At 60.1% G+C, this 57671-nt stretch carries 49 protein-coding genes (2 of these 49 running past the window's edge); 12 read left to right on the top strand and 37 right to left on the bottom strand.

The window, feature by feature from the left end; genetic code table 11:
• On the top strand, positions 1–1014 hold the 3' portion of the coding sequence (argA, locus tag QOL81_RS22045; RefSeq protein ID WP_048234611.1) for an amino-acid N-acetyltransferase. It extends 330 nt beyond the left edge of the window; the window shows 1014 of its 1344 coding nt (coding positions 331–1344); its start codon lies off the left edge, out of view; its stop codon occupies positions 1012–1014.
• Between the two features lie 37 nt (positions 1015–1051).
• Here argA and recD read toward each other — a convergent pair whose 3' ends face one another.
• The 12 genes from recD to rppH all read right to left on the bottom strand — a co-directional run bounded on the left by recD (position 1052) and on the right by rppH (position 19703).
• Positions 1052–2902 carry an exodeoxyribonuclease V subunit alpha gene (gene recD, locus QOL81_RS22040; RefSeq protein WP_100396815.1) on the bottom strand — a complete coding sequence of 617 codons (1851 nt, stop codon included), beginning with the start codon at positions 2900–2902 and terminating at the stop codon, positions 1052–1054.
• On the bottom strand, positions 2899–6459 hold the full coding sequence (gene recB, locus QOL81_RS22035) for an exodeoxyribonuclease V subunit beta (protein WP_283440031.1): 3561 nt from the start codon (positions 6457–6459) through the stop codon (positions 2899–2901). Before recB ends, recD begins: the two co-directional genes overlap by 4 nt.
• Complete coding sequence (gene ptrA, locus QOL81_RS22030) at positions 6456–9344, bottom strand: pitrilysin (RefSeq protein ID WP_070913928.1); 2889 nt, start codon at positions 9342–9344, stop codon at positions 6456–6458. The genes recB and ptrA overlap by 4 nt, the downstream gene beginning before the upstream one ends.
• A gap of 232 nt (positions 9345–9576) precedes the next feature.
• Positions 9577–12948, bottom strand: a complete 3372-nt coding sequence (gene recC, locus QOL81_RS22025; RefSeq protein ID WP_283440030.1) for an exodeoxyribonuclease V subunit gamma — start codon at positions 12946–12948, stop codon at positions 9577–9579.
• A gap of 32 nt (positions 12949–12980) precedes the next feature.
• Entirely contained in the window at positions 12981–13337 is a 357-nt protein-coding gene (locus QOL81_RS22020) for a prepilin-type N-terminal cleavage/methylation domain-containing protein (RefSeq protein WP_070913909.1), read from the bottom strand.
• Positions 13327–13773: a YgdB family protein gene (locus QOL81_RS22015; protein WP_070913908.1), complete on the bottom strand. Its 447-nt coding sequence runs from the start codon at positions 13771–13773 to the stop codon at positions 13327–13329. Before QOL81_RS22015 ends, QOL81_RS22020 begins: the two co-directional genes overlap by 11 nt.
• Positions 13770–14348, bottom strand: coding sequence for a prepilin peptidase-dependent protein (locus QOL81_RS22010; protein WP_070913907.1), 579 nt, complete (start codon positions 14346–14348; stop codon positions 13770–13772). Before QOL81_RS22010 ends, QOL81_RS22015 begins: the two co-directional genes overlap by 4 nt.
• The gene (locus tag QOL81_RS22005) at positions 14342–14845 is read right to left on the bottom strand and encodes a prepilin peptidase-dependent protein (protein ID WP_070913906.1); all 504 of its coding nucleotides are present in this window, start codon (positions 14843–14845) and stop codon (positions 14342–14344) included. Before QOL81_RS22005 ends, QOL81_RS22010 begins: the two co-directional genes overlap by 7 nt.
• Positions 14846–15019: 174 nt before the next feature.
• Positions 15020–15814, bottom strand: coding sequence for a thymidylate synthase (gene thyA / locus QOL81_RS22000; RefSeq protein ID WP_016929918.1), 795 nt, complete (start codon positions 15812–15814; stop codon positions 15020–15022).
• A 7-nt stretch (positions 15815–15821) separates the two neighbouring features.
• Complete coding sequence (lgt, locus tag QOL81_RS21995; RefSeq protein WP_015378920.1) at positions 15822–16694, bottom strand: prolipoprotein diacylglyceryl transferase; 873 nt, start codon at positions 16692–16694, stop codon at positions 15822–15824.
• 222 nt (positions 16695–16916) lie between these two features.
• Positions 16917–19163, bottom strand: a complete 2247-nt coding sequence (gene ptsP / locus QOL81_RS21990; protein WP_283440029.1) for a phosphoenolpyruvate--protein phosphotransferase — start codon at positions 19161–19163, stop codon at positions 16917–16919.
• Positions 19164–19175: 12 nt separating this feature from the next.
• Entirely contained in the window at positions 19176–19703 is a 528-nt protein-coding gene (gene rppH / locus QOL81_RS21985; protein WP_169318728.1) for an RNA pyrophosphohydrolase, read from the bottom strand.
• Positions 19704–20399: 696 nt separating this feature from the next.
• Between rppH and mutH the strand changes: the two genes are divergently transcribed.
• The 4 genes from mutH (at position 20400) to QOL81_RS21965 (ending at position 23524) form a co-directional block, all read left to right on the top strand.
• Positions 20400–21086, top strand: coding sequence for a DNA mismatch repair endonuclease MutH (gene mutH, locus QOL81_RS21980; protein WP_060441344.1), 687 nt, complete (start codon positions 20400–20402; stop codon positions 21084–21086).
• 100 nt (positions 21087–21186) lie between these two features.
• A complete protein-coding gene (locus QOL81_RS21975) occupies positions 21187–21903 on the top strand; it encodes a TerC family protein (protein ID WP_169318729.1) in 717 nt (238 codons plus the stop codon).
• A 155-nt stretch (positions 21904–22058) separates the two neighbouring features.
• The gene (locus QOL81_RS21970) at positions 22059–22277 is read left to right on the top strand and encodes a YgdI/YgdR family lipoprotein (protein WP_038878690.1); all 219 of its coding nucleotides are present in this window, start codon (positions 22059–22061) and stop codon (positions 22275–22277) included.
• Positions 22278–22483: 206 nt separating this feature from the next.
• Positions 22484–23524 carry an NADP(H)-dependent aldo-keto reductase gene (locus QOL81_RS21965; protein WP_060423007.1) on the top strand — a complete coding sequence of 347 codons (1041 nt, stop codon included), beginning with the start codon at positions 22484–22486 and terminating at the stop codon, positions 23522–23524.
• Between the two features lie 35 nt (positions 23525–23559).
• Here the strand turns inward: QOL81_RS21965 and lplT are convergent, their stop codons facing one another.
• From lplT to QOL81_RS21950, 3 genes are all read right to left on the bottom strand, one after another.
• Positions 23560–24744 (bottom strand): lysophospholipid transporter LplT, encoded by a 1185-nt coding sequence (lplT, locus tag QOL81_RS21960; protein ID WP_197783813.1) that lies wholly within the window; start codon positions 24742–24744, stop codon positions 23560–23562.
• Positions 24744–26897: a bifunctional acyl-ACP--phospholipid O-acyltransferase/long-chain-fatty-acid--ACP ligase gene (gene aas, locus QOL81_RS21955; RefSeq protein WP_197783811.1), complete on the bottom strand. Its 2154-nt coding sequence runs from the start codon at positions 26895–26897 to the stop codon at positions 24744–24746. Before aas ends, lplT begins: the two co-directional genes overlap by 1 nt.
• A gap of 349 nt (positions 26898–27246) precedes the next feature.
• Positions 27247–29505, bottom strand: a complete 2259-nt coding sequence (locus tag QOL81_RS21950) for a molybdopterin guanine dinucleotide-containing S/N-oxide reductase (protein ID WP_283440028.1) — start codon at positions 29503–29505, stop codon at positions 27247–27249.
• Between the two features lie 220 nt (positions 29506–29725).
• Here QOL81_RS21950 and galR point away from each other — a divergent pair, with 220 nt between their 5' ends.
• Complete coding sequence (galR, locus tag QOL81_RS21945; protein WP_060422992.1) at positions 29726–30745, top strand: HTH-type transcriptional regulator GalR; 1020 nt, start codon at positions 29726–29728, stop codon at positions 30743–30745.
• 52 nt (positions 30746–30797) lie between these two features.
• Here the strand turns inward: galR and lysA are convergent, their stop codons facing one another.
• A complete protein-coding gene (gene lysA, locus QOL81_RS21940; RefSeq protein WP_197808347.1) occupies positions 30798–32060 on the bottom strand; it encodes a diaminopimelate decarboxylase in 1263 nt (420 codons plus the stop codon).
• 133 nt (positions 32061–32193) lie between these two features.
• Here lysA and QOL81_RS21935 point away from each other — a divergent pair, with 133 nt between their 5' ends.
• On the top strand, positions 32194–33117 hold the full coding sequence (locus QOL81_RS21935; protein WP_060422988.1) for a LysR family transcriptional regulator: 924 nt from the start codon (positions 32194–32196) through the stop codon (positions 33115–33117).
• A gap of 27 nt (positions 33118–33144) precedes the next feature.
• On the opposite strand, the gene QOL81_RS21930 is transcribed toward QOL81_RS21935, so the two are convergent.
• Positions 33145–34053 (bottom strand): LysR family transcriptional regulator, encoded by a 909-nt coding sequence (locus QOL81_RS21930; RefSeq protein WP_015378928.1) that lies wholly within the window; start codon positions 34051–34053, stop codon positions 33145–33147.
• 108 nt (positions 34054–34161) lie between these two features.
• On the opposite strand from QOL81_RS21930, the gene QOL81_RS21925 reads away from it, so the two are divergent.
• Positions 34162–35046, top strand: coding sequence for an MBL fold metallo-hydrolase (locus QOL81_RS21925; RefSeq protein WP_033635778.1), 885 nt, complete (start codon positions 34162–34164; stop codon positions 35044–35046).
• Positions 35047–35114: 68 nt separating this feature from the next.
• The gene (locus tag QOL81_RS21920) at positions 35115–35762 is read left to right on the top strand and encodes a DsbA family protein (RefSeq protein ID WP_038878652.1); all 648 of its coding nucleotides are present in this window, start codon (positions 35115–35117) and stop codon (positions 35760–35762) included.
• A 32-nt stretch (positions 35763–35794) separates the two neighbouring features.
• On the opposite strand, the gene QOL81_RS21915 is transcribed toward QOL81_RS21920, so the two are convergent.
• Entirely contained in the window at positions 35795–36502 is a 708-nt protein-coding gene (locus QOL81_RS21915) for a hypothetical protein (RefSeq protein WP_060422980.1), read from the bottom strand.
• Positions 36503–36707: 205 nt separating this feature from the next.
• Between QOL81_RS21915 and QOL81_RS21910 the strand changes: the two genes are divergently transcribed.
• Entirely contained in the window at positions 36708–38435 is a 1728-nt protein-coding gene (locus tag QOL81_RS21910; RefSeq protein WP_060422974.1) for an ABC transporter ATP-binding protein/permease, read from the top strand.
• Between the two features lie 22 nt (positions 38436–38457).
• On the opposite strand, the gene agaF is transcribed toward QOL81_RS21910, so the two are convergent.
• From agaF to agaR, 6 genes are read right to left on the bottom strand one after another with little or no spacing between them, the layout of a single operon-like run.
• A complete protein-coding gene (gene agaF, locus QOL81_RS21905; RefSeq protein WP_283440027.1) occupies positions 38458–38892 on the bottom strand; it encodes a PTS galactosamine/N-acetylgalactosamine transporter subunit IIA in 435 nt (144 codons plus the stop codon).
• A gap of 10 nt (positions 38893–38902) precedes the next feature.
• On the bottom strand, positions 38903–39796 hold the full coding sequence (locus tag QOL81_RS21900; RefSeq protein WP_060441338.1) for a PTS system mannose/fructose/sorbose family transporter subunit IID: 894 nt from the start codon (positions 39794–39796) through the stop codon (positions 38903–38905).
• Positions 39786–40565 (bottom strand): PTS N-acetylgalactosamine transporter subunit IIC, encoded by a 780-nt coding sequence (agaW, locus tag QOL81_RS21895; protein ID WP_283440026.1) that lies wholly within the window; start codon positions 40563–40565, stop codon positions 39786–39788. The genes QOL81_RS21900 and agaW overlap by 11 nt, the downstream gene beginning before the upstream one ends.
• A gap of 14 nt (positions 40566–40579) precedes the next feature.
• Positions 40580–41056 carry a PTS N-acetylgalactosamine transporter subunit IIB gene (agaV, locus tag QOL81_RS21890; RefSeq protein ID WP_019455696.1) on the bottom strand — a complete coding sequence of 159 codons (477 nt, stop codon included), beginning with the start codon at positions 41054–41056 and terminating at the stop codon, positions 40580–40582.
• A 1-nt stretch (position 41057) separates the two neighbouring features.
• Positions 41058–42341: a D-tagatose-bisphosphate aldolase, class II, non-catalytic subunit gene (locus tag QOL81_RS21885; RefSeq protein WP_283440025.1), complete on the bottom strand. Its 1284-nt coding sequence runs from the start codon at positions 42339–42341 to the stop codon at positions 41058–41060.
• Between the two features lie 23 nt (positions 42342–42364).
• On the bottom strand, positions 42365–43138 hold the full coding sequence (gene agaR, locus QOL81_RS21880; RefSeq protein WP_004931804.1) for a transcriptional repressor AgaR: 774 nt from the start codon (positions 43136–43138) through the stop codon (positions 42365–42367).
• Positions 43139–43641: 503 nt separating this feature from the next.
• Here agaR and QOL81_RS21875 point away from each other — a divergent pair.
• Positions 43642–44862 carry a CynX/NimT family MFS transporter gene (locus QOL81_RS21875; protein ID WP_060422961.1) on the top strand — a complete coding sequence of 407 codons (1221 nt, stop codon included), beginning with the start codon at positions 43642–43644 and terminating at the stop codon, positions 44860–44862.
• Here QOL81_RS21875 and QOL81_RS25815 read toward each other — a convergent pair.
• The 3 genes from QOL81_RS25815 to QOL81_RS21865 all read right to left on the bottom strand — a co-directional run bounded on the left by QOL81_RS25815 (position 44859) and on the right by QOL81_RS21865 (position 47197).
• A complete protein-coding gene (locus QOL81_RS25815; protein WP_197834309.1) occupies positions 44859–45020 on the bottom strand; it encodes a YciX family protein in 162 nt (53 codons plus the stop codon). The two genes, QOL81_RS21875 and QOL81_RS25815, sit on opposite strands and share 4 nt — an antisense overlap.
• A 24-nt stretch (positions 45021–45044) precedes the next feature.
• On the bottom strand, positions 45045–45158 hold the full coding sequence (locus tag QOL81_RS21870) for a YmiA family putative membrane protein (protein ID WP_072265486.1): 114 nt from the start codon (positions 45156–45158) through the stop codon (positions 45045–45047).
• A 386-nt stretch (positions 45159–45544) separates the two neighbouring features.
• Positions 45545–47197 carry a multidrug ABC transporter permease/ATP-binding protein gene (locus QOL81_RS21865; protein ID WP_055313802.1) on the bottom strand — a complete coding sequence of 551 codons (1653 nt, stop codon included), beginning with the start codon at positions 47195–47197 and terminating at the stop codon, positions 45545–45547.
• A 374-nt stretch (positions 47198–47571) separates the two neighbouring features.
• Between QOL81_RS21865 and QOL81_RS21860 the strand changes: the two genes are divergently transcribed.
• Positions 47572–48123 (top strand): tyrosine-type DNA invertase, encoded by a 552-nt coding sequence (locus tag QOL81_RS21860; RefSeq protein WP_055317266.1) that lies wholly within the window; start codon positions 47572–47574, stop codon positions 48121–48123.
• Positions 48124–48354: 231 nt separating this feature from the next.
• Here the strand turns inward: QOL81_RS21860 and QOL81_RS21855 are convergent, their stop codons facing one another.
• The 10 genes from QOL81_RS21855 to QOL81_RS21810 all read right to left on the bottom strand — a co-directional run.
• The gene (locus QOL81_RS21855) at positions 48355–49038 is read right to left on the bottom strand and encodes a LuxR C-terminal-related transcriptional regulator (RefSeq protein WP_055313678.1); all 684 of its coding nucleotides are present in this window, start codon (positions 49036–49038) and stop codon (positions 48355–48357) included.
• Positions 49039–49083: 45 nt separating this feature from the next.
• Complete coding sequence (locus QOL81_RS21850) at positions 49084–49779, bottom strand: LuxR C-terminal-related transcriptional regulator (protein WP_055313677.1); 696 nt, start codon at positions 49777–49779, stop codon at positions 49084–49086.
• Positions 49780–49830: 51 nt separating this feature from the next.
• A complete protein-coding gene (locus QOL81_RS21845; protein ID WP_055313676.1) occupies positions 49831–50358 on the bottom strand; it encodes a fimbrial protein in 528 nt (175 codons plus the stop codon).
• Positions 50359–50414: 56 nt separating this feature from the next.
• Entirely contained in the window at positions 50415–51476 is a 1062-nt protein-coding gene (locus QOL81_RS21840) for a fimbrial protein (RefSeq protein ID WP_080432965.1), read from the bottom strand.
• Between the two features lie 7 nt (positions 51477–51483).
• On the bottom strand, positions 51484–54033 hold the full coding sequence (locus QOL81_RS21835) for a fimbria/pilus outer membrane usher protein (RefSeq protein WP_055315562.1): 2550 nt from the start codon (positions 54031–54033) through the stop codon (positions 51484–51486).
• A 106-nt stretch (positions 54034–54139) separates the two neighbouring features.
• On the bottom strand, positions 54140–54817 hold the full coding sequence (locus QOL81_RS21830; protein ID WP_060422955.1) for a fimbrial biogenesis chaperone: 678 nt from the start codon (positions 54815–54817) through the stop codon (positions 54140–54142).
• Positions 54818–54913: 96 nt separating this feature from the next.
• Positions 54914–55435 carry a fimbrial protein gene (locus QOL81_RS21825; RefSeq protein ID WP_060422953.1) on the bottom strand — a complete coding sequence of 174 codons (522 nt, stop codon included), beginning with the start codon at positions 55433–55435 and terminating at the stop codon, positions 54914–54916.
• A 480-nt stretch (positions 55436–55915) separates the two neighbouring features.
• Entirely contained in the window at positions 55916–56464 is a 549-nt protein-coding gene (locus QOL81_RS21820) for a tyrosine-type DNA invertase (protein ID WP_044030581.1), read from the bottom strand.
• Positions 56465–57009: 545 nt separating this feature from the next.
• Positions 57010–57252, bottom strand: coding sequence for an acyl carrier protein (locus QOL81_RS21815; protein WP_060422950.1), 243 nt, complete (start codon positions 57250–57252; stop codon positions 57010–57012).
• Positions 57253–57263: 11 nt separating this feature from the next.
• Positions 57264–57671 carry the final stretch of a beta-ketoacyl-[acyl-carrier-protein] synthase family protein gene (locus QOL81_RS21810; protein WP_060422947.1) on the bottom strand. 846 nt of this gene lie beyond the right edge of the window, so only the last 408 of its 1254 coding nucleotides appear in the window; its start codon lies off the right edge, out of view; its stop codon occupies positions 57264–57266.

The raw sequence follows: 57671 nt of genomic DNA, 5'->3' as shown, positions 1-57671 counted from the left end.
CTCGATATCACCGCCCGGCTGTCGATGAGCCTCAACAACACGCCGCTGCAAGGTGCGCATATCAACGTGGTCAGCGGCAACTTCATCATCGCGCAGCCGCTGGGCGTCGATGACGGCATCGACTACTGTCACAGCGGCCGCATTCGCCGCATCGATGAAGACGCAATCCACCGCCAGCTCGACAGCAACGCCATCGTGCTGATCGGCCCGGTCGCGGTTTCGGTCACCGGCGAGAGCTTCAACCTGACTTCGGAAGAAGTGGCTACCCAGTTGGCGATCAAGCTGAAAGCGGAAAAAATGATCGGTTTCTGCTCCTCGCAAGGTGTGACCGACGCGGAGGGTAACATCCTTTCCGAGCTGTTCCCCAACGACGCGCAAAAGCGCCTTGAAGAGCTGGAGGAAGGCGGTGATTACCATTCCGGCACCGTGCGCTTCCTGCGCGGGGCGGTGAAAGGCTGCCGCAGCGGCGTGCGCCGCAGCCACCTGATCAGCTACCAGGAGGACGGTGCGCTGGTGCAAGAGCTGTTCTCGCGCGACGGCATCGGCACCCAAATCGTGATGGAGAGCGCCGAACAGGTGCGCCGGGCGACGATCAACGACATCGGCGGCATCCTGGAGCTGATTCGGCCGCTCGAGCAGCAAGGTATTCTGGTGCGCCGTTCGCGTGAACAGCTGGAGATGGAGATCGACAAGTTCACCATTATCGAACGCGACAACCTGACCATCGCCTGCGCGGCGCTGTACCCGTTCTTAGAGGAAAAAATCGGTGAGATGGCCTGTGTCGCGGTACATCCCGATTACCGCAGCTCTTCGCGCGGCGAGATGCTGCTGCAGCGGGTGGAAAACCAGGCGCGGCAGATGGGGCTGAAGAAGCTGTTCGTGCTGACCACCCGCAGCATCCACTGGTTCCAGGAACGCGGATTCACCCCGGCGGAAGTCGACGTGCTGCCGATGCAAAAGCAGGCGCTGTATAACTATCAGCGCCGTTCCAAAATCCTGCTGGCCGATCTGTAATCCCCACGGCGCGGCCGTTGCCGCGCCCCTTCAACGCTTATTCCGTCGCCTGTAGCCGTTCAGCCAATCCGCTGCGACGCTGAGTCGGCATGCGAATGGCCCGCAGCAACACCGCCTCCGTGGCATACAGCGAGAGCTGCTTACGCGCGCGAGTGATCGCGGTATAGACCAGCTCACGCGTCAGCACCGGCAGGAAGTGATTCGGCAACACCAGGACCGTATGGTCAAATTCCGATCCCTGAGATTTGTGCACCGTCATGGCATAGGCGGTTTCATGCGCCGGCAAACGGCTCGGCTGCACCGACTTGATGCTGCCGTCCGGCAGTTGGAAATGTACGCGCAGATCGCCGTGCTCATCCGGCAGCGTAATGCCGATATCCCCATTGAACAGCCCCAGCGCGCTGTCGTTGCGGCCGATCATCACCGGCCGCCCCCGGTACCAGCGGCCGAGCACGCCCGGTTTGCGGTCGATCAGACCGGCACGCTGCAGCCCGAGCTCAATACGATCATTCAAGCCGGCGACGCCGAATGGCCCTTCACGCAGCGCGCACAGCACCTGAAAACGGCCAAAGGCCGCCAGCACCGCCGCCGCGTCCGCGCCTTCGGCGGTCAGCCGCAAATAGTCGCGATAGCCCGCCACGCAGGCATCCAACAGCGCCTGATACTCTTCGCTCGTCGCCAGCGCATAGCCCGTGACATCGCCGAAACTGCCGTTTAATGCCGCCAGCGCGCGATCCCCCGCCCCGGCGTTGACCGCCAACGCCAGCTGACCGATGCCGGAACGGGCATCGAAACGGTAGCTCTTGCGCAGCAGACACAGGCTGTCGCGCACCGCCGCTTCCGCATCGGCCTGCCGCCCTGCGAGCGAACAGCCGGTCAGGCGGCTCAGCTCTGCGGCACGCGCGCCGCTGTATCCCTGCTCGGCAAAGCGGCAAATATCTCCCAGCACCGCGCCGGCCTCCACCGAGGCCAGCTGATCGCGGTCGCCGAGAAAAATCACCCGCGCCCGATCGGGCAGCGCGGCAATCAGGCGCGCCATCATCGGCAGATCGACCATCGAGGCCTCATCCACCACCAACACATCCAAATGCAGCCGGTTGCCACGGTGATAACGCATGCGCTGACTGTTCGGTTGCGCCCCCAACAGACGGTGCAACGTCGCCGCCTCCGTCGGGAACAACGCCTGCTGCGCCGGGGTCAGCGCCAGTTGACGGCTGGCGCTGCCAAGCGACTCCGTCAGGCGCGCCGCCGCCTTGCCGGTCGGTGCCGCCAGTTGAATGCGCAAGCGCGCGCCTTCATCCAGCTGCACCAGCGCCGCCAGCAGCTTGGCGACGGTGGTGGTTTTACCGGTGCCAGGCCCGCCGGAAATGACCGCGATACGCCGCGTGGCGGCCACTGCGGCGGCGATCTTCTGCCAATCGGGCTCGTCACTCGCCGCGCCGAACAGGCGGTCGAGAATAATGCGCAGCTCAGCCTCCGGTACCGCCAACGACTCGCCTTCACCGCCGATAAACGCCGCCACTTCACCTTCGTTTTGCCACATGCGCTGCAGATACAGGCGCGGCCCGCGTAGCACCAGTGGCGTAGCGCTACTGCCGTCCCCGACCGCTGCGCTGGCCGCCAAACGCTGCTGCCAACGCACGCTATCCGGTCGTCCGGCCGCCTCCCACACCGCCAACGCCAACGCCGGCTGGCGCCCTTCAAACAGCGTGTCCGCCTGCAGTTGCTCCAGCATCAGACAGACGTGGCCGGCCCCCGCCTCTGCGCTCAGGCAGGCGGCGGCCAGCAAAATATCGGGCTCGTCTTCGTTCGCCACCACGCGGGCGAACTGCACGTCCAGCGGACGCAGTACGCCAAGCGCTACCGCCTGCTCCAGCAGTGCGATCATGATCCTTCCTCCGTCGCCACAGCTTCGCCGCTGAACAAGCGATCCATCCCCTCCACCAGCTCAAGCTCAGGGAGACAGGTGAAAATGCCGTTGCCCGGGTGCGCCGCATCCACGCCGCGCAGGAACAGATAAATCACCCCGCCAAAATGGCACCGATAATCGTAATCCGGCAACCGATGACGCAGATAACGATGCAGCGCCAGCGTATACAGCTGGTATTGCAGATCGTAACGATGCTCCGCCATCGCCTGCTCCATCGCCGGCCGGGTATAGGCGCTACTGTCTTCCCCCAGCCAGTTGGACTTGTAGTCCAGCAGGTAGTATTTGCCCTGCCAGCAGAACACCAGGTCGATAAAGCCTTTCAGCATGCCCTGCACCTGATGAAAATCCAGCGCCGGACAGCGGGCGGAAAGCGGATCGTAACGCTTCACCAGGGCATCGAGCTCCTTCGCCTGCAACAGCCGGTTGATCGGCAAATAGAACTGCAGCTCGGCCTGCTTGTGCTGCGGCGTCAGCGCCGCCAGCGTCACGCCGCTGTCGGCGAGCGGCGTATTGAGCAATACCCGCATCCACGCCAGCAAAATCGGCTGCCAATGTTCGGCGAACCCGTGCTGTTGCAGCTGTGCCAGCAGCCACTGTTCGTCTAACGGCTGAGTGAAATCCAATGTTTCGAACAGGCTGTGCAGGAAGGTGCCGGGCGTTGCGCCGCGCGGGAAGGTATGCGGTGTGAGCGCTGGCTCACTTTCTTCCCCGCGCTCGCCCGCGGCGTCGACATCCAGACGCGGCAGCAGATCCTGCATCAGGCTCGCGCCGTGCTGTTGCAAACCGGTATAGCTGGTCACCCGCCAAAAATCCTGGATCCGCCGGGTAAAGTTTTTCGCCGCCAGCGCTTCAGCCAACGCCGCCTGGGGCTGCCAGGGCGCCTCGTCCGGCGGTTCCACCAGCGACAGCGCAATGCCGCCGCCCGCCAGTTGCTGCAGCCGCTCCTGCAGATACGCAGCGTCGCCGGCCTGCCCGCCCTGCACCAGATAACCCAATGCGCTGCGGTGCAGATCGGTCTCGCCCTGTTTCTTGCGCGAGCCCTGGAACAACGGCGCGATGCCGATGCTGCAGTGGTACACCGAGCGGGTCAGCGCGACGTACAGCAGACGCAGGTCTTCCGCCAACCGCTCCTCCTCCGCCCAGGCCTGGCTCTCTTCATTGGCGTCGAGATCCAGCAATGCCTGGAAGCTGTGGCGATCGTGATACAGCGCCTGTTGCTGCTGGCGGAAATTGCCGACGAACGGCAGCCACACCAGATCGAATTCCAGCCCCTTGGACTTGTGGATGGTGATCACCTGCACCAGATGCCGGTCGCTCTCCAGCCGCAGCTGTTGATTGTCGGACTGGCGATTAGGCTGGGCAATCTGCTGCGCCAACCAGCGAACCAGCGCATGCTCGCTGTCGAGCTGCGCCGCCGCCTCTTGCAACAGCTCCCCCAGGTGCAGCACGTCGGTCAAGCGACGCTCGCCGCCGGCGCTGGCCAGCAGGTTCTCCGCCAGCTGGCGCGCTTTCATCACCTCGCTCAGCATCGGCAACACGCCGCGGCGCAGCCAGAGCGTGCGGTAATTGTCGAATTCATTAACCAACGCGTCCCAGGCGCGCTCATCACGGCTCAGGCCGTCCAGCGTCGGCGCGTCCAGCCCCATCAGCCCGGTAGCCATGGCGCTGCGCAGCGTGCGCTCTTGTTCCGGCGCCAACACCGCCTGCAACAACCACAGCAGGTCTTTGGCCTCCGGGGTGTCGAACACGCTATCGCGGTTGGACAGATACACCGACGGAATGGACAGCGCGCTCAGCGCATCGCGCACCAACGCCGCCTCATTGCGGCTGCGCACCAGCACCGTGATATCGGAAGCTTGTACCGGCCTTGGCTCCTTGCCGCCCTGCAGCCACGCCTGGCCCTGCTGCCCGGCGCTGAGCCAGTCGCGAATTTGCGTGGCGCACAGGCGCGCCATCAACTGTTGGTAATCACTTACACCGGCGCCTTCCCCCTGCTGCAGCCAGAACTGCATCGCCGCTTGCGGCTTGCCGTGCAGGTCAAACGCCAGCCCTTGGTTCTTTTCCGCCGCGCTGACCTCGATAAAGGGGATTTGGCCGAACAGGAAAGGCTTTTCTACCTGAGAAAACAGGTGATTGACGCTGGCGACCATCGACGGCGACGAGCGCCAGTTGGTCTCCAGCGTATAGTGGGCGCTCACCTCCGAACGCGCCCGCATGTAGGTAAAAATGTCGGCGCCGCGAAAGGCGTAAATCGCCTGCTTGGGATCGCCAATCAGCAGCAGGCCGCAATCGGGCCGGCCGACGTAAAGCTTTTGGAAAATACGGTATTGCTGCGGATCGGTATCCTGGAATTCATCGATCATCGCCACCGGGTAGCGCTGACGGATCGCCTGCGCCAGCTGTTCACCACCGCCGCTTTGCAGGGCGCCGTCCAGCCGGCTGAGCAGGTCGTCAAACCCCAGCTCGGCGCGCTGGCGCTTTTCCTGCTGAATGGAAGTGCGGATCTCGCTGAGCGCACGCGCCATGATCAGGTCGCGCAGCGTCAACGGCTCATCGAACAGCTCGTCGATCGCCGTGAACAGCGCATGCCGCGGCGGCTCGCCTTTCTTGGTCTTCTCCAGCAGCACCGACTGGCGAAATTTATCCAGTTCCTTCGGCAGCTGATAGTCCTGAGTCTCCTGCCCGCTCCATTCACCGACCTTGTTCAGCCAGTTCGGCAGGTGCTTGCTGCTGTAACTGCGCTTATCGACGCCGGACTGGGCGATCAACGCCTCCAGATCGCCCGCCGCCGCCCGCCATTGCACCTTGATGGCGTCGATACGCGCGACGATCTGCTCGTGGCGCATCAGGACGGTTTCTTCGTCCTTCGGCGGCCGACGCAGCGCCGGCGCCTCACCGTGCAGATAGCCGGAGAGATCGGCCAGCAACGCTTCCGGGCCGCTCCACTCCTGGCTGACCGCACGCGCCACGCCCAGCGGCAACGGATAGCAGTGGCGACGCCAGAAGTCGGCACAGGCCTGCCGCCGCAGCGGCAGTTCGTCCTGCACCAGCGTTTGTTCAAACAGCATGCCGGACTCGAAGGCGTTGTGCGTCAGCATTCGTTGGCAAAAGCCGTGAATGGTGTAGATCGCCGCTTCATCCATCTGCCGCTCCGCCGCCAGCAGCTGCGAGGCGGCGTCGGTCAAATCGTCAATTTCAGCCATCAATTCGATAAATAGCAGATTTTTGCATTCTGCGTCTTTACCGCGTACGCAGGCGATACGCAGCCCGTGAATATTGTCGCGGATACGCCCGCGCAGCTCCTCGGTGGCGGCCTCGGTAAAGGTCACCACCAGGATTTCTTCGACCGTCAGCGGACGAGGAAACGCCGCTTCACCGCCCAACCCCAGCAGCAAACGCAGGTACAGCGCGCCGATGGTAAAGGTTTTGCCGGTGCCCGCCGACGCCTCGATCAGGCGTTCGCCGAACAGCGGCAGCGTCAGCGGTTCCAACCTCTGCGGGGCAGTTTCCGTCATGGTGTCGCCACTTTGCGCGGCAGGATCTGCTGCAATGCAGACGCGTTCGGATAGGTGACCCAGTCCTTAGGCGCCGCGTAATCCGCCTTGTCTTGCCCGCTGCCGCTCACCTGTGACAGCACCGCCAGCCCCTGTGGCTGGATCACCGCCTGGTGGAAATAATCCGCCAGTTTGGCCGGCGTCAGCTGTTGCACCTGCGCGATCAGCTTCTGACGGGTATCGAAGGCGAAATTGCCGCGATCGAAATCGTTGGCGAACCGGCTGGCCTCTTCGCTCAGGGTTTGCGGACGCTGCTTCAGCTCATTGATGAGCGCCTGTTTGTACTGCTCAAAGTCCGCCTCGCTCATGTCGCGCAAGCGCTTCTCGGTTTTCGGGTAGAAATCCTGATAGCGCTGGTACAGGTAGGCCGGCTGCTTGCTGTTGCTCTGCAACAGGAAGCCCACGCCCCACTGGCGCCCCACCGACATCGGGAAGGCAAAGACCGCATACCCCAATTGCTCCTGAGTGCGCAGTTGGCTATAGAACCACGGCTGAATAATCTGCCCCAGCAGCGAGCTGTAGGCCATGCCGGTCACTTCGTCGTAGCCGGTCGGCACATAGACCGCCGCCAGCGCCGAGTCGGTGCTGCTGCCCACCTGTTGCAGGTTGGCCAGCTGATTCTTGTCCACCACCACGTCTTCGCCGTGCCACCATTCGATGCCGGTACAGCCCAGGCGATGCTTCAGCGTCGACGCCAGCGTGTCGACCTGCTGCTTGCTCATGTTGCCCACCACCAACAGCTCTGGCGTGGCCTCGGCCAGCAGGCTATCGCGATAAGCCAGCACGTCTTTCAGCGTCAGCGTCTTCAGCACTTCGCGGCGCTCGCTGCGTTCGGAATACGGCACGCGGGAAACCATCTGCACCGGCTGAATGGCCAGCTCAAACGCCTTGCCCTTCTCGGCGGCGTCCAACTGTTCCAGATACCAGGATTTGGCCTGCGCCAGCTGATCTTCCGTCGGCGTGAAGCTGGAATAGCCCTCGATCAGCGCCGTCAGCAACTGCGGCAAACGCTGGGTAAAACCGTTGGCGTTAAACATCAGGCCGTTGTTCGGCGAGGTCGAGAAGCTCAGCCCGCCGACCGATGCCTGATAGCTCAGCTGATCCAGCGCGAGGCCGGCCAGATAATCCGTCAGAGAGAACAGCACCTGGTTACGCGCGGAATCCATGGTTTTGGCGTTGCGGAAAGCGACGGTGACGTCGGCCTTCGGCTCGTCGGCGAAGTAACGGCTCGGCATGTACAGCACGCGCAGGCCAGGTTTATCCACCACCATTTCCGGCTTTTTGAACTCGTGCGACGGCTTGGTCAGGGTAAAGTCATCTGGGATGTACGGATTGAGCGCCGGCAACGACAGGGAAATGCCGCTGCCCAGCTGCTGCCACTGCGTAAAGCGCTGCGGCGTGATTTTGTCGACCTGGTAAGGCGCGTTGACGAAATAGGCCGTCTTGTTGTGCGGCTCATCCGGGCTGACGAACCAGATGCGCGCGTTTTGCGGCGTCATGGCATCCAGACGTTCGGCGATCGCCTTAGGATCATAACGATCGGCCAGGTAAGGCGCGTCCAGCGCATGCTCAACCGGCACGCGCAGCATCGTGTCCACCAGCCATTCGATGTAGTCCATGTCGCGCGTAATCGACGGATAACGGAAATCCAGGTTCAGAACATGCGAGATTTCGTCGAAGTAGCTCTGCTTGATGCCTTCGCTGCGCAGCATTTTCAGGTAGTTGAAAATGGCGGCGACGACTTCGTCGCGCTGGGCCAGGCCTTTGTCGGTCAGTGAAACGCTGATGGCGAAGACGCCGCCGTTGCGATCGACCATCGGATCGGCGCCGGCATTGATGGCGTCCGCCAGCCCCTGCTTCTGCAACCAGTCAGACAGGGTGTTCTTGCTGCGGTTGCCGATCAGGTAGCTGATGTAGGTATCGGTTTTGCTGCGAAACGCGGCGCTGTTGTTATCGATGCGGAACTCGACCTTCAGCTGCTTGCGCGGCTGCGCCGGCACATAGTGAATGATGATGCCCTGCTGTTCCGGCGTCACGGCCGGCACGGTGATCGGCGGCACGCTGGCGTCGTGATTCGGCACGCGGCCAAAGGTTTTTGCCGCAATATCAGCCAGCTGCGACAGCGGCTGATTGCCGTACAAAACGCCCATCATCAGGTTGGCGGAGTAGTAGCGTTTATAGAAGCCGGTCAGCTCATCGTGCAACTTGCTGTCCGGCTTGTCTTTCAGCGTATCGAGATTACCGCCGGAGAAGCGCGCGCTCGGATGCGCCGGGTTAAGGGTTTCCGCGCCGACCTGCGCCATACGCATGCCGTCGCGCGAACGTGCCATCGTCAATTCGGCGTTCACCGCGTTGCGCTCGCGATCGGCATTGCCCGGATCCAGCAGCGGCTCGGCAATGGCGTCGGCCATGCGATCGACCGCCGGCTCCAGCGCGTCATTTTCCACTTCCAGATAGAAGGCAGTGCGATAAGAGGCCGTGCTGGCGTTGTGGCTGCCGCCGTGCTTTTTCAGGAATTCGGACAGGTTCTCCGGCTCTGGGTAACGTTTGGAGCCCATCAGTACCATATGCTCCAGATAGTGCGCCAAGCCCAGTTGGCTGTTCGGATCTTCGAGTGACCCGACCGGCAATGCCAGCGCCGCCAGCGATTTCGGTGCCTGGGCATCGGACACCAGCAACACCGTCATGCCGTTAGCCAACTTGATCGCTTCATACTGACGTGGATCGTGTTCGCTCTTGTTGATCTTCTCCGCCAGCGGTTGCCATCCTTGCGCGGCCCAACTCAACGGTGCCCAACACATAGCCAATAATACCAGCCCGGCGATACGGGCCAACTGTCTGCGCATATCCAAAATAAACCCCTATTCTGACGTCGCTACGCCCACTCCCTGACGTTGGCGACGTACATCAAAACCACATAACCAAATCGGTACTCGCCGGGTTCTTCGCCAATGTGGCGGCCCGGAACACGGCGGGTATATGCCTGTACGTTATGTAAGACCGGGAATTACCCCAATGGTTGAATATAACCTTCGTTATTTTTACCACCTCCCGCCGCACAGCACCACCGGGGGATTGTTACCCCAGGTTATGCCGCGCCATCGGCAACAGATAACGCTCTGTTTCAGCCAGTATTTGCGCCAAGTATTCATTATCCAATTGGCGGAACACTCGCTGCACGTAGGGATCTTCCCCTTCTCCGGGAATGCGCTGATCGCCCTGCCAGGCCTGCAGCAGTTTGGCGCGTGCCTTAATTTGCGCTTCTTCCTCCCAGTCGATTTCCTGCGTTTCCGGCAGATAGCACTGACTTAGCCACGCCCAGCCGCTCTTGTTCAACAGCAGCAGCGGCTGACTCAGACCGCGCTGATAGCCCACCAGCAGTTCCGCCAGCTGCGCCTGTGCCTCTTCTGGCGCCAGCGCGGCAAAGCGCCAGGCGGAATTCTTGCGGCCATACATGCGGCTCTCGCCGGTGCCGCCGGCGCAGCAGTACACCAGGTGCTCCAGCCACAGCAATATGCCGTCCACCGCCGACAGCGTAGCAGGCCGCCAGCGCAGCAGGCCGTCATCCTGCACCTGATGCAGCCAGCCGCTGAGGCGCACGCCGGCGATATCGATATCCAGCTCCAGGCTATGGCTCTCTGCGCGTTCCGCACGCACCTGCTCGGCCAGTTCGCTCATCTCCTCCTGCTGTTTTTGCCAATAGATTTCGCCGAAGGCGCCATAGGGCAAGCCGCCGGCGGCGCGCACCCGCTGGAACAACCGTTCGGGATCGTCGCCGTCTATCAGCGTATTCAGCAGCTGGCTGTTGAACTGGTAACGGCTGAGGTTATCCAGCGTGAAGGGTTCTTCGTCGGGCAGCTCGGTCTCTTCCAGGATAAAACTGACTCCCAGCCGCAGTTGGAAAAATGCACGAATCGGATGGCGGTAAAATCGCAGCAGCTCATCCAACGATATTTGCTGCAGCGCTTCGGCGGGCAGCGGCTGGTTGAACGCCGGATGCGCCGCACCGCGCCCATCGGCGGCGGGCAGCCACTCGGCGGCATAGCTTTGCGCCTCCGAGCCCGGCAAGAAATTCTCGGCGGCGAACGGCATGCGCGCGTGCCACTTCAGCAAGTGCTCACCAACCCGCCGGGCGCTGTCGTCTGCGCTGAGTTCCTCATCTCCCGGCAGACAATAGCTTTGCTCCAGGTACTCCAGCAGCTCGGTGACCAGCACCGAAGGGTAGCGCGGGCTGTTGTCTTGAATGGAACGGCCGATGAAACTGATATACAGCCGCTGCTGAGCGGACAAAATCGCTTCCAGGAACAGATAGCGGTCGTCATCGCGACGGCTACGGTCGCCGCGTTTGACCTGCTGCGCCATCAGATCGAACCCCAGCGGCGGCAGCGTGCGCGGATACACGCCGTCGTTCATGCCCAGCAGGCACACCACCTTGAACGGAATGGAACGCATCGGCATCAGCGTACAGAAGTTGATTTGCCCGGCGAGGAAGCGCTGGCTGATGCGCTCCTGATCGAGGCGCGCCGCCAGATCGTCGCGCAGAATGGTCAACGGCACCTCGTCGGGATAGCGCGCCGCCAGGCCAAAATTGATGGCCTGCTGCCACTGCTGTTCGATCAGCGCCAGCACAACTTCGGTGTCGCTGTCCGCAGCGAAGAAGGCATCCAGCAGTTGCCGGCACAGCGGCAGCCACGCTTCGAGCGGGCGCGCTTCGCTCAAGATTTGCCGCCAGTGGCTGAGCTGCGCCAGCAGATCCGCCAACTGCCCCGCCAACTCGGCGACCAATCCGCTCGATTCGTCATAAGGTAAAATGCCCTGCCAATCGCCGGCATTGCTGTCCATCGCGTAGCCGAGCAGCATGCGCGTAATGCCGAAACGCCAGGTATGCTGGCCGGTGGTGGGCAGATCCAGTTCGCGCACGTTATCGTCGTCCAGGCCCCAGCGCACGCCGGATTCACCGACCCAATGACGCAACAGGCGCAGCCCCTCTTCGCCAATGGCGAAACGGGCGGCCAGGGCCGGCACCTCCAGCAGCGCCAGTACCTGTTCCGAGGTAAAGCGGCTTTGCGGCAGATCGAGCAGTGAAATGAACGCCTGCAGCGCCGGATGCGCCTGGCGCGCTTTACGGTCGGAAATGGCGAACGGCAGGTAGCGCTCGGCGGGGGCATTGCCGAACACCGCCTGAATGTAAGGCGTGTAGCTGTCGATATCCGCCACCATCACGATGATATCGCGCGGCGTCAACGACGGATCCTGCGCCAGCATGCTCAGCAGTTGATCGTGCAAAACCTCCACTTCCCGCTGCGGGCTGTGGCAGGCATGCAGGCTGAGGGAGCGGTCGTTCTCATCAAGCGGACGTTTGCTGAAGCTGCTTTCCAGCGTTTCCGCGGTAATACCGATTACCGCATGGTCTTCCAGCTCCAGCATATCGCGCTGAACGGCGTGCAGCATGGTATCGGCCGGGATATCGACAAAGGCGTCGACCTCTTGCGCCCCTTCCATCTGCGACAGCAGATAGAGGTGATCGCGCCCCAGCTTGCCCCAGGAGGCCAACAGCGGGTTGCTGAGCTGCTGCTGGCCTTCGGCGTCAAACAGGCGCGCCGCGTCATCCGGCTCGCGGAACAGCCCCTGCTCACGAGCCTGGTGGTAGTGACGGCGCTTGCGGCTCTGCAAGCGAGCCAAGAAAGCGTAATCCTGAATGTCGCCCCAGTAATAGCGACAGGGATTGGTGAACATCAGGTGGATATCGATATGCCGCCCCAGCGCCTGCAGCGCCTCCAAATAGACCGGCGGCAACGCCGAGATGCCGCAGATAAACACCCGCGGCGGCAAACCGGGCGGGCACGTTTTTGCCTGCTCCAGCGCGTGGATAAAGCGGCTGTACAGATTGGCACGGTGCCATTCCGGCTGCCCCAGCTCTTGCGTGTACTCCACCAATCGCGCCCAGAGCGGCGCCTGCCATTGCTGAGCTTCCGCCAGACCGTCGATATGCTCACCGCGCTGCCAGCTCTCCAGCCACTGCGGGCGATAAACCAAATACTGGTCGAACAGGTCGGCGACCCGGCCGGCCAACTGGTGGATCTTGCGCTTGTCGCCGTCATCGGTCAGATAGTGCTGCAGTGGCGCAAACGCCGGCTGGGTCAGCATCTCCGGCAACAACCACATCAGCTTCCAGGTCATGGCGTCCTTGCTGAAGGCGCTCTCTTTCGGGATATCCGGCAACACCCGGGTGAACATGTCCCAAATAAAGGTCGCCGGCAGCGGAAACGCGACATTGGCGGCGATGCCGAACTGTTCCGCCAGCTGCATCTGCAGCCATTGCGCCATGCCAGGGCTCTGCACCAGCACCACTTCCGGTTGAAAAGGATCGGCCAACGGATCTCTGGCTATCAGCGCGCTGGTCAGCGTTTTCAACAAATCCAGCTGATTGGAATGATAAACCGTGAACATCAAGGCTCCTTTAAAACAAAAGACATACCGGCTTAAAAGCGGGTGCAATACCAGCGGCTCAGCGTTGCCCACTGCCGCTGCGGCGTTTGGATCCTGACCGTCAATCGGCGGCAATCACTCTCGGCATCGTCAAGCGCCGTCTCGCGTCGCCACCCTTCCGGCAGCGGTTCAGCCTCGAGCCGCCTGGTGACGGCAAACGCCTCCAGCTGCTGATGCGCCAGCCCCCAGGCTTGCCGGTAGTGCCACTGGCGCTGAAACGACTGCAACAGCACCTGATGATACTGTAACAAGCCCAGCAGCGACACCGAGAACAGCAAGGCCGCCACCAACACTTCCGGCAGGCTGAAGCCGTTGCGGGATATCCGCCCAGCCCGAGCGTTAGCCGTCACAGTCGACCTGCCTTTTCTCGGGGCAAAAATCCAGCCGACCGCCCGGCTGTGCTTGCACCTTGCCAGCGGCCTCCGCGCCGTTAAAGGTGGCCCATTGATACAACCATAGCGGTTCACCGCCGCGCATCTCGCCAAGGCCGCGTACCGTCACCACGCCCGCTCTGGCAGACAGCCGAGCGCAGGCCGTCAGCTCCGCGCGCTGCCTGCATAACCAGGCCGCCGCACTCAGCTCGGCGCGTGGCCAGCGCTGGCTCATGCCCCAACTCAGCGCCGAAGCGGCCTGATTGTAAGCCTGAAGGTAACGCTGCTGATCGGCAGCCAGTAACAGCGCGTTATCCAACTGCCGATGCTGAGCGTTAAGCAACATCAGCCCGAGCGCCAGCAGCAGCATCACCGCCGCCAGGGTGCTACCGCCTCGCTGGGTACGCCGGTTCATGGCAGCGCCGCCATTTCGACGCTCCCGCTCAGGCTGCGCCCGATACGCGCATCGCTGGCGGAGCGCCCCGCCAGCGTCAGGCGAGCCAAGGTCGCGCCGTGATTGCCCCGCTCTATCGCCACATGAAACCGCTCAATGCGCACTTCGTCATGGTCGAGTAGCCGCTCCCAGCCACCGCCATCGCATTGGCTCACGCCGCGCTGCCCTTCCAAGCCGCCATTGCGCAGCCGGTAACCGAAATAGCCTGCATCCTCGCCCGAAGTGAGCCATTGCCCGCTGCGAGCAATGTCGTAGGCGACGATAACGCAGCTGCCCGCCGCTTCTCCCGCAGCCTGGCCGATCAGCAGCGGCCGGCCGGCGCACTGCCCGGCGCAAAAACCGGCGCGGCGCAGATCTTTCTCAATGCCGAACGCCAACTGCCGCAGCGTTGACTCCAGCCGAAAGTGCTGGCCGACGGCCACGCTTTGCTGGCGCAACAGCGGGTAAGTTTTCGCCGCGCCGAGCGCGATTACGCTGCCGAAGACCAACGCCAACATCACCTCCGGCAAGGTAAAACCGCGTTCTAAAGTCAACATAGCGCCATGCCCCTGAGCCGCTGCCCTTCGCTGCACAAACGCAGCCGCCCACGGGCGGATAGCACCAGCCGCAGGCTGCCTGCATCGTTGCTGAGAAGGATGTGCCCCGCCTGTGCGGTATTGCGCAAACCGTAAAACCCAATCTCTTTGCCGGTGTAGCCGCTCAGCGCAACGTCGCGATAAGACGGCGAGAAGACAGAGCCTTCGGCGGAAGCGCAATCCGGCGGCGGCACGCCACCGCCCAGACACCAGGGCGTGCCGTTCTTGAACCACAGCAGCGTCGTGCGGTTACGCCAGTTGGCGTCCGCCTGCAAGCGCAGCAGAAACGCCAGCAGCTGTTGGGCCGTATGTTCCAGCCGCAGCGCTTGCTGATGATAGCGCCATTGCCCGACGCCCCAGCCGGTCAGCATGGCGGCGATCAATATCGCCGCCAACAGCTCAATCAACGTCATGCCACGCTGGCGATCATCAATGTTCGAGAGAGTATTGTCGTTCATGCCGCCAGTGTAAGGGCCGTAACAACGCGGTAAAGCCACATGCGCAAGCGCTGCGGCAAGCTGCGCAATGTTTCCTCTACGACGGCAGGCGGCGACAAAAAAATGCGGCGCGGTGCGCAATGCGGATAAAAAAAGGGGCGCAATCGCTGCGCCCCTGATGTGATGCGGTTAAGGTCAGATCGCGACCGGCGCCTTGATGGCCGGATGCGGATCGTAACCTTCGATCTCGAAGTCTTCGAAACGGTAATCGAACAGCGAAGCCGGTTTGCGTTTGATCACCAGCTTCGGCAACGGACGCGGTTCACGCGTCAGCTGCAGCTGAGTCTGTTCCATGTGGTTGCTGTACAGGTGGGTATCGCCGCCGGTCCAGACGAAATCGCCCACTTCCAGATCGCACTGCTGCGCCATCATGTGCACCAACAACGCGTAGCTGGCGATGTTGAACGGCAGGCCGAGGAAGACATCGCAGGAGCGCTGGTACAGCTGGCAAGAGAGCTTGCCGTCCGCTACGTAGAACTGGAAGAACGCGTGGCACGGCGCCAACGCCATCTGATCCAGCTCGCCGACGTTCCAGGCGGAAACGATGATGCGGCGCGAATCCGGATCCTGCTTCAGCTGTTGGAGCACGTTGCTCAGCTGATCGATCTGACGGCCGTCCGCTGCGCCCCAGGCACGCCACTGTTTGCCGTACACCGGGCCGAGATCGCCGTTTTCATCGGCCCACTCGTCCCAAATGGTGACCTTGTTGTCACGCAGGTAGGCGATGTTGGTATCGCCGTTCAGGAACCATAACAGCTCATGAATGATCGAACGCAGATGACATTTTTTGGTGGTCACCAACGGGAAACCTTCCTGCAAGTTGAAACGCATCTGGTGGCCGAAAATCGACAACGTGCCAGTGCCGGTACGGTCGGCTTTAGGGGTGCCCTCGGCGAGCACCTTGTTCATCAAATCCAGATACTGTTTCATTTGTCCCTCACGACAGTTGTTGCTGCGGGCGACGACGGTACGCCCAAATCATCATAATAACACCGGCCACCACCATCGGGATGGACAGGATCTGCCCCATGCTGATCACGCCGTCGAACAAGCCAAGCTGGGCATCCGGCTGGCGGAACGCTTCAACGATGATGCGGAATGCGCCATAACCGATCAGGAACAGGCCCGATACGGCGCCCATCGGCCGCGGCTTGCGAATAAACAGGTTCAGAATGATAAACAGCACCACGCCTTCCAGCAGCAGTTCATACAGCTGCGACGGGTGGCGCGGCAGTACGCCGTACTGGTTCAGCAGCGGCAACAGAGAAGGATCGGCGGCGGCGAGGGCCACGTCTTCGCTGCGCGAGCTTGGGAACAGCATTGCCCAAGGGGTATCGGTGGTCACGCGGCCCCACAGTTCACCGTTGATGAAGTTGCCGAGGCGGCCGGCACCCAGACCGAATGGGATCAGTGGCGCGATAAAATCGGAAACCTGGAAGAAGGTGCGTTTGGTGCGGCGAGCGAACCAGAACATCACCAGAATCACCCCCATCAAGCCGCCGTGGAACGACATGCCGCCATCCCAGACCTTGAACAGATAGAGCGGGTTATCCAGGAACAGCGGCAAGTTGTAGAACAGCACATAGCCTACGCGGCCGCCGACGAATACGCCCAGGAAACCAGCATAGAGCAGGTTTTCAACTTCGTCTTTGGTCCAGCCGCTGCCCGGCTTGTTGGCGCGGCGCACCGCCAGCCACATGGCAAAAACGAAACCGACCAGGTACATCAGGCCGTACCAATGCAAAGAAACCGGGCCAATGGAGAAAATGACCGGATCAAATTTAGGAAACGCCAGATAGCTATTGCTCATCTATCACCACAACATGTCTGTTATTTTTCCCCATGCGGGGGCGGCAGGTGCCAAGCGGCGACGGAGATTATCCCGCGCCTTGCAAACGGCAGCGTTAGCCGCTGTGGTGTGCAAGGCGACGAGCATGCGCCGCGCTGAGGTTGCGCATCATAACATAGGCTTAGCACGGTCCGGTCCGGCAGGGCGGGAAAAGTTCTGTAAAAAAATCACACCGCACGGCGGCTATCGGCCCCCGCGGATCAGCCCGCCCATGCCGCGCCGCTCCATAAACGCCGCCACCAGATGGCGCACTTCGGTGGTCATCTGAGTGTTCAACACCCGCTGCGCCAGCACTTCGGCGTCGGCAAGGTCGATATGCCGCAGCAGGTATTTGATGCGCGCCACGCTGCGGCCGTTCATGCTCAGATTACGATAGCCCATACCCACCAGCAACAGCGCGCCCATGGGATCGCCGGCCAGTTCACCGCAGAGGCTAAGCTGCAACCCGGCTGCTTTCCCCTGCTCGGCAATCAATCTCAGCACCTGCAACATCGCGGGATGCAAACTGTCGTACAACGAGGCGACCCGGGTGTTGTTGCGATCCACCGCCAGCAGGTACTGCGTCAAGTCGTTAGTGCCGACCGAGATGAAATCAACGCGCCCGGCCAGATGCGGGATCAGGAAAATCATCGACGGCACTTCCAGCATCACGCCGATTTTCGGTTTCGGGATCGCGTAGCCGAGCACTTCTTCCACCTCGCGCCCGGCGCGGTCAATCAGGCGTTTAGCCTCGTCGACCTCTTCCAGGCTGGTGACCATCGGCAGCAGAATGCCCAGGTTGCCGGTGCCGGCGTTGGCACGCAGCATCGCGCGCACCTGAATCAAAAAGATCTCCGGCTGATCCAAGGTAATACGGATGCCGCGCCAGCCCAGGCAAGGGTTCTCTTCGCTGATCGGCATATAAGGCAGTTGCTTGTCGGCGCCGATGTCCAGGGTGCGCAGCGTGACCGACTTGCTCGGGTAAAGCTGCAGCATGCCCTGGTACTGCGCGACCTGCTCCTCTTCGGAAGGGAAGCCGCTTTGCAGCATGAACGGGATTTCGGTGCGGTATAGCCCCACGCCATCCACCCGGCCGCCCAACAGCTGTTCATGTTCCGGGCTGAGGCCGGCATTCAGCATCACCTGAATGCGCTCGCCGCTTTTCAACTGCGCCGGCTGCTCGACGTCGTCTTCCGCCAGCTTGCTCAGCTCCAGCTCTTCGCTGATCAGCCGTTGATATTCCTGCACCAGTACCGGCTCAGGATCGACCAGCAGTTCACCGCGATAACCGTCGACGATCAGCAACCGCTGGCTGAGCAGAGAAGGCTGGATGTCGGCGCCCATCACCGTCGGCACCCCCATCGCCCGCACCAGAATCGCCGCATGCGAGTTGGCGGCACCGTCGCGCACCACCACGCCGACCAGACGATCCTGCGGCACTTCGGCCAGCAATGTCGCGGTCAGTTCATCCGCCACCAGCACAAAACGCGCCGGCCACTGGGTGGCACCCTGGGTGGTGTCGTCGAGGTGGAACAGCAGACGCTGGCCCAGCGCGCGCAGGTCGCTGCCGCGCTCGCGCATGTAGGTGTCCTGCAGTTTGGCGAACTGCTCGGCAAAGGTTTCTATCACCTGTTTCACCGCCCACTCCGCCACCGAACCGTTGTCGATTTCGGCGAACAATTCTCGCTTGAGACGGGCGTCGTTTAACAGGTGAGAATAAAGATCGAAGATCGCCGCGCTCTCTTTTTGCGAACTGGCGGCAAAACGCTTGCTGAAGCGGCGAAACTCCGCGCCGGCCTCTTCCAGCGCCAGCGTCAGGCGCTCGCGCTCGCTGGCGGTGTCCAGCGTCGACGCGCGGTAAACCTGATCGAGAGAAGGCTGGCTGCTGTCCTGCCACCCTTCCGCCACCGCCACGCCGGGCGAGGCCGCCAGCGCGCGCACGCGCGTTTGGCGATACTGTCCGAAAATGGCGTTGAGCTGCGACTGTGACAGGATCCCGGCCATCTGCGTGGCCAGGGTGACCATGAAAGACTCTTCGCTTTCGTCGAACTGGCGCAGTTCGCGCTGCTGCACCACCAGCACGCCCAGCAACTGGCGCCGATGAATGATCGGCACCCCGAGGAAGGATCGGAAACGATCCTCTTTCACCTGCGGAACGTATTTGAAACTAGGGTGGCTTTGGGCATCGGCCAGGTTGATAGGCTCGGCCCGGCGGCCGACCAACCCGACGACGCCCTCGTCAAACGCCAATGCGATAGTGCGCCCGCGCGGCTTTTTCAGCCCGCGCGTGGCCATCAGGTAGTAACAGCGGCGATCGTTGTCCGCCAGGTAGATGGAACACACTTCGGTGTCCATCGCCAGACAGGTTTCATTGACCAGCAGATCCAGCGCATCCGTCAGACTGGCCGCCGCGGCCACCTTCTCTACAATTTCTCGCAAGCGCGTGAGCATAGTCGGCTTAACTTAACCTCTCTTTCGGCGATAAGCGGGGCCCTGCCGCGGCGCCGCCTGCTCTTGCATCGGCATCACGGTCACGGCGAATTCTTTCATCACCCGGCGATAGACGTCGCGTTTGAACGACACCACCTGGCGCACCGGATACCAGAAGCTCACCCAGCGCCAACCGTCGAACTCCGGCGTGCTGCTGCGCTGCATATTGATATCAGCGTCATTGCACAGTAGCTGCAACAAAAACCATTTTTGCTTTTGGCCGATACAAACCGGCTTTGTGTCCCAACGCACCAAACGTTTCGGCAATTTATAGCGCAACCAGTTGCGGGTCGAAGCCAGGATGCGCACATCCTTTTTACTCAGCCCCACTTCTTCGAACAGCTCACGGTACATCGCCTGCTCCGCAGTTTCGCCAGGGTTAATCCCACCTTGGGGAAACTGCCAGGAGTGCTGACCGTAACGGCGGGCCCATAAGACCTGCCCCTGACGATTACAGATTACGATACCAACATTCGGGCGGTAGCCATCATCATCGATCACCGGACTACCTCGATAAGCTTAAATTCGCATAGATGTCCTGATTGTTTCACACAAGCTACAGGCGGTAAACCACTGCTTTACGGCGCTGCGGACCGGATAACATTGGGATAACTCACAGATATAGGCAAAGTTATAAACATACCCCAGCCTTTCGGGCCGGTTTTATTCACTTTTTCTGTGGATAGGTGTGTGCAGAACTCGAGGGATAAGCCGGTACAACTCTTAAACCCCAAAATCCCCCACCGCCCCCAAAAACACACATTTACCTTAAAAACATACACTTAATTAATGCCACATCATTATGTACAGAGTAAAAATGTGATCTATGCACGGCAAGGATCTTACCCTGGCGAAAGATCCACCAACGCCGTTTTTATCCACAGATTATCCGAGCAAGTTACGCACAAAACGGACAAATTCGTAAAAAACCGCCCGAGTCAAGGCTGTAAATTGAACCAGTGATCGGTAAAAATTTGGGTTATCCCATAAATCTGTGGATAAATAGGTGTAAGATCCTGTTTATTGTCGGTGGCTTCAGGTGAACAAGCCCCGCCAGTGCATTGCCTTCCCCGCAAGGAAATGAAAAAATTCATGTAAAATCATGCTACTATTATTCTTTTCCCCAGGCGATGACGGTTATCGTTCGTCGTGCATAATTGCAGTACGTTTTTCAACCAAATTCGACAGGCTTGATTTATGGCGTTTTTATCCCCTTTGCCGCCCCCGCCGGAAAATGAACGGCAGCTGTTCGAGCGTGCTCAGGCGCTGGCCGGCGCCAGCTTTGGCGAGCTGGCCGCCCGCGCGCAGCTGCCGATCCCCAAGGATCTGAAGCGCGATAAGGGCTGGGTGGGCATGCTGCTGGAGCTGTACCTCGGCGCCATGGCCGGCAGCAAACCGGAGCAGGACTTTCCCGAACTGGGCATCGAGCTGAAAACCATTCCTGTCGACGCCGCCGGCAAACCACTGGAAACCACTTTTGTCTGCGTCGCCCCGCTTACCGGCAACAGCGGCGTCACCTGGGCCAGCAGCCACGTTCGCCACAAGTTGGCGCGCGTCTTGTGGATACCGGTAGAAGGCGAACGGCAGATCCCGCTGGCCGAACGCCGCGTCGGCTCGCCGCTGCTGTGGAGCCCGAGCGCCGCAGAAGAAGAGAGTCTGCGCCGCGATTGGGAAGAGTTGATGGATCTGATCGTACTCGGCCACGTAGAGCGCATCACCGCGCGCCACGGCGAAGTGTTGCAGCTGCGCCCCAAAGCCGCCAACAGCAGGGCGCTCACCGAAGCCATCGGCGAACAGGGGCAACCTATCATGACGCTGCCGCGCGGTTTCTATCTGAAAAAGAGTTTTACCGGCGCGCTGCTGGCAAGACATTTCTCAATCTAAGCGATTTCGTTTAACTCTGGTTTAGCTAACCCTGTCAGCGCCACGATAAACGCGTATAATTCACGCTTTGCATTTATTAAGTATTAAGGTGTGCCGGGCAATGTTCGAATGGATTATGGATCCCAATGCCTGGTTAGCGTTAGGTACGCTAACCATTCTTGAGATCGTACTGGGTATTGATAACATCATTTTTCTGTCGCTGGTGGTGGCCAAGCTGCCCCAAGCGCAACAGAACAAAGCTCGCCGGCTCGGTCTGGCCGCCGCCATGATTATGCGCCTGGCGCTGTTGGCCTCCATCGCCTGGGTGATCCGCTTGACGCACCCGCTGTTTACCGTGTGGGATCACGCCATTTCCGCCCGCGATCTGATCCTGCTGTTAGGGGGGCTGTTCCTGATCTGGAAAGCCAGTAAAGAGATCCACGAAACCATCGAAGGCACGGAAGAAGAGCACCACACCAAGGTGCACAGCTTCTTCGGCGCGATCGTGCAGATCATGCTGCTCGATATTATCTTCAGTCTGGACTCGGTGATTACCGCCGTGGGCCTTTCCGACCATCTGTTCATCATGATGGCGGCAGTAGTGATCGCCGTCGGTGTGATGATGTTCGCCGCCCGGCCGATCGGTGAGTTCGTCAATCGCCATCCGTCGGTGAAAATGCTGGCGCTGGCGTTCTTGATCCTGGTGGGCTTCACGCTGATGCTGGAAAGTTTCCAGGTGCACGTGCCGAAAGGCTACATCTACTTCGCCATGTTCTTCTCGATGTCGGTAGAAGCGCTCAATCTGATGCGCAGCAAGAAAAACCGCTCGCCGGAATAACCTTACCCGGAAGCCGCCATCGGCGGCTTCCATCGCTTCGTTGACCTCTCATTTCACTTTTTCTTATCAGATAAAGACTTATCTGAGACGCCCTTCGCCGAGAGTTTGCTAATCTTGAAATAACAACCTTTTCTGCATAATCGAGGATCCGCAGGATGAAAAAGTGGGTAATGGCAGTGTCTGCGCTGGTGATGGTGGCCGGCCTGGCGGGATGTTCCAGCGACTACGTGATGGCGACCAAAGACGGCAACATGATCCTGACGCAAGGCAAGCCAGAGATCGACAAAGATACTGGCCTCATCAGCTATAAAGACGAGAAAGGCAACCACCGCCAGATCAACGGCGATCAGGTTTCCCAGGTTATCGAACGCTAATCACCGCCCGCCGGCTATCGCCCGCGCGAGCGCGGTAGCCCTCATTCGTGTCCGCACGGAATCCGCTTCCCCCATCTTCACCGCTTGGTTATAGTCAGAAAAGGCGACATCGCCGCCCGACGGACTTTGCGCCGTCTTCTGACATTGGGCTCCTGTTTCACCGGGCCGCGCGGCCCGTCAGCGCTAACAAGAAAGGAAGGCCGTTAATGCAATACCACCGTATTCCCCACAGTTCTTTAGAAGTGAGCGTGCTGGGACTGGGCACCATGACCTTTGGCGAACAGAACACCGAAGCCGACGCCCATGCGCAACTGGACTATGCATTGGCCGCAGGCGTGAACCTGATAGATACCGCCGAACTGTATCCGGTGCCGCCCCGCCCGGAAACCCAGGGCCTGACCGAGAGCTATATCGGCAGCTGGATCAAGGCACGCGGCAATCGCGAAAAAATCGTCCTGGCCAGCAAAGTCTCGGGCCCGGTGCGCGGCACCGACAGCAGCATCCGCCCGCAGCAGGCGCTCGATCGCAAGAACATCCGCGCCGCTCTCGACGCCAGCCTCAAGCGGCTGAACACCGATTATCTCGATCTTTACCAATTGCACTGGCCGCAGCGCGCCACCAACTGCTTTGGCAAACTCAACTATCAATACACCGATGACAAAGCTACGGTTACGCTGCTGGAAACGCTGGAGGCGCTGACCGAGCAGGTGCGCGCCGGCAAGATTCGCTATATCGGGGTTTCTAATGAAACGCCCTGGGGCGTGATGCGCTACCTGCAGCTGGCGGAGAAACACGAGCTGCCGCGCATCGTGTCGATTCAAAACCCGTACAGCCTGCTGAACCGCAGCTTTGAGATTGGCTTGGCTGAGATCAGCCAGCACGAAGGGGTGGAACTGCTGGCCTATTCCAGCCTGGCGTTCGGTACTCTGAGCGGCAAATACCTCAACGGAGCTAAACCGGCCGGTGCGCGCAATACGCTGTTCACCCGCTTCAACCGTTATTCAGGGCAGCAAACCCAGCTGGCGATCGCCGAGTACGTGGCGCTGGCCAAAAAACACGGTCTGGATCCTTCGCAGATGGCGTTGGCCTTCGTGCGTCAGCAACCGTTCGTCGCCAGCACCCTGCTGGGCGCCACCACGGTGGAGCAGTTGAAAATCAACATCGACAGCCTCGATGTGGTATTGGATGAGGACGTGCTGCAGGCGCTGGAAGAGATCCATACCCGGTTTACCATTCCGGCACCTTAATACAGCCGGGGCGCAGCCTGGCTGCGCCCCGTTTTTTACCGCCGCTGCGACCACCATAGCACGCTAATCGCCAGCGCAAACACCGCGCCAAACCCTACGCCGACGCCCACCACCGGCACGCCCAGCTTCACCACCAGCGAATACAGCGCCAGCATCAGCAACATGGCGGCGTTTTCACCCAGGTTTTGCACCGCGATCGCATTGCCGGCGCCGACCGAATGCTTGCCCCGCTCCTGCAGCAACGCATTGAGCGGCACCACGAAGAAGCCCCCCAGCATGCCGATGATCGCCAGCAAGACATAGGCATTGAGCATGGTGGTTTGCAGCGCGAACACCGCGACCGCGACGCCGATCAGGATCCCGGCCGGCATGCAGCGTTTTACCGTCTTCAGCGTGACGAAGCGCGCGGCAGCGCCGGCCCCCACCACGATACCTACGGCCACCATGGCGTTCAGCAGCGTCGGCGTGGCGTTATCGGCGATACCGAGCGCCACCGGCACCCACAGCACCAGCAGAAAACGCAGCGTCACGCCGGCCCCCCAGAACAGGCTGGTGCCGATCAAGGAGAAACGCGTCTGCCCATCGCGCCATAACGTGACGCAGGCGGTAAAGAAGCTGTTCGTCATGGCCTGCGGGCGCCAGGAGGCCCCCGGGCGCGCCGCCGCCAGACGCGGAATATACAGGTTGGCGACCACCGCTCCCGCGTAAACCAAGGCGCAGGCCGCCAGCGCCGCGACCACATGCCAGTCCGCCAGAATACCGCCGGCCACCGAACCGGTCAGAATGGCGGCGATGGTCGAGGCCTCCATCAGGCCGTTAGCCTTGACCAGCTTCTCGCCGCTGGTGATCTCGCCCAGAATGCCGTATTTGGCCGGCGAATACGCAGCGGCCCCCACGCCGACCAGGCTGTAACCGAGAAACGGGTTGAACCCAAAGCAGATCACCAACGCCCCCGCCAGCTTCAGGGCGTTGGCGAACATCATCACCCGCCCTTTGGCGAAGCTGTCGGCCACCTGGCCGACAAACGGTGCCAGGATGATGTAGGTGGCAACAAAGGCCATCTGCAGGATCGGCTGGCTCCAGTCCGGATACAGCTGCTGCTTGATCAACGCCAGCGTGGCGAACAGCAGCGCATTGTCGCCGAACGCCGAGAGGAACTGCGCGCTGATGACGGCGATCATGCCGCGTGACAACAAAGGGGATTCGGTCGAAGGATTCATCAGGCACTCTCCGGCTGTTCGGCCATATGACGCAGGGTGACAAAATCGGGTTTGCCGCTGCCGAGCACCGGCAGCGTTTTCAACAGGCGAATATCACGCGGCACCGCCAGCTCCGGACTGCCCAGCTCGCGCGCCACTCGCAGCAATGCCTCGCGTGTGATGGCGGGATCGGTGGTGAACAGCACCAGCGCCTCACCTTTGCTGCTGTCGCTTTTGGCGGTGGCGGCATGCAGTTTTTCCGGCGACAGCCGCTGCGCCAGCAATTCGACGCTCTCAAGCGACACCATCTCCCCCGCCAGCTTGGCGAAGCGCTTCACGCGGCCGCGAATGGTGCAGTAACCCTGCTCATCCAGGCTGACGATATCGCCGGTGTCGTACCAGCCCGGCTGCAGCACGCCGTTCTCATCTTCCGCCGCCGGCGGCTCCAGCTCGCCGGGGCGCTCAACCCGCAGATAGCCTTTCATGATATTCGGCCCCTTCAGCTGCAGGCGGCCGCCGTTATCGATGCCCGGCACCGCGATCAGGCGCGCCTCCATCTGCGGCATGATGCGGCCAACGGTGCCCACTTTCGTCGCCAGCGGCACGTTAATGGAGACCACCGGCGCGCACTCGGTCACGCCATAGCCTTCCAGGATGCGGATGCCGTATTTGTCCTGGTAGATCTGTTTGGTGCTGTCCGCCAGCTTTTCCGCGCCGGCCACCACGTAGCGCAGGCGGGCGAAATCATACGGATGCGCGAAGCGCGCATAGTTGTTGAGGAAGGTCGCCGTGCCGAACAGCACCGTGCAGTTGCGGTCATACACCAGCTCCGGCACCACGCGATAATGAAGTGGGCTGGGGTAGAGAAAAATGCGGCTGCCGGTGATCAGCGGCGTGAGCAGCCCCACCGTCAGACCGAACGAGTGGAACAGCGGCAGCGACGACATGAAGCGGTCGCGCGGCGTGAAGTCGGCGATGGTGCGAATTTGTTCTACGTTGGCCAGCAGGCTGGCGTGCGAATGCACCACGCCCTTGGGGTGGCCTTCGGAACCGGAAGTGAACAGGATCAGCGCCGCGTCTTCCGGGCGTTGCGGCAACGCCGCGCGCTGCGGCTGCAGCAAATGCCGCAAAATCCACAGCTTGTCCGCCAGCGTGACCGTATCTTTCAAATCTTCCAGATACACCCAGTTGGCCTGCGGCACCTGTTCCGGCAGGTGAGTCAGCTTGCCCTTTTCCAGAAACTGGCGCGAGGTGACGATGGTCTTGATGTCGGCGGCAGTCATCGCGCTGTTCAGGCCGTTGGCGCCGGCGGTGTAGTTGAGCATCGCCGGGATGCGGTTACGCAGCGAAGCGCCGAAGATCGCCGCCGCGGTGATGGTGGCGTTCGGCAACAGCAGGCCGACGTGTTCCCCTTCGGCGGTAAAGCGCTGCAGAATACGGCTGACGCCCAGCGATTTCTTGATCAACGTCTGGTAACTGTCTTCTTTGAAAGCGATGTCTTCGATACAGGGCTTGCGGCGCCCGTAGCGGTGCTGCGCCGCCAGCAAGGCATGGAACAGCGTCTGCGGTTCGCGTGTATCCATCCGCGCCCGCATCATGATCTGCATCAGCCGATCGCCTGCCAGCGCCCGGCGTTCACGCGCGCGCGGCGCCTCTGGCATCGGCAGCGTGGTCGGCGGCAAGATGCGAATGCTGATTCGCGGGAACCAGCGGATTTTGAATACCCCGGCCATGCGGCCGAACGGGCTGAATTCAGGCCCGTCGATCCGCACCGGCACCACGGTGGCGCCCGATTTGGCGGCGATAAACGCCGCACCGTCGTAGATTTTCATCAGCGCGCCGGTCACGGTGATGCGCCCTTCAGGGAACACCACGATCGGCCGCCCCTGCTCAACCATCCGCACCAGCTGTTTGATGGCCATCGGCTTGGTGGGATCGAGCGAGACGAAATCGATGTAGGGCCGCAGCCAGCGCATAAACCAGCTCTCGCCGATGCTGGCGTAAACCGCAAACACCGGTTTAATCGGCAGAAACAGCGCCAGCAGCACGCCGTCGAGGAAAGAGACGTGGTTCGGCGTAATCAGCAGTTTTTGCCGCTCGAAGTGCTGGACGTCCCCTTCGACCCGAACCCGAAACAGCAGGCGAAACAGCGCGCGCAGCAGTGAAAAGATCATGCCCTTCTCCCTTGGCCATGGAGGCGTAAATCGTTGTAGGGAAAAGAATACTATATGGCAGGCAAAAAAAAACCTACGCATCCGCGTAGGTTGGTGCAATTGAAAATGGCTTCAACATACAGAGTATGCTGATTTCTCACCAATCAATACCTCTGGGATCACCTACTCTAGAGAGATGGCGTGCAGGAAACTACCGGCGAATCGCAAGAGTTCTGCTCCAAATGCAACCAGCTGTAAATTTCCCGCGATCTGCTGTAATAACTCAATGAAACTTAAACCTTCCCGCAGCGGCGAAAAAAATAAATATAACAACGACGGCGAGCCGGTTATCCCGACGTGAAATCGTCATTCATCGCGCGCTGACCTCCACCAGGCAGCTCATGGCGTTCGGCCCCTGCGTCAACGATGAGGTGCCGATATCCAGCGTCAGCACGTTCGGGTTGCCCGCCTGTTCGACCGGCCGGCGCTGCGCGTCGTAACCCGGCTCGAACCAGGCGCCGGTCGCCATCAGCACCACGCCGCGCGTCACGCCGTCGGTGAGGGACGCCCCTGCCAGGCAGCTGCCGCGCGCATTGCTGACCAGCACTTCGCTACCCTCTGCCACGCCGCGCTGCGCCGCGTCTTCCGGATGCATATACAGGGTTTCGCGCCCGGCGGTCTTATTGCCCTGCGCCAGCGGCGCCGGATCCATCTGGCTGTGCAGACGATCGCTCGGCTGGATGGAGATCAAATGCAGCGGCCAGGTTTTGGCCTGCGGCGCGCCCAGCCACTCCACCGGCGGCCGCCACTGCGGATGCGGCGCGAAATCCTCGTAGCGATAACCGGCGATCCGCTCGCTGAACAGTTCGATCTTGCCGCTGGGCGTCTGCAGCGGACTAGCCTGCGGATCGGCGCGGAACGCGTCAAAAAAGACGAATTCCTTGGCCGGCGCGGGCAGTTCGGCATAGCCCCGGTGCCAAAAATCCTCAAACTCGGGCCAGGCGACGCCGGCACGCCGCTGCGCCACGCCGCATTGCCGATAGATCTCTTCGATCCAGGCCCGCTCGTCGCGGTTTTCGGTAAAGCGTTCGCGATAACCCAGGCGCTCCGCCAGATCGGCGAAGATATCAAAATCGTTGCGCGCCTGATGCTGCGGCGCAATCGCCTGATGCATCGCCAGCACGTAGCGATCGCGCGAGGAGCCGCCGATATCGTTGCGCTCCAGCGAGCTGGTGACCGGCAACACGATATCCGCCATTTTGGCCGCCGCCGTCCACCAGATATCTTGTACGATCACCGTATCCGGCTTCTGCCAGCCTTCCACCAGCCGGTTCAGCTGCTGATGATGATGGAACGGGTTGCCGCCGGCCCAGTGCACCAGGTGGACATCCGGGTACTGGCGCGTCTCGCCGCAAAATTGATAGGCTTCGCCGGGGTGCAGCAGCATGTCGCAGATGCGCGCCACCGGGATCGCCAGCCCGGCCGGGTTATCCCCTACCGGCATGGTCGGCGCGGGGGTGTCCACGCGCGGGTTACCGACGCCGTTCATCGATCCGTGGCCGAAGGAAAAGCCGCCGCCCGGCAGCCCCACCTGGCCCAGCATCGCCGACAGCGCGATCATCATCCAATAGGGTTGCTCACCGCGGTGCGCCCGCTGCACCGAGTAGGAACAGGTGATGAAGCTGCGCACGCCGATCAGCTGCCGCGCCAGCCGCGCGATGCGCGCCGCCGGAATGCCGGTAATGGCGCTGGCCCAGGCCGGCGTTTTTACCACGCCGTCGCTCACGCCGTTCAGGTAATCCGCCAGCTGTTGATAGCCTACGCAGTGGCTGTGCAGGAAGGCTTCGTCGTGCGCACCCAGCTGCTGGATTTCGTAAGCCAGCGCCAGCATCAGCGCCACGTCGGTATTCGGCCGGATCGGGATCCACTCCGCGTTGACGAACCCGGGGCAGTCGTCGCGCATCGGGCTGATGTTGACAACCGGCGTGCCCTTCTGCGCCAGCTTTTGCAGCCAGGGCTTGAGCGCATGCTCCGCCGCGCCGCCGGAAGAGACCTGGGCGTTTTTCAGCGCCAGCCCGCCAAACGCCACAAACAGCTCGCAATGCTCCACCACGCTCGGCCAGCTGGTGACGCGCCCGGTCAACGGCGAAAAAGTGCCGATCACATACGGCAGGAAAAACTGCGCCGCGCCCCAGCTGTAGTTGCCCTGCTGATCGACCCCGCCGCCGCCGCTGAAATAGAACCGCCGTACCAGCGAACGCGCATGATGCAAACGCCCGGCCGACGACCAGCCATAAGAGCCGGTAAACAGCCCGGAGGCACCGTAGCGATCGCGCACCCGGCGGTTCTCCTGCGCCACCAAATCGAGCGCCAGCTCCCAGTCCACCTCGACGAAGTCTTCCCTGCCGCGCAGCGTGCGGTCGCTGCCCTCGCGCTTTTGCAGCCACGAGCGGCGCACCGCCGGCTTGCGAATACGTTTGTCGGAGTAAACCATCGGTGCGATGGAATCGAGCAATGGCGAAGGATCGGGATCGTCGGCGAAGGGTTCACAGCGGATAAGCCGGCCGTCTTCAACCACGGCGGTATAAGCGCCCCAATGGGCGAGCTGCGGATAGCGTTTAATGGACATGGCGTTCTCGGCGCAAATCGGAATGCACAGACGTTACCTCAGCCCGCCGCCAGAGCCAACGTACAAATTGCGCTATCGTTCGGCAGCCGATGGTTATGCGTACAGACGCGAAGAGATTCTGCAACGGCCGCCACAAGTTGCGCACGAGACCGCTTGCAGCCCCGGTTTTTTTCCGCAAAACTGAGGGATGTAAGCGATTACCCAGGATGTGTTGACTGATATGGCTACGATAAAGGATGTTGCCAGGCTGGCGGGAGTTTCCGTGGCCACGGTATCCCGCGTGATAAATAATTCCCCCAAGGCCAGCGAAGGGTCGCGCACCGCGGTGCTGGCCGCCATGGAACAGCTGCAGTATCACCCTAACGCCAACGCTCGGGCGCTGGCGCAGCAATCCACCGAGACGCTGGGCCTGATCGTCTCCGACGTTTCCGACCCCTTCTTCGGCGCGATGGTCAAAGCGGTCGAGCAGGTGGCCTACGCCACCCACAATTTTCTGCTGATTGGCAACGGTTACCACGACGCCGAAAAAGAGCGCCAGGCGATTGAACAGCTGGTGCGGCACCGCTGCGAGGCGCTGGTGGTGCACGCCAAGAGACTGAGCGATCGGGAACTTTGCGGCTGGATGCAACAGATCCCGGGCATGGTGCTGATCAACCGCACGCTGCCGGGTTTTGAAACGCGCTGCGTGGCGCTCGACGATCGCTACGGCGCCTGGCTGGCGACCCGGCATCTGATCCAGCAAGGGCATCAGCGCATCGCCATCATCTGCTCCACCCACCAGATTTCCGACGCCACCGATCGCCTGCAGGGCTATCTCGACGCGCTGCAGGAGCACGGCATTGCGGTGGATGAAAAGCTGATCGCCTACGGCGAGCCGGACGAGATCGGCGGCGAACAGGCGATGACTGAATTGCTCGGCCGCGGCCGTTCGTTCTCCGCCGTTACCTGCTACAACGATCCGATGGCCGCCGGCGCGCTGTCGGTGCTGAGCGACAACAGCGTCGACGTGCCGGGGGAAATTTCGCTGATCGGTTTCGACGACGTGCTGATTTCGCGCTACCTGCGGCCGCGCCTGACCACCATTCGCTACCCGATCGTAGCGATGGCCACCCAGGCGGCGGAACTCGCCCTGGCCTTGGCCAATCGCCAACCGCTGCCGGAAATCACCAACATGTTCAGCCCGACGCTGGTGCGCCGCCACTCGGTCGCCACCCTCAACAACGCGCACGAACAGCCGTAATTCGCGCCGCCGCATGACGCTGTAAAGCGGGCGCAGCACGCCCGCCCGCTTATTAGATAAGCTCCAGCGCGATCAGTTCTTCGATGGTTTGCCGGCGGCGGATCAGGCGCGGCTCGCCGTTTTCGAACAGCACTTCAGGCAACAGCGGACGGCTGTTGTAGTTGGAGGACATCGATGCGCCGTAGGCGCCGGTGTCGTGGAACACCAGATAATCACCGATCTGAACCGGCGGCAGCTCGCGAGTTTCCACGCCGCCGCCCGCCTGCTGGGTGAACACGTCACCGGATTCGCACAGCGGCCCGGCGATCACCGTTTCGCGCAGCGGTTGCCCCGAGGTATCGCGCCCATCGGCCGGCAACAGCGAAATATGATGATAGCTGCCGTACATCGCCGGGCGCATCAAATCGTTAAAACCGGCGTCCACCAGCACGAAGTGGCGGCTGCCCATGTCTTTTACCGCCCGCACTTCGGCCACCAAGACGCCCGCTTCCGCCATCAGGAAACGCCCCGGTTCGATCTCCAGCTGCACCGGATGCCCCAGATGCGCGGCGATGCGTTCACGCGCCCGGTTCCACAAACCGAAATAGTGTTCGGTATCGATCGCCTCTTCGCCGTACTGGTACGGGATAGACAGGCCACCGCCGGCGGAAATGGCGCTGATGTCATGACCGAGATCGATCACCTGCTGCACCATCGCATCGCAGACCCGTTCCAGATGCTGGTAATCGACGCCGGAACCGATGTGCATGTGCACGCCGATCAGCTTCAGGCCGTAGCGGCGGATCTTCTCCACCGCCTGCGGCAGGTCGGCATACCAGATACCGTGCTTGCTGTTCTCGCCGCCGGTGTTGGTTTTCTGGCTATGGCCGTGGCCAAATCCCGGGTTAATGCGCAGCCACACCGGGTGCCCTGCGGAAACCTGGCCGAGCTGATCCAGCATGTCGATGGAACCGGCGTTGATCGGGATCTTCAATTCGCTGACGCGCGCCAGCGTGGCGTGATCCAACACGTCCGCAGTAAACACGATCTCGCTCGGTTCGCCGCCCGGCTGAAAACCGGCCCGCAGCGCCCGCTCGATCTCGCCCAGCGACACCGAATCCACCTTCACGCCCTGCTCGCGCATCAAGCGCAAAATATGAATGTTCGAACAGGCCTTCTGCGCGAAACGGACGGTATCGAAATGGCGCAGCTGAGCGATGCGCTGGCTGATGATGTCCGCATCATAGGCCCAGACCGGGCAGCCGAAACGTTGCGGCAAGGCCAACAGGTTAGCGGCGTTCAACGCGGTGGAGGTGTCGTGCAACGGGCGTGGCATGGCGATATTCCCAATTCGAAAATGACGGCAGATAACGCCATAGTGCCGCACGCTGAATCGGGTGGAAAATATCTATTTAGCCGTAGTCTATTCATTTATGATATGGTTTTCCCCTTAATCGAGCGGCCTCGCCATGCACAGCATCTCTTTGCGGCAGATCGAAATTTTTCGGGCGGTGATGACCACCGGCAACCTGACCGAGGCGGCGGCCCTGCTGCAGACCTCGCAACCGACCGTCAGCCGCGAGCTGGCGCGCTTTGAGAAGCTGATCCGGCTGCAGCTGTTCGACCGGGTGCGCGGTCGCTTGTCCCCCACGGTGCAGGGCCTACGGTTGTTCGAAGAGGTGCAGCGCTCCTATTACGGCCTCGATCGCATCGTCAACGCCGCCGCCGGCATTCGCCAGTTTCAGCAGGCGCAGCTGTCGATCGTGTGCCTGCCGGTATTTTCTCAATCGCTGCTGCCGGCGGTGTGTCGGCCCTTTATCGAACGTTACCCGGAAGTCAGCTTCAGCGTCATCCCGCAAGAGTCGCCGCTGCTGGAAGAGTGGCTGTCTGCCCAGCGTCACGATCTCGGGCTGACGGAAACCACCCTGACGCCGGCGGGCACCGAGCGGGTGACGTTGATGACGTTGAACGAAGTCTGCGTGCTGCCGACGGGCCACCCGTTGCTGGTGAAAGATCGGCTGACGCCGCAGGACTTCGCCGGGCAGAACTTTATCAGCCTGTCGAGCACCGACAGCTATCGCCACCTGCTGGATGCGCTGTTCGGCGAACAGGGCGTCGAGCGCCGCATGGTGATGGAAACGCACAGCGCGGCGTCGGTGTGCGCCATGGTGAGGGCCGGCGTGGGGGTGTCGATCGTCAACCCGCTGACGGCGCTCGACTATGCCGGTAACGGTGTGCACGTGCGGCCGTTCAGCATCGACGTGCCGTTCACCGTCAGCCTGATCCGGCCGCTGCACCGCCCTTCATCGGCGCTGGTCACCGCCTTTATCGACCACCTTCATCAGCAGGCCGCCGCCTTTGCCGCCCGGCTGGCCGCCGCCGTCAGGCGCTGAAATCGGCGTGGGAATATTGCCGAAGCATCAGCGCAGCGTCGCCTGCCACTGCGGATCGGTGGCGAACCACTCCACCAGAAAGTCCAGCATGGTGCGCAAGGTGGCGGGCATCTGGCGGCGTGAGGTATAGATGCCGTAGATGCCCATCGACTGCGGCCGGTAATCCGGCAACAGTTCGACCAGTTCACCGCTGGCCAGCAGCGGCGCCGCCGAATAATAGGGCTGCATGGAAATGCCTGCCCCCTGCACCGTGCCGGCCATCAGCACCACCGACTCGTTGGCGCTCAGGTTGCCGCTGACCGCCACCGCCGATTTCACGCCCTGAGCATCGAAGTGCCACAGGCTTTTGCCGAAATAGGAGTAGGTCAGGCAGTTGTGCAACGCCAGGTCCTGCGGTTGACGCGGGGTGCCGTGCGCCGCCAGATACGCCGGCGCGGCGCACACCACCGATGCGCAGGTGGACAGCGGGCGGGCGATCAGGTTGGGATCCAGCTCGTTGGTGATGCGCAGCGCCAGATCGATGCGCTCTTCCACCAGGTTCACCGCCCGGTTGTTCATCTGCAGATCGACCGCCACCTGCGGGTGACGCTTCAGATACTGAGCGACGGCCCCCACCAGCGCCGTTTGCCCGAGCGACTGCGAACAGGTGATGCGCAGCAGGCCGCGCAGCTCATCGCTCTGCCCTTCCTCCACCAGGTCGATCTCCCCCGCCAGCGCCAGCATTTGCCGGCAGCGTTCCAGAGTACGCTCCCCGGCGTCGGTCAGACTAAGCTTACGGGTAGTGCGGTGCAGTAAACGCGCCCCGGCCCATTGCTCCATCTGCGCCAGGTAGCGCGTCACCATCGCGCGCGACATCTCCAGCGTTTCCGCGGCGGCGATCATGCTGCCGCGATCGACGATGGTGACAAAAACCTCAGCGGCGGTAATGCGATCCATGATTAGTCCGATTTATGCAACGAATAATTGCTTATTATCCGGTTTTTCTATCGCTTTATGCAACCTAACATCATTACAACATTAACCGATACCCAAGGACCTCTGCCCATGTTTAAGAAATCACTGTTAACTCTGGCCTTCACCGGCGTCGCCACCCTCAGCACCTACGCCACCGCGGCCGATACCCTGACCATGGAAGTGTATAACCCGGGCGAGAAAAGCGTGTTCCCGGTGTCTTCCGAAATCATCAGCGGCAAACACGAAGTGGCGCTGATCGACGCTCAGTTCCAGCGTAACGATGCCGAAGCGCTGGTGAAAAAGATCAAGGCGACCGGCAAGAAACTGACCACCGTTTATATCAGTCACTCAGACCCGGATTTCTATTTCGGTCTGGACGTGATTAAAGCGGCCTTCCCGGAGGCGAAAATCATCGCTTCGCCAGGCACCATCAAGGACATCAACGCCACCAAAGACGGTAAAGTCGCCTATTGGGGCCCGATCCTGAAAGACAATGCGCCGAAAACCGTGATCGTGCCGCAGCCGCTGCAGGGCGACAGCTTCACCATCGACGGCCAGAAAGTGGAAGTGAAAGGCCTGAACGGCCCGACCCCCGATCGCACCTTCGTGTGGATCCCGGCGCTGAAGGCGGTCGTAGGCGGTGTCGCGGTCGCCGGTGACAACATCCACCCGTGGATCGCCGACAACCAGAGCGTGGAATCGCGCCAGCACTGGCAGCAGACGCTGAAAAACATCGAAGCGCTGAAGCCGCAGGTCGTCGTGCCGGGCCACTTCCTGCCGGGCGCAGCGCAAACGCTGGCATCGGTGCACTTTACCCAGAAATACCTGACCACGCTGGAAGCCGAACTGCCGAAAGCCAAGGATTCCGCCGCGCTGATTGAAGCGATGAAAAAGCACTACCCGACGCTGAAAGACGAGTCGAGCCTGGAACTGAGCGCGAAAGTGCTGAAAGGCGAGATGAAGTGGCCGCAATAAGCGCCCGTGCGTGATTGAACCAGCCCTGGCGCCGCGGTGAGCTGCCGCGCGCCAGGCGAGGAGTAAAGATGACCGAAACCACTCTGCATTACATTTTCGATCCGCTGTGCGGCTGGTGCTACGGCGCCGCGCCGCTGGTGAAAGCGGCTCAGAGCCTCCCCGGGCTGAAGGTCGTGCCGCACGCCGGCGGCATGATGACCGGCAACAACCGCCGCCAAATTACCGACGAATGGCGCAACTACGTCATTCCGCACGACAAACGCATCGCCGAGATGACGGGCCAGCCTTTTGGCGAAGCCTATTTCAACGGCCTGCTGCGCGACACCACGGCGGTGATGGATTCCGAGCCGCCGATCACCGCTATCCTGGCGGCGGAAAAGCTGGCGGGACGCGGGCTGGACATGCTGCACCGCATTCAGCAGGCACACTATCAGGAAGGCCGACGCATCGCCGACACGCCGGTGCTGGAAGCGTTGGCGAAAGAGCTGGGGTTGCCTTCGGCGGCGTTTATCGCCGAAATGCGTTTCAGCAGCGGCGCGCCGACCGCGCAACACATCGCGGAAAGCCGGGCGCTGCTGGCCAAAGTGCAAGGCCAGGGCTTCCCGACCTTTGCGCTACAGGACAGCGAAGGCCGCCTGCATCTGCTGCCGGCCGGCAACTATCTGGGTAATGTAGAAGCCTGGAAAAACCTGCTGGGCGCCGCCGCGCTGGCGTAACCAACCTTTCTCGCCCCGGCTGCCGGGGCGGGTCATTCGACCCGCACGAACCGCCCTTCAGCCCGCACGTTGTGACCGAACCCGCAATCCCCGCGCGTGTGCATCTCCAACGTTTGCTCGCCAAACGCCAAGGTGACGTCGCAGACCTGCGCGCTTTCCGAGTCATGCTGATGATAAACAGCTTTGCCGTGCTCGATCGGCAGTTCGGCGGTGAAGTCGCCCATGTTCGGGCCGTAATACAGCCCCATCTGCGGCATGGCGTAGCCGGAGAAATCGATCAGCCAGCGCTCGCCCTGCGGCTTCACCACCACTTCGCTCCACACGCCGCGCCCGGCGTATTGCCAATACACGCCGCCCGGCCCCTGCGGCTGCGGCCGCTGCGCCAGCCGTTGGCGCAACAGGCTCATGTTGTGCTGCGATTTGTCATCGTGCGGCGCCAGCGCCAGATAGGCCTGCGCCTTGAGCAATTCGCCGGCGTGCATCAGCGACAGCGCCACGTTGTTGTAGGCCGTGGCGACGGCCTGCTCGCTCAGGCCGCAAAACTCGCTCCAGGCCGCCTGATCGCGAAAGATGTCGGCAGCTTTGGCGTAATCCTGCCGCTGATAGGCCTTTTTTCCCAGCTCGGCGTAGCTCGCCACCTTTTGGCAGTCGGCGGCGATGTCCGGCTCGTCAATGTGCGCCCAGGCCCGGGCGCTGGCGAAGACGCCGCAGGTCAGCAACAGGGGAACCCAAGCCTTCATCGTTTATCCTTTCTGCAAAAATTCGGCGCCAGTATAACCGCCCGGCGGCGGAGTGTATGCCGCAATTGCGCCCATCTGCGCACCGCTGACGATTCAACCGCCTTATTTCAAACGGTTAGCGAGGTCAAAACTGCTTACAGTCGCGGTTTGTTTGTTACCGGCCCGCGGCCCATGCTGAACAAAATGCCGCAATTAACGAGTCGCTATGAACGCAACCCCCTTGCAGAAACACGCCGTTTGGCAGCTGATCAAACCCTTTTGGGTGTCGGAGGAGCGATGGCGCGCCTGGATGATGCTGATCGCCATCGTCGTCCTGTCGCTCGGTCTGGTCTATATCAGCGTGCAGATCAACCAATGGAACCAGGTGTTCTACGATGCGCTGCAGAACAAAAACTACCCGGTATTCAAGGCGCAGCTGTGGCGCTTTACCTATCTGGCGCTGATCTTCATCGTGCTGGCGGTCTACAAGATCTACCTGACTCAGGGGCTGCAGATGCGCTGGCGGCGCTGGATGACGGAAAAGTTCATGGAAAAATGGCTGGCGCACCAGGCGTATTACCACACCGAGCAGCAGCAGATCGTCGATAACCCCGATCAGCGTATTGCCGAAGATCTCAACGTATTGACCCAATATACCCTGTCGCTGTCGCTCGGGCTGCTCTCCAGCCTGGTGACGCTGTTTTCCTTTATCGACATCTTGTGGCACGTCAGCGGGCCGATGACCTTCGCGCTCGGCCAGCACGCCATCACGCTGCCCGGTTATATGGTGTGGTTCGCGCTGCTGTATGCGGTGCTGGGATCGCTGCTGATCTGGTGGGTCGGCAAACCGCTGGTCATGCTGGGCTTCAATCAGGAACGGTACGAGGCGAACTTCCGTTTCGGCCTGATCCGCATCCGCGAAAACAACGACGCCATCGCGCTGTACCACGGCGAACCGCGCGAGGCGCAGCAGCTGGGCGATCGTTTCGACACCATTCGCAGCAACTGGTGGGCAATTATGCGCATCACCCGGCGGCTGAACATCGCCACCAACTTCTACGGCCAGTTCGCCATCGTGTTTCCCCTGCTGGTGGCCGCGCCGCGCTACTTCTCCGGCGCCATTCAGATGGGCGGCCTGATGCAGATAGCCTCAGCCTTCGGCCAGGTGCAAGGTGCGCTGTCATGGTTTATCGACGCGTTTAACGATTTGGCGACCTGGAAAGCCTGCGTCAACCGTTTGGCCGGCTTCAACGCCGCCGTCGATCAGGTGCATCATCAGCCGCGCGGCGTTCAGCTGCGGGAAGAGACCGCCCATCCGTTAACGCTGGATAACCTCAGCCTGAACTTGCCCGACGGCCAGCCGCTGCTGGCCGGCGCCGAGATGACGCTGCAACGCGGCGAACGCCTGCTGATCGTCGGCCCTTCCGGCTGCGGCAAGTCGACGCTGCTGCGGGCCATCGCCGGTATCTGGCCTTACGGCGCGGGGGCTATCGGGGTAGCGGCCAACGCCAACACGCTGTTCCTGCCGCAGCGCAGCTACATTCCGATCGGCACGCTGCGCGAAGCGTTGAGCTACCCGAGCCTGGCATCGGAATACAGCGATCCGCAGCTGATGCGGGTGCTGGAAAACTGCCGCCTGAAGCACCTGCAGCGCTGGCTGGATACCTCCGCCAACTGGAGCCATCGCCTGTCGCCGGGCGAGCAACAGCGGCTGGCGTTCGCTCGTGCCCTGTTGATTCGCCCGAGCATCCTGTTCCTCGACGAGGCCACCAGCGCGCTGGACGACGAAACCGAACAGTTGATGTACTGCCTGCTGGTGGATGAACTGCCGGACGTAACGCTGATCAGCGTGGCGCACCGCAACAGCGTGGCGAAGTACCACCAGACCTGCTGGCGCTTCAGCCGCAGCGAAGATCAACCGGCGCGCCTGGCGCTGAGCCCGCTGCCGGTATAACCCGCAGACCGACGGCGTTCGTTCAGATGCCGTCGGTTTGCACGTCTTCGCATTTCATCCGGCGGCGCTCATGCCACAGGCTCGTCAGGCCGCGTTTGCCGCACGCCAGCGCCACCTCGCGAAACTCATCCAGGCTCAACCCGTCGCGCTCCAGCATCATTTCCGCCGCCAGCTGCATATTGACGCCGGTCAGCACTTCGCAATCGCCCTGCGCATCCGCCAGTTCGCAGGCGCAGCGGAACGGCGAGCCGCCGAGCATGTCGGTGAGAAACACCACGCCGTCCGGTTGCGCCACCGCCGCCAGCGCCGAGCGCAAGGCGTCGTTGAGCTGTGCGGTGCTCATCTGTTCAGGGAAATCGACCGCCGCGCAGTGCGGCTGCGGCCCCACCACCTGCTCCACCGCCTGCAACAGCCCGGTGGCGAAGCCGCCGTGGCCGGTAATCACAATGCCTGGCATACCCCACTCCTCACAAAATGCCGATAAATTTGCCCGCTACGCCGATCGCTACGGTGACGCCAATCAGCTTCACCGGCGAGAAGCCGCGCTTCATCAGGAAGAAAATGAGCAGCGTGAAGCACAACGGCAACAGGTTGGGCATCAACTTGTCCAACACGTCTGTCTGCAGCGCCACGCTGGCCTTGCCGGCATGCATGACCAGCGGCGTGGACAGGTGCACATACGAGGCCACCAGTGCGCCGATCACCGTCATGCCGACGATCGACGCGGCATGAGAAATGCGCCGGGTGTGGGTCTTCAACAGCGCCAGCGCGCTGGTGCCGGCCTGATAGCCGTAGTGCGCCAGCCCAAAGCGCAGGCCGAAGTGAAACAGGTTGAACAGCAGCAGGAAGACGATCGGCCCGAACAGGCTGCCCTCCAGCGCCAGCGAAGCGCCTATCCCGGCGCAAATTGGCAGCAGCGTCAGCCAAAACAGCGCGTCGCCGATGCCGCCGAGCGGCCCCATAAGCGCCACTTTCACCGCGCGAATGGTGGAGATCTTCTCCTTGTTCTGTTCCATCGCCAGCACCAGGCCGGACAGGAAGGTGACGTCGAACGGGTGCACGTTGATAAATTCCATGTGCATCTTCATCGAGTTGGCCAGATCCTGCGGGTTGCGGTGGATCTTGCGCAGCCCGGGGATCAGCTGATACAGCCAGCCGCCGGCCTGCATGCGTTCATAGTTGAACGACGCCTGCAGCAGCAGCGAACGCCAGGCCATGCGGTTGATGTCGCCGCGCGTCAGCGCTTCGGCGGGTTGGTTATCCAGGTAGTCGTCCTGCTCCACCTGGCTGGTGGCCAGCGCCTGCGCCATGCGTTGCTCGGCCTTTTGCGCCAGCAGATCGTCGGAATCGTTAAATGCCATCTTCGGCGTCCTCCTGCGGAGCGGGCCGGGCCGTCGCCTCTACCGCGCCGCGTTGCGTGTTGAAGAAGTCGATCAGGGCGATCGCCAGGGCACCCAGCGCCACCGCCAGGATCGGCAGCTTGAGGAACGTGACCGAGATGAAGCCAAGGATAAAATAGGCCACGTAGGTTTTTTTCATCATCACCTTCATCAGCAGCGAGAAGCCGATCGCCGGCATCATGCCGCCCGCCACCGCCAACCCGTCCAGCAGCCAGCCTGGCGCCTTCTGCACCATGGCGCTGGCCGCATCGGCGCCGAAGTAAATCGGCAGGAATGCCACCACGAAATAGAAGATGAACAGGATGCTGATGCCGAGATAGTTCACCCGTTCGATGCCGCGCCAGTTCAGCTCCTTCACCATGCGATCGCAGCGGTGCATCATCGGCGAGAACAGCGTAAACAGCAGCGTAATGCAGCCCTGCACCGCAATCGAGAACGGTACCGCCACGCCGATCGCCACTTTCGGGTCGGCCTTGGTCAGAATGGCGAACGCGGTGCCGATCACCCCGCCAATCACCACGTTAGGCGGTTGGGCGCCCGCCAGCGGCACCATCCCCATCCACACCAACTCCAACGTGCCGCCCACCAGCAACCCGGTGTAGACATCGCCCAAAATCAGCCCCACCAGCGGCCCCATCACCACCGGCCGGTGGAAGTGGGTCAGGCCGTCGAACAGGTCAACCCCCGCCAGCCCGGCCAACAGCGCAATCAATAACGCATCCGTCAACATGCTTTCCCCCTGGCTCAAAAGAGCAGTTTGCCGATCGCCTCGCCCGCCTCATCCGGCACCCGGCGCACTTCGCACTCCACGCCCAGCGCCGCCAGCGCGCGAAACGCGGCCACGTCGCCGTCGTCCAGCGACACCGTTTTGTGCACCTGCCGCTTCCCCTCGGCGAAGTGCATATTGCCGACGTTGACGAACCGGATCGGCACCCCGCCGCGCACCAGCGTCAACACGTCCTGCGGCGTTTTGCACACCAGAAAAATCTTCTGCCGATCCGCCGCCTTGTGGATCACGTCGATGGTTTTCTGCAGCGTGAAGTAGCGGGTCTGCACCCCTTCCGCCACCACCATGTCCATCAGGTTCTGCTGCACCGGATCGGCGGCCGCCTCGTCGTTGGCCACCACCACCAGGTTGGCGCCGAGGGTGTTGGTCCAGGTCACGCCCACCTGGCCGTGCACCAGGCGATTGTCGATACGGGTCATTAAAATGTTCGGCATGCTAGCGGCCCTCCGGGTAGCAGGCGGCGTGATAATCGTCGAGCACCTGCGTCACTTTATGCAGCACCCACTCCTGCGGATCGGCGCTCAATTCGCCGGCGTTCAGCGCCCGTGCCTGCTCCGGCAGGTACTGGCTGAGCAGCGCCAGCGGCGCCGGGCTGCGGCGCAGGTTGTCCAGCAAACCGTCGACCGCCTGCTGCACCTGCGGCTGCGGCCAGTAGTAACGCACCCGATCGCTCAGGCTGTAGTGGCGATCGAGATACTGCTGGTGCGGCGTGCCGTGGTAGTAGCGGCTCCACTGCTGCGGCTGCTCGCGCATCACCTGCTCCAGCGTGGCGCACAGCTGCGCCGACTGGCGTTCCCCCAGCCATTCACGCTCGATGCGATCGAGGGCGAACAGCGCTTCGCGCAGCGCGAAGGTCAGCGCCGGCCCCACCTTCAGGATGGCGAAGTGATCGCGCACCAGTTGGCGGTAGGCCTGCGGTGGTTGGTAGTCCGTAGAGTGCGCTTCATAGATCATGCCCGGCTGCCGTTCGATGAAATGGCTCAATGCGTCGGCGCGCTGCGGTTGGTAATGCTCAACGCTGTGGTGATCGAACTCGACGCCCGGCTGTACCACCAGCGCGATAGTTCGCTGCCAGGCATCGTTCAGCTCGGCTTTTTGCCAGGCGATGCGGTGCGTTTCCAGCGTTTGCGCCACCGCCTGCGGCGTGGTGACCTGCAGACCCGCCAGCGCCTCCTGCGCGCCGCCCGGCACCGGCACTTCGGTGCCGATCACATAAACCGGCGCTTCGCCGCCGCTCTGCGCCCAGGCCCGCTCCGCCACCGCGCACAGGCGCGCCGCACGCTCGGCGACCGTGGCATCCCCTAGGGGCGAGGGATCGCCGGCGCACGACATGGAACAATCGAGGTGAATTTTGCGAAATCCGGCGCGAACGTAATCGTCGATCAAGGTTTCCGCCAGCGCCATCGCCTCCTGAGCCGGGCGATCTTGCCAGGCGTTGGGCCCCAGATGATCGCCGCCCAGCCACACTCTCTCGCGCGCCAGGCCAACCTCATCCGCCAGGTGCCACAGCGCATCGCGGAACTGGGCCGCCGTTTGGCCGGTATAGCCGCCGAACTGATTGACCTGGTTGGACGTCGCCTCTACCAATACCGGCGTGCCGCGCGCTTTGGCCTGCCGCAGCGCGGCCTTCAGAACCCAGGGATGGGCGGAACAGACGGAAAAGATCCCGACCGGCATACCGGCCTTGTGCTGCTCGACAAGCTGTAACAACTGCTGCATGAAGCCCCCATGCAGGCGCCCTGCTACCGATCGGCGATGATGACCTCCACGCCCAGCTCGGTTAACGCCCGCTCGTAGTCGTCCGGAAGACGGCTGTCGGTGATCAGCCGATGGATTTGTCCGGCTTCGCGAATCATGCAAAAGCTCTTGCGACCGAATTTGCTGGCATCCGCCACCGCGATAATCTCGCGCGCCACCTCGCACATTACGCGATTGAGGTGCGCCTCACCGGGGTGAGGCGTGGTGATGCCGGCGCTCAGATCGAACCCGTCGACGCCCAAAAACAGCTTGTCGAAGCGGTACTGACGCAATTGCTGCTCGGCAGCCGGACCGTAGAGCGAGTAAGAGTTGCGACGCACGCTGCCCCCCAGCACCATGACCTCCACCCCGTCGTTTCCCGAAAGCTCGTAGGCAATGTTCAGCGCATTGGTCATCACCACCAGATCGCGCCGCCCCTTCAGGAACGGCACGATCTGCGCGGTGGTGGAACCGGAATCGAGGATCAGCGCATCGCCGTCGCGCACATAGCCGGCCGCCGCGTTGGCGATCAGCGTTTTGACGTCGCGATTCAACCGCCCTTTGTCCCGCAGCGGCCGATCGAAAGCGAATTGCTGATTGAGCATCGCGCCGCCGTAAGCGCGCAGCGCACACCCTTTTCGTTCCAGAAAGCGCAGATCGTTGCGGATCGTCACCGTGGATACCGCAAACTGTTTGCTGAGCTGCTCCACGCGCACGCTGCCGTGCTCGCATAACAGATCGATGATGTGTTCACGTCGCTTTGCGGTATTCACTGGCATGAGCTGCGGTCCTCAGGTTTCCGGCATCGCCGGGGAGAAGATGGCTTTCGCTCTACTGCGCTGGCATTACAGCAAAGCGAAAGCAATGAAATTGTGATCGGGCTTACAGCCCCGTTTTAGCAAAAAAACCGCCAAAAAACCTTTCGAATCGAAACGGATCGAAAAGCCAAAAAGCGGAAAGGGGGAAAAGTGAAATGCCATGACGGGCGCGAACGCCGGGGGGCCACGGAGCCGGCGGTGAGGAAAGCGAAAGCGGCGCATGGCGCGCCCCGCGCCATGACTTTTAGTTCACTCAGTGACCAGGATCACATAATGGCAATTATCCTGCGGCCGGCAGGGGTTAACCGCCATCATCCCGCCGGCCCGTCCCCTTGTCAGCGTGAGCCATCTTCCCTACACTTGCGATCGGATACCGCCAATTTGTCGGTACGTAAGCGTTAACGTCAATCAACGCATCACGCCATGCAGCACTGATTGACTGCATGCCCTGGTGCGAGGAACCCATGCCGCAACCCGCTTCATCCCCAACGTCCACCGCGACCCCGCGTCGCCGTTTACACCGCCCTGTCCTGCTGATCGTCGGCATTATGCTGATCGCGGCCAACCTGCGCGCCGCCCTGACCAGCGTCGGCCCACTGTTGGAGCAGATCCAGCAACAGCTGGCGTTGTCCGCCACCGCCGCCGGCCTGATCAACTCGTTGCCGCTGATCCTGTTCGCCGTTCTCTCGCCATTGACTCCGGCGCTGGCGAAACGCATCGGCATCGAGCGCACCCTGGGCCTCGCCCTCGCGCTGCTGGTCTGCGGCATCGCGCTACGTTCCCTGCCGCAAGACGCCATGCTCTGGCCGGGCAGCATCCTGATCGGCGCCGCCATTGCCTTCGCCAACGTGGTGCTGCCGACGCTGGTGAAAAGAGATTTCCCGCATCGGGCCGCCGCGATGATCGCCGCCTATGCGGCGGTGATGTCACTGGTTGCCGCCATCGCCTCCGGTCTGGCGGTGCCGCTGGCTGCCCTGGCCGACCTCGGCTGGCGGTTCTCTTTGCTGTTCTGGGGTTTGCCCGCCTTGCTGGCGCTGCTGGTGTGGCTGCCGCAGCTACGGCGCTTGGCCACTCCCGCCACCAAAGAACCGAAGCCGACGGAGCCACAGCGCTATCGTTCTCCCTGGGGCAGCGCGCTGGGCTGGCAAGTGGCGATGTTCATGGGGCTGCAATCGATCGCCTTCTACACCATCATCGGTTGGTTCAGCGCCTTTGCCGCCAGCCACGGCACTTCCGCCCAGCAGGCAGGATTCGAGCTGTTCGTTTACCAGGTGGTCGCGATCGTCGCCAACTTTGTCATGGTGGTGATTTTGCCGCGGGCGCGCGATCAGCGGGCAATCGCGCTGGGCAGTTCCCTGCTGATCTTTATCGGCGTCGGAGGATTATTGGTGCAACCCGCCAGTTCACTGGTGTGGCTGACGTTTGCCGGGTTGGGGGCGGGGAGTTCGCTGGTGCTGGCACTGTCGTTTTTTGGCTTACGCAGTCAGCATCATCATCAGGCGACGCTGCTGTCGGGTATGGCGCAATCCGTCGGCTATTTGTTGGCGGCGCTGGGGCCCACGTTGTTCGGCCTGCTGCACGATCTGACGGATGGCTGGCGTTTGCCGCTGATCGTCCTGCTGTGCCTGACCGTTTTGCAAATGCTGTTCGGCGCGCTGGCCGGCCGCAGCCGCGTGATCAGCTAGCGCCGTTGGGCGATGGGCCGTGCCGGCTCAGGCGCGCTATCCTGCCACAAGTCTTCAATGAAGGCGCGTTGCTCATCGCTCAACACCCACGAAGGCGGAATTTTGGACTGCGCACGACGCTGTGCGCCCTCACGGTTTTTAGCCTGCTTTTTGTTCACAAGTCGCCTTCCTGCTTAACCTACTTAATTCAGTAACCAATAAATCACGGCGCCGATGAGTAGCCAAAACAGCCCACTCCCGATAAATACGCACAGCCATGCTTTACGTTTGATATCTGATCCATCCTTGCTCACCACAGCGCCCTCAACCAATAGATTAAACCATTCAAATTGAGATTATTGATCTATTTTAACGATCGATAAAGTCGTTTTTTCCTATGGCATTTTAAAAAACTGCTGCTACCCATAGACCTGCACTGCAGCCTCAGTAAGGACGGCACCGTGGATACCCTTGTTATCGGCAGCCGTTAACTTGTATTGATAGGCGAACGAATGTGCAGTGTGCCACACCTTGAGAGGTCAAAATTAAACCACTGGTAAATAATTCAGCAGTCAATTATTTGACTGGTCATAAGGCAAATCGGCAACAGACCGCGCTGAAGGGGGGAGAGAAAATGAAGCGACGTACTGAAATCCTGCGGGGGAGCACCGGCCCGTTTTAGTCTCGCCCGGGCCGGCGTGAGTTAACCGATTCTACTGACGGAATCCCGGCTGGCGTGTTCACGCTCAATGCCGGTCAACTCGCGTAAATGGCCTGAGCGCATCTCAAGCAGCCGATCGGCGTGTTCAAAGTAGTGATCGTCATGGCTGATGGCAAACACCGTTTTGCCCAGCGCGCGCAATTCAGGCAACAGCTCGCGATAGAAAATCCGCCGGAACTGCGGATCCTGATCTGCGGCCCATTCATCCAACAGCAGAATATCGCGCTGCTCTGCCACCGCCAACAGCAGAGCCAGGCGTTTACGCTGCCCCTGCGACAGCTGCGGGTTGGTCACCCTGGTGCCGTCGAACTGCAGTTTGCTTTTCATATTCAACCGCTCGAGCCAGCCGGCGACCAATTCCGCATCGGGTTCACCACCTTCCGGCCCCTGCAAGCGATCGAACTGATGAAAATCGGTGAAAATCGCCGAAAACAGCCGACGGTAGTCCGGCATATCCGCCGCGGTCTGTGCGACGCCATCCAGAACGATGTGCCCGCTCACCGGTTGGTACAACCCGGTCAACAACATCGCCAGCGTTGACTTGCCGCTGCCGTTGCCGCCGATCAGAAAGACCAACTCACCACGGCGCAGCGTCAGATTGAGCGGCCCGACGGCAAAACCGGGCTGCTGTTCGGTATCCGCATAGTGAAAAACCACGTCGCGTAGCTCCAGCGTCTGCCAGGAACGGCCAACGGCGGCAGGAAACGCCGCTTGATACTCGGCCAGGCGCAGCGTCTTCAGCTTGTTAAAGGCCACTTCGGCGCTGACCAGCGTCGGAAACGCCCCGACCGCCTGCAGTAATGGCGTGCGCAAGAACAGCAGCGTCAGTGAATAGGTAGCGGCCACCGCTGAGTCTGCCCATCCCAGACTGTTGGCCATAAAGAACACCAGCCCAATCGCGCCCAACATCATGATATTTGACCAGTTGAGCGCGCTCAGATGGAAGGTGTCGGCGCGAATGATATGGTAGCGATAAGCTTGCGCATCGGGCTGATAGGCCTGTTCGTACAGCGCCTGCGCCCGCTTGCGGTTCAACGTCAGCTCCTTACGACCGTCAATCACCGACTCATAACGATGATAGAGACGCTCCTCCGACTCACGCAAACTGGCCATATGACGATAAACCCGTGACACCAGGCAGCCGCTGCCCACGACGGTCACCGCCACCCAGACTGCCGTGACCGCCAGCATTTTCGGTGATAGCCACCCCAGATAGGCCGCCGCCCCCAGGGTTAAAATCACCCCTTGAACCAGTTCAGGCAAGCGCACGAAGGCGACGGTAATATTGCGAATATCGCTGGACAGGCTGGCCAACAATGAGGCGCTACCCAATTGTTCGAGGCGTTCGATATCGGTATCCAAAATGCGCTTCACCAGCTGCCCACGCAGGCGATAGACGAAGTAATGGCCCAATGTCGTCAGCGCCAATTGCGAGCCCAGCGTGACCGCCATCAGCAATGCCAGCAGGGCGAGAAACATCGGCAGCACGGCCAATGCATTGCCGCCGGCCTCCATCAGGTATTGATTGATAAATGCAATGATACCGATGCCTAAACCGGCGCTGGCCAGGGTCAGCGCCATGACAGCCAGAAATGGCCAACGGTACTGGTGATAAACCACCCGTAGCAGTTCCATGAAAAAACCTCTGAAGTCGCGATCTGGCAGGCATTGTAAGCGGCGCGAGAATGAGATCAAGACGAATTCTCATCACAATTTATCAAGCACCGATCAGAGAGAGGGTATCTCATGGCTGTCTGACGGATGAAAACTCTCCATGGGGCTCTTACAGAGATGCTAAATATTCGCTAATTAAATAGCCTCATGAAACAAATAAAATAACCATATAAAATACAAAATATATTCACTTGAAAAATGAAAAAATAGAAAAGATAAAAAAACCTTCTATTAAAAAATGAAATTATTTATTTCCTTTGCCGCCCATTATGCTCCAATGCTTTAATAAAACTTCATGATAGAAATCGCCAACATCAAAGACGCAGGAAAGAAAAATGAAAAAAAGGAAATTTCTCAGTCAGGTTGAAATTGAGCAGCTGATTGCTGCCGTGCATGAGGGGAAAAATAGCATTCGAGATCGTTGTCTACTATTAATGTGCTTTATTCACGGTTTGCGGGTTAGCGAACTGCGTGCTTTACGCCTGGAGGATATTGATCTTACCTCCAATCGGATCCATATATCCCGGCTGAAAAACGGGTTTTCCGTTCAGCATCCGATCCAACCGCGAGAACGGCAGGCGCTGTTACATTGGTTGGCCCAGCGGACGAGCTATCCTGACGCAGAAGCTCCATGGTTATTCCTGTCGCGCCACGGCGGACAAATATCACGTCAGCAGCTGTATCGATTAATGAGAATGTATGGCGAAATGGCCGGTATTAGCGTTCAGGTCCATCCTCACATGTTGCGACACTCCTGCGGCTACGCCCTTGCGGATAAGGGGATCGATACGCGTTTGATTCAAGATTATTTAGGACACAAAAATATCCAGAATACGGTGATCTACACCGCGACCAACGTAGAACGATTCCGCGCAATCAGCATTTAATCTCACAATGAGAATAACTACGCGGGACCTCGTCCTTTGCTAAACAGCGCATCGAGTTTGGTACAAACATCAGATGGGAAGATGCAGCCCGGCACGTCATCAACGGCCTACTCCAGCACGACTTTAACGCCGAGCTGCTTTTCATGCCTCAGCGCCCAGGGGCACGCCGCACTGGTTATGCTAGCGGTAAACCTGCCGATAAATCATAACGCCATACCCTTTCATTAAAGGCTAGGTCCCCTTTGACCATTTCCCCCCCAATTGCCGCGTAATATTGCCGTGCAAAGAAAACAGTTCGCTGTCATTCTTTACCTGCAGTTTACGCATGGCGCTGCATTTATGCGCGCTGATCGTCTTGATGCTGCGGCGTTGCAACTCGGCGATTTGCCGCAGGCTCATACCGTTAAACAAAAAGGCCAAAACGTCGCTCTCACAGCGGGTCAACTTTCGCGTGCTAACCTCCTCTCCACTCACGGAAGGCGCCAGAAAAGCCCCAATCTGCGGACTCAACACACGTTCCCCCAGCAACACGCGATTAAAAAACTCCGCCACCAGCGGCAAAGCGTCATCTCTGGCAACGATGCTGACATTAGGCTGGTTCAACAGGCGCCCTAACTCTTCTGCATTCTGGCAGCAGGTATAGACGATTACCCGCAAGTCGGGCAGCTGCGTGCTCAGAGCCAGCAATGTTTCTCTGCCCTGAGCCACGGTCTCATCTTCGCCGTCCATTTCGGTAATCAGCACGTCGGCCTGCTGATAGACCACGCTGTCCGCCACCGCGCGGACGCTGGTTTCCTTTACGACGACTTTTGCCTGGGTTGGCAGCGTTTTTAAAAAACTCGCCAACCCTTCCAACGTTAATGGACATCTGTCCATTATCGCTATGTTCAGCGGTTGCTGACGCCATAAATGCATAATCTGCTCCTGTGCTTGCTTAGCCGAAAGGCATTTCGCGCATGCCTAGCGAACAAAGGATGAACCTTGCGCAGCCATCCATTTCCCCTGAAGGTACAATTCCCCATCGCTGTGAAATCCCAACTTCAACATCGCATTGCGTTTATGGGTGCTGACGGTGCGTATATCACGGCACATCGTTAACGCCACGTTGGTTACGCTTTTACCGGAAAACAGCTGGGTCAGCACATCCAACTCCTTCGCCGTCAGGGGCTTGTCAGCCGTCGCTTCATGCAACTGACGTTGACGCACCCGATGGCTGAAACTGCTGCAGCCCGTCAAAACCTGTTGGACGCAGTGAGTCAACGCAATGGCCGGCTCCTGCTTCAACATCAGGCCGCTGATGCCGGAGGCGATCAGTTGCCGCAGCAGTCTGGGTTCATCCAGCGCCGTGCAAATGACTATCGCGGTGTCCGGCGAGTTTTCGCGGACTTCAGCGATCAACCGGAAACCGTCCAATACCGACTCTGATTTACCGCACAAATCCATCACCAATAAGCGGTGCACATGCTGAGTGAATAAGGTTCTCAATGCCACCAGGTTAGTCACCTGCCGAACGTTGTCGGGCTGCAGGCCGCAGGACTCAATCAAGCGATTTCTCATCCCCAACGCCGTGATGAGGCAGGGCTCCATGATGGCCACGGCCCCCGTCGTTGCCTTACCGGCCGCCAAAGTCGCTCTTGATGGATAATTACTATTCATATCATCACCTTAAATCTGTCGTTAGCATTCCACTTAGGACGGTCTTTTTGTCTACTGATAGACAAAAGTGACCTGCAGGACACCCTCTATCGAGCCAGGCGTAGAACCGCCATTGGTGCTGTATGCCCGCGCCCGCAAATTGAATTTGGCTTCATGCGTCGCCTGATTAACTGACTGGGTCATGCTCTTGCCATTGCCCAGGTTCGCTCCCTGGTTGTTTTGCAATTCAATTTGGACCCGACGAGAACCGCCGGTGCTTTTATATAAGCTGGTGCTTTCCTCAGCGGCCGTCCCGCTGAAGGTCGCGACAACTGACGTGGTGGTACTCGGACAGTTTTTTAGCGTCAAAGGGAACTCCACCCAAGGGCTGGAGGCCCCGGAGGTCGCCAGGACGGCGGCGGAAATGTCATCCCCCAGATTGACCGAAATCGAGCCGTTTGCGCCGTCGATTTCGCAGGGCGCCGCTTTGATGTTGCCGGTAATGACGAGTTTTGATGTGGCTTGCGCTGTCGGCATGGCCAAGAGCAACAGGCCAGCCAGCGCCAATTTGCAGCTGATACCGCTAATAACCTTCCCCATACTTTATTCCTTCTCGTTAAACGCCGGGCACGGCCCGCTACCGTTGAAATATCCGTTTATTGAATTTCTGCCTGAATGGTCGCCGTTGCATTGAACTGCCCGACGGCAGGGAGCTGGCCGGTGGTGTTGATCGGATAGATGCTGATCCGTGAACTGCCACTCTGATTGGGATATTGGAAGTTATCGATTGGCAAGCGCCCGCTCTGAGGCCGAATCACATTGCCCTGCATATCCTTAATCATCACGCCAATGTCGCGATTGCTGGTTTTCAGCGCCTCAGGCATGCTGCCGTCAGCCTCGCCGCGGAATGACAGGCTGACCTTGACGCCGGCGGAAATATTGCGACAGGCCAGCGTCAGCGTTCTCTCTTCTGGAGTAAAACGGGGCGGCATCGCGCCCTTGGTTTGGATATTCGAGGTCAAGATGTCGCCAAAATTGACCGTAACCACTTGCGGATCGATAACACAACTCTGCGGCACGGTGACGGTGCCACTCATTGATATCGTGGAGACCGGCACATCGCTTTTCACGCCACTCGCCACCGAGACATAGGTGTCCACCAGGCGGGTGCTGGGGATTGTGGTCACGCCAACGAAAGGGCGGCGGAAATACAGATGAATTCGCCCGCGAGCGCCGCTGTTGTAGGGCGTGCTGGCACAGGATTCGTCATCGCCATCCATATCGGTCTTAAAGTTAGACTCATTGGTGAACGGTGCGGCAATAAACTCATTGCGATATCCCGCCACGAAAACTTCGCTCGCGACCCCCAGGTATTCATTCAACGCGTAATACGTTAACCCCCCGCTGCTGAATACCGGCTCGCTCAGCAGCATTTTGGCGGTGACATAAGACGCCGTACGCGTCTGGCATTCGCACTTCACCCGATAAGAACCGGGCAAATTCCAGTTGCCGCCGTCAGCATTCTTAATAATCCGCCCCACCACGTTTTGCGACGGGTCGGTTAAAACCGGGGAAAAGAGGAATGAAAACCCATGAGTCCCCGAAATAGGAGCACACTGCCCGAAAGCCGCCTGTACTTGTGGTGCGCTGAACGTTGCGCACGCCAATAGCCCGCCGACGATGATCCCTCGTTGAATCGATATTCCTGTCGCCATCATATGTACCTTATAAACACTGCCCGTTAACGAGACGAATCCCACCGCTCTCGAGCTGATTAGCCAATTGATAGTTGACCTGACATTGCTGAGCCGCGTCATTGCCCCACTTCACCCGCAGCTGCCCACTCTCCGCCAGGCCGGCCAGATAAACCTGGCCACCGTCGCCGACGATGCCGGCATTGTCAGAGGGGCTGTTGAGATTGCTGACGGTGGCGCCGAACGGCACCGGGTCACCGCTGCGCGTCAGCAAGGTCAGCAACACGCGGGCACCGACGTCCGGATTGAAGCGGGCACGCACCACGGCGCCGCGGGTTGGGATCACCGTTTGGCTGCTCAGCGTCATGTCGACATCTTCAGCAAAAGATTCACCGTCCAATCCGACGATATTGCGCCGGTAAGGCGTCAGGTAAGGCACGACCGCATAGCCGCGCCAATCGGTGCTCACCCCGGTTTGGTTCAGGACATCCACCCCTGACGCGCCGGGCGCCTGCACCAACGCCACCGTATCGCCCAGCGGCTGCGACAGCGTGACGCCGTTTTGGTGCACCAGAACGCCACCCTGTACGCCGTAGTTCACCTGCCGGCGATGGCGATCGTAGCCATACCCCAGGTTCCACTCGGCGAGGGCGCCTTTGTAGTCTGCCTGAATATTGCCGTTCGCCCCCACGCCCCTGCCGGTATAGCCCTGGTTGATGCTGTAGTTGAGGTTATTGCCCGGCAAGGCGGTACCGCTCAACCCAAGGTTATTGCTGGTAGCGCCATTGCGGCTGGCGTTCATGCTGTAGGTGGCATAGCTGCCCGGCAGCCATTTGCTGAGCGGTACGCTGACGTTGAACGCTACGATATGGTCACGAATACTGCTGCGATTGCCGTTACTGTCGTAGCCGTTCTGGTTGAAGGTGTAATTCAGCCCGTAACTGACGGCCTCCCAGCTGTTGTTGTAGCTGAGGCTGACAGACTGCGAACGGCGGTTATCGTCCCAGTAGTCTTCGTTAAACAAGCTGAGCGACAACGTTCCCCCCTGCTCCCACAGGCTTTGGCTCATCGTCAGCTCGGCGCGACTCTTCTTGTGATCGTTATAGATAGCGCTGTTGCCGCCGTAGCTCTCCAGCGCCTCTTGCAGGTTATAAAAACCGCGCGTGGAATAGCGGTAGCTGGCCAGACTAAAGTTGGTGCCGGTTTCAATGAAGTTCTTGCCGTAACGCAAACGCCATGACTGCCCCTGCTCCTTCGGCCGGGTTTCCTGCTTGGTCCAGGCCTGGGTGACATCGGCAGACAGCGCGCCCACCGCCCCCAGGTTCTGCCCCCAACCCAGCGCCAGGGACTGATACTTACTGGCCGCCTGCACGCCGCCATACAGCGTGGCCCCCCACGGAAGACCGTAGATCCCGGTCGCCTGGCTGAACGGGCGTTCATCAACGCCACCGCCGTATGAACGGTATTTCCCGCTGGTCAGGCTGTATTTAAAACGCCCTTCGCGCTGCAATACCGGCACCACGGCGTACGGCACCACAAAATGCTGCTCCTGGCCGTCAGCCTCACGCACGTTCACATTCAAGTCGCCGCTGCCGCCCGTGGGATACAGATCGGTAATTTCAAATGCCCCCGGCGGCACATAGCTTTGATAAATCACATAGCCGTTTTGCCGGATTACGATTTGCGCATTAGTACGCGCGATCCCGCGCACCACCGGCGAGTACCCTTTCATGCTGTCCGGCAGGATGTCGTCCTCAGAGGCCAATTGCCCCCCACGGAACTGCACGCTATCGAACACATCGCTGGGCGTTGTGCTGTCCCCCAGGGTCAGGCGGCTTTGCAACGCAACGATATCGCGCTGCAGGTAGGTGTTGATTGAGCGCCAGGAAGAAGAACCGCCGGTGTAATGGTTCCAGATCGAATAGTTACGCAGGCGCCAGGCGCCCCAGTTGATGCCCGAGCGCAGATTGAGGTAATAGTTATTGTTGTTTTGCCGTTCGCTGTCGCGCATCTGGTTATTGGCGCCGCTGAAGTTGTAATTGACCAACAGCGCCGGTATGCCGGAGTCCCATTTATCCGGGGAAACGTAGTCGCGCGCATTCAAGCGCAGTGCCGCTTGCGGGATGCTCAAATTCAGCCTCAGCTGATTGAACAGGAATACCGCAGAGGCCTGTGGAATGGTCTGTGCCAGGTTGACGCAGCTATCCCCGGGCACCATCGCCGGAAACATGGCCACCCTCACGCCCAGTTCCGCCAATTTTTCCGTGCTGAAACAAGGCTGCAGCGCTTGCTTCCCGTCGGCTCCCGGCATAAGCCGAAACTCGACGTCAAGGCTGTCGATCTGTTCGCCGTTAAGGTAAAGATCGACCCGGTAGTTCCCGGGCGCCTGGCTGCTGTTCTCCTCAAACACCGAGAGATCGGCGCCGCGCAGCGCCGGATTATCAATTTCCAGCAGCGCCGGGTTGAAATAATCGCGCGCATGAGCCGTGCCGATCGAGCTCAGCAGCGCCATTTGGCAAGATATCAGGCCGGCCAGAACCGATCGCGCCCCTGGTAAACCAATGCAATTCGGGTTATTCATCCTTTTAACTCCCTGTCCCGATTGGCTCGGCCCGACGAAGAATCAGGTAAGCCGAACGCCTGCTCCAGCGTTATCCCAGAGCAAAAAAACACGCACCGCGGCCCGGTTATAACGTGCTGGTGAAGGTCTGGCCGGTGCCGCCATAGTCGTTGATGATTTGCCAGCTCAGGCTGCCACCTGCGCCACTTGCCGTCGGCAACGGGAAACTGGCGCTCGCCTGCGGCGCCACCATGGTGTTGCCGGTAATGGCGCGGCCATTCAGCTTCAAATTGAAAAAGGTGAGGTAGTAGGGAGAAGGGTTGGTCACCTGCAAACGATCGCCGCTGCGCCGCCACGTCACTTTACCGGCCGCCTCTTCCAGATTGCCGACGAGCCCCTGCGGGCGATAAATCAGCTTGATGCGGGTCTTGATCGCAATTTGCAGCGTGTTCTCTTTCTTTTCCACCGAAGGAATAGCCTTCACATTCAGCCAATACAGCGACTCTCTGTCCGTCGGTAAATTGCCGCCCGCACGTACCACGCGCAGCAGGTTATTTTGGCCCCCGTCTAAGCGAAATAGCGGCGGCGTGATAATAAAAGGTGCTTTCGCGCTATCGCCCTCTTGCGCATCGACCCAGGATTGGATCAGATAAGGCACCGCATCCGGATTGTTGATATTCAGAGCAGACTCTTTTTTACCGCCGTCATAGATGAGGCGCGTCCCACCCACTACCACGCCGGCCTGTACCGGAGCCCAAAGCGTCATCAACAACGCCGCCGTCAGCGCAAAGTATCCAGCTTTCATCTCTTTCTTCCCGTTCCCATCACCGATGAACAAGAGCCAGAGAACACGCCCTCTGGCTCATTTTTCTAACTGTTTCGCCGCCGTGACGGCATAGCCTTACTGATAAACGATGGTGAAGTTGGCCGTAGCGTTGGCGCTACCGACGGAAACGTCGTCATAAGCGAAATAGCGCGCGACAAAGCCCAGAACGTTGTCTTTGTTCTCTGCCAGCGTATAGACGCGGGAATCGTTGCCGATATTGAGCACGTTGCTGCCGTCGTCCAGCAGCTGTACGCCAATACCGCCCGCGACCCCGGCACTGCCGGCACCGGTCAGTTGCAACAGCCCGGACTGCCCCTGCACCTGAGTGCCGTCAAAACGCACGGTGGCGCCGGTGACGGTGGCCGGGCAGTTTTTCAGCACCAGGTTGAAGGCTTTGGCGCCGGCGGTTTTAGACAGGGTGAATGCGTCTTTAGCGATCTTACCCAGAGCGACCTGCTTGTTCTGGGAGTCCGGATCGACGGTGCAAGACTGATCGGTAATGGTGCCAGTGATATTCAGCGCGCCGTCAGCAGCAAATGCAGAGGGGATAAATGCGGACGCGGTCAATACAGCTACAGCCAACAGATTCTTTTTCATCCTACTTTCCTTAAAATTATGCAAAATATGCATGGGTTTATTTCCGACATATCCTTAATGTCATTCCTTTTATTTAGTTCCATGAATGTGAAGGGCCGTAGCCAGACTGATTAATGGCTTCGGGCTTATTCACCCAAACGATTCATTTTGAACTAAAGTGACTCCTTTGGTTTTTAAAACCAATAAAAACCCATTTAACAGGATTTAAAACCAGCTGAGTAACAAAGTGATATTAAATCAGACTAAAAAACCAAGACGTAAACTCAATGATTTAAATCCGCGGATTTTTGATTAGGATTTTGCTTAGATTAAGAGGAGGTAGGGGATACGAGAAAAAATCACAACACACTGTTTTCAAAAAGAATTAAGCTTTAAGCAGGAAAGAGGGCATGGGAATATTGACATTGTTTTTACGCGTCCTTACAGTATGTTTCAGTTTAGTTCAAAGTGACTCCTTATCGTTATTAACTTAAATCACACTTACCAAATTTCCTTAAAGCGCTGTGCATTGCTGGCGGTATAAATCACCGTATTCTGGATATTTCGGTGCCCGAGGTAATCCTGAATTAAACGGGTGTCGATACCGCGGTCCGCCAATGCAAATCCGCAGCCATGCCGCAGCATATGTGGATGAGCGTTGACCTCCAATTTGGCCACCTTGCTGTAATGGCGAATCAACCCGTAAATACGTTGGCGCGACAGACGGCCACCGCGGTTGGACAGGAACAGCCACTCTTGATCGGCCCAGCGGTGCCGTTGACGCTTATCCAACCAGCGCCGCAGACATTGTCTTTCGCGCAGATAGAGCGGATGGACGGTGGAAAAGCCATTTTTCAACCGATGTACATAGATATTACCGCCTTCCAGATCGATATCCGATAAGCGCCACCCCCCTATTTCGCTGGCGCGACACCCATGAATAAAACACATATAAATCAAACAATAATCGCGTTCTGGATTCTTTCCCTGCAGCGTGACCTCAAGCAGTCTCTCCACTTCGGAAGGCGTCAGATGTTTACGATTAGACATACAACCTCATTACTTTGCTCGGAAAAATGTGGCTGTCATTTTCCTTTTACGTCACCACAATGGACACTCAGGGTAGCCCCTGGCTTATGGATAGGTTCCTGCATCCAGCGCGGAGTATAGCGGATTTGCCGAATGCGAACAGCGCGACAGGCGTTATTATCACGGGCATCAACCACCCTTGTGAGTCGCTCTTGCGAATGGGTTCCGCAGATTCCCGGCATTATCACCACACGGCTTCCTGTTTGCTTTAGCTTGCGTTATCACTGCCTGGCACGATGTGGCGTAAGATTGATAAATTAACCGGCAAAACAAAGAATATTCCTAAAAAATATTGCCATGTCATTAACACTCGCCATTAATAACACCGCCAAAATGAGAATGAAAAACCGCCATCACGGGTTCATATTAACCTGACGGATAAGCATTAATAATTATGGATATCGATAACAGAGTGAAACTGGAAGGGTAAGAGATGAAATGGCAGTCACAACAGACGAAAAAAACCCAGGCCTGACCTCAACAAGCGATCGCCTGGGGGGATGAAATTATTGACGGATTATCACGTGGCACAATTCACCGAGCGTCAACTCAGGGTGTTCGATAAGCATTTCCGCAGTGAGCGTAATGCCGAATTCTCGCCGAACCACCAGCATCAGCTCCATATAATCCAGGCTGTCCAGCCCAAGCTGTTGTAGCGGCATATCTGCCGACAGCTGCGTTCTCTCCAGCCCTCTGGCTTCGTACAACATGCCGCAAATCGTCTCATATAACCGATGATACTTTTCCATAGGCCCTATCGCTATTCATTGTGATAACCAAATACCAGCGCCGCATTGGCGCCGCCGAAACCGAAGCTGAGGCTCATGACATTACGCAGACGGCCATGCCGATGCCCCTCGCGAATATAATCAAGATCGCATTCGGGATCGGTCTCGTGCAAATGGCAGGTTGCCGGCATCATTTGTTGCTGTAACGCTTGCAGGCAGACGATGGCCTCAAAACTGCCGGATGCGCCAAGCAGGTGCCCAGTATAGGATTTCGTGCTGGAAATCGGCGTGCGGTAAGCATCGCGCCCCAGAGCCGCCTTGATCGCCTCGGTTTCGCTCACATCGTTTTGCAGCGTAGAGGTGCCATGCGCATTGATATAGTCGATTTTATGACTGTCGAGCTTCGCCTGCTCTAAAGCCCGTCGTATGGTTTTCACTTT

The organism is Serratia sp. CC22-02 (assembly GCF_900182895.1).
GTDB lineage: Bacteria > Pseudomonadota > Gammaproteobacteria > Enterobacterales > Enterobacteriaceae > Serratia > Serratia nevei.
Note: the sequence above shows the minus strand (reverse complement) of the source record. Positions and strands in the feature narration are given on the sequence as shown.

Bases quoted from the DNA above. Each gene is read 5' to 3' on its own strand.
- recB (WP_283440031.1), bottom strand. From the start codon at position 6,459: ATGACGGAAACTGCCCCGCAGAGGTTGGAACCGCTGACGCTGCCGCTG.
- agaW (WP_283440026.1), bottom strand. From the start codon at position 40,565: ATGTTGACGGATGCGTTATTGATTGCGCTGTTGGCCGGGCTGGCGGGG.
- thyA (WP_016929918.1), bottom strand. From the start codon at position 15,814: ATGAAACAGTATCTGGATTTGATGAACAAGGTGCTCGCCGAGGGCACC.
- ptsP (WP_283440029.1), bottom strand. From the start codon at position 19,163: ATGCTCACGCGCTTGCGAGAAATTGTAGAGAAGGTGGCCGCGGCGGCC.
- QOL81_RS21885 (WP_283440025.1), bottom strand. From the start codon at position 42,341: ATGCAGCAGTTGTTACAGCTTGTCGAGCAGCACAAGGCCGGTATGCCG.
- aas (WP_197783811.1), bottom strand. From the start codon at position 26,897: ATGATCTTTTCACTGCTGCGCGCGCTGTTTCGCCTGCTGTTTCGGGTT.
- QOL81_RS21915 (WP_060422980.1), bottom strand. From the start codon at position 36,502: ATGAAGGCTTGGGTTCCCCTGTTGCTGACCTGCGGCGTCTTCGCCAGC.
- QOL81_RS21925 (WP_033635778.1), top strand. From the start codon at position 34,162: ATGTTTAAGAAATCACTGTTAACTCTGGCCTTCACCGGCGTCGCCACC.
- mutH (WP_060441344.1), top strand. From the start codon at position 20,400: ATGGCGTTTTTATCCCCTTTGCCGCCCCCGCCGGAAAATGAACGGCAG.
- QOL81_RS21855 (WP_055313678.1), bottom strand. From the start codon at position 49,038: ATGCATTTATGGCGTCAGCAACCGCTGAACATAGCGATAATGGACAGA.
- recD (WP_100396815.1), bottom strand. From the start codon at position 2,902: ATGATCGCACTGCTGGAGCAGGCGGTAGCGCTTGGCGTACTGCGTCCG.
- QOL81_RS21930 (WP_015378928.1), bottom strand. From the start codon at position 34,053: ATGGATCGCATTACCGCCGCTGAGGTTTTTGTCACCATCGTCGATCGC.
- QOL81_RS21875 (WP_060422961.1), top strand. From the start codon at position 43,642: ATGCCGCAACCCGCTTCATCCCCAACGTCCACCGCGACCCCGCGTCGC.
- QOL81_RS21950 (WP_283440028.1), bottom strand. From the start codon at position 29,505: ATGTCCATTAAACGCTATCCGCAGCTCGCCCATTGGGGCGCTTATACC.
- QOL81_RS22010 (WP_070913907.1), bottom strand. From the start codon at position 14,348: ATGTTGACTTTAGAACGCGGTTTTACCTTGCCGGAGGTGATGTTGGCG.
- recC (WP_283440030.1), bottom strand. From the start codon at position 12,948: ATGTTCACGGTTTATCATTCCAATCAGCTGGATTTGTTGAAAACGCTG.
- QOL81_RS21910 (WP_060422974.1), top strand. From the start codon at position 36,708: ATGAACGCAACCCCCTTGCAGAAACACGCCGTTTGGCAGCTGATCAAA.
- QOL81_RS21970 (WP_038878690.1), top strand. From the start codon at position 22,059: ATGAAAAAGTGGGTAATGGCAGTGTCTGCGCTGGTGATGGTGGCCGGC.
- QOL81_RS21850 (WP_055313677.1), bottom strand. From the start codon at position 49,779: ATGAATAGTAATTATCCATCAAGAGCGACTTTGGCGGCCGGTAAGGCA.
- QOL81_RS21860 (WP_055317266.1), top strand. From the start codon at position 47,572: ATGAAAAAAAGGAAATTTCTCAGTCAGGTTGAAATTGAGCAGCTGATT.
- agaR (WP_004931804.1), bottom strand. From the start codon at position 43,138: ATGCCAGTGAATACCGCAAAGCGACGTGAACACATCATCGATCTGTTA.
- QOL81_RS21865 (WP_055313802.1), bottom strand. From the start codon at position 47,197: ATGGAACTGCTACGGGTGGTTTATCACCAGTACCGTTGGCCATTTCTG.
- QOL81_RS22005 (WP_070913906.1), bottom strand. From the start codon at position 14,845: ATGAACGACAATACTCTCTCGAACATTGATGATCGCCAGCGTGGCATG.
- QOL81_RS21845 (WP_055313676.1), bottom strand. From the start codon at position 50,358: ATGGGGAAGGTTATTAGCGGTATCAGCTGCAAATTGGCGCTGGCTGGC.
- QOL81_RS21815 (WP_060422950.1), bottom strand. From the start codon at position 57,252: ATGGAAAAGTATCATCGGTTATATGAGACGATTTGCGGCATGTTGTAC.
- QOL81_RS22015 (WP_070913908.1), bottom strand. From the start codon at position 13,773: ATGAACCGGCGTACCCAGCGAGGCGGTAGCACCCTGGCGGCGGTGATG.
- lplT (WP_197783813.1), bottom strand. From the start codon at position 24,744: ATGAATCCTTCGACCGAATCCCCTTTGTTGTCACGCGGCATGATCGCC.
- QOL81_RS21965 (WP_060423007.1), top strand. From the start codon at position 22,484: ATGCAATACCACCGTATTCCCCACAGTTCTTTAGAAGTGAGCGTGCTG.
- QOL81_RS21975 (WP_169318729.1), top strand. From the start codon at position 21,187: ATGTTCGAATGGATTATGGATCCCAATGCCTGGTTAGCGTTAGGTACG.
- QOL81_RS21900 (WP_060441338.1), bottom strand. From the start codon at position 39,796: ATGGCATTTAACGATTCCGACGATCTGCTGGCGCAAAAGGCCGAGCAA.
- agaF (WP_283440027.1), bottom strand. From the start codon at position 38,892: ATGCCAGGCATTGTGATTACCGGCCACGGCGGCTTCGCCACCGGGCTG.
- agaV (WP_019455696.1), bottom strand. From the start codon at position 41,056: ATGCCGAACATTTTAATGACCCGTATCGACAATCGCCTGGTGCACGGC.
- lysA (WP_197808347.1), bottom strand. From the start codon at position 32,060: ATGCCACGCCCGTTGCACGACACCTCCACCGCGTTGAACGCCGCTAAC.
- QOL81_RS21825 (WP_060422953.1), bottom strand. From the start codon at position 55,435: ATGAAAAAGAATCTGTTGGCTGTAGCTGTATTGACCGCGTCCGCATTT.
- galR (WP_060422992.1), top strand. From the start codon at position 29,726: ATGGCTACGATAAAGGATGTTGCCAGGCTGGCGGGAGTTTCCGTGGCC.
- QOL81_RS21935 (WP_060422988.1), top strand. From the start codon at position 32,194: ATGCACAGCATCTCTTTGCGGCAGATCGAAATTTTTCGGGCGGTGATG.
- QOL81_RS21920 (WP_038878652.1), top strand. From the start codon at position 35,115: ATGACCGAAACCACTCTGCATTACATTTTCGATCCGCTGTGCGGCTGG.
- QOL81_RS21840 (WP_080432965.1), bottom strand. From the start codon at position 51,476: ATGATGGCGACAGGAATATCGATTCAACGAGGGATCATCGTCGGCGGG.
- ptrA (WP_070913928.1), bottom strand. From the start codon at position 9,344: ATGCGCAGACAGTTGGCCCGTATCGCCGGGCTGGTATTATTGGCTATG.
- QOL81_RS21820 (WP_044030581.1), bottom strand. From the start codon at position 56,464: ATGTCTAATCGTAAACATCTGACGCCTTCCGAAGTGGAGAGACTGCTT.
- lgt (WP_015378920.1), bottom strand. From the start codon at position 16,694: ATGAGCAATAGCTATCTGGCGTTTCCTAAATTTGATCCGGTCATTTTC.
- QOL81_RS21835 (WP_055315562.1), bottom strand. From the start codon at position 54,033: ATGAATAACCCGAATTGCATTGGTTTACCAGGGGCGCGATCGGTTCTG.
- QOL81_RS21830 (WP_060422955.1), bottom strand. From the start codon at position 54,817: ATGAAAGCTGGATACTTTGCGCTGACGGCGGCGTTGTTGATGACGCTT.